Annotated in this window: 55 protein-coding genes and 1 tRNA gene (2 of these 56 only partly in view); 28 read left to right on the top strand and 28 right to left on the bottom strand. The window is 66.8% G+C overall.

The annotated features are described in order from the left end of the window. The 3 genes from U1703_RS05575 to U1703_RS05565 form a co-directional block, all read right to left on the bottom strand. Nucleotides 1-831: the 5' portion of a 4-(cytidine 5'-diphospho)-2-C-methyl-D-erythritol kinase gene (locus U1703_RS05575; RefSeq protein WP_332784911.1), read on the bottom strand. 6 nt of this gene lie to the left of the window's left edge; the window shows 831 of its 837 coding nt (coding positions 1-831); it begins with the start codon at nt 829-831; its stop codon lies off the left edge, out of view. Between the two features lie 41 nt (nt 832-872). Continuing rightward, a complete protein-coding gene (locus tag U1703_RS05570; protein WP_332784910.1) occupies nt 873-2,360 on the bottom strand; it encodes a hypothetical protein in 1,488 nt (495 codons plus the stop codon). 94 nt (nt 2,361-2,454) lie between these two features. After that, on the bottom strand, nt 2,455-4,110 hold the full coding sequence (locus U1703_RS05565) for an electron transfer flavoprotein-ubiquinone oxidoreductase (RefSeq protein WP_332784909.1): 1,656 nt from the start codon (nt 4,108-4,110) through the stop codon (nt 2,455-2,457). Between the two features lie 128 nt (nt 4,111-4,238). Between U1703_RS05565 and U1703_RS05560 the strand changes: the two genes are divergently transcribed. From U1703_RS05560 to moaB, 3 genes are all read left to right on the top strand, one after another. Further along, complete coding sequence (locus tag U1703_RS05560) at nt 4,239-5,036, top strand: uracil-DNA glycosylase (RefSeq protein ID WP_332784908.1); 798 nt, start codon at nt 4,239-4,241, stop codon at nt 5,034-5,036. After that, nucleotides 5,033-6,892, top strand: a complete 1,860-nt coding sequence (locus U1703_RS05555; RefSeq protein WP_332784907.1) for a lytic transglycosylase domain-containing protein — start codon at nt 5,033-5,035, stop codon at nt 6,890-6,892. The genes U1703_RS05560 and U1703_RS05555 overlap by 4 nt, the downstream gene beginning before the upstream one ends. Before the next feature lie 181 nt (nt 6,893-7,073). Next, nucleotides 7,074-7,601, top strand: coding sequence for a molybdenum cofactor biosynthesis protein B (gene moaB / locus U1703_RS05550; protein WP_332784906.1), 528 nt, complete (start codon nt 7,074-7,076; stop codon nt 7,599-7,601). Here moaB and U1703_RS05545 read toward each other — a convergent pair whose 3' ends face one another. Further along, nucleotides 7,602-7,934: a VOC family protein gene (locus tag U1703_RS05545; RefSeq protein ID WP_332784905.1), complete on the bottom strand. Its 333-nt coding sequence runs from the start codon at nt 7,932-7,934 to the stop codon at nt 7,602-7,604. Between the two features lie 202 nt (nt 7,935-8,136). On the opposite strand from U1703_RS05545, the gene U1703_RS05540 reads away from it, so the two are divergent. After that, nucleotides 8,137-9,204 carry a PA0069 family radical SAM protein gene (locus tag U1703_RS05540; protein ID WP_332784904.1) on the top strand — a complete coding sequence of 356 codons (1,068 nt, stop codon included), beginning with the start codon at nt 8,137-8,139 and terminating at the stop codon, nt 9,202-9,204. Between the two features lie 49 nt (nt 9,205-9,253). Continuing rightward, nucleotides 9,254-9,376: a hypothetical protein gene (locus U1703_RS05535; RefSeq protein ID WP_332784903.1), complete on the top strand. Its 123-nt coding sequence runs from the start codon at nt 9,254-9,256 to the stop codon at nt 9,374-9,376. Between the two features lie 72 nt (nt 9,377-9,448). Here U1703_RS05535 and dnaE read toward each other — a convergent pair whose 3' ends face one another. Further along, entirely contained in the window at nt 9,449-12,937 is a 3,489-nt protein-coding gene (dnaE, locus tag U1703_RS05530) for a DNA polymerase III subunit alpha (protein ID WP_332784902.1), read from the bottom strand. Nucleotides 12,938-13,074: 137 nt separating this feature from the next. Here dnaE and U1703_RS05525 point away from each other — a divergent pair, with 137 nt between their 5' ends. Further along, entirely contained in the window at nt 13,075-13,641 is a 567-nt protein-coding gene (locus U1703_RS05525; RefSeq protein ID WP_320452323.1) for an HdeD family acid-resistance protein, read from the top strand. A gap of 48 nt (nt 13,642-13,689) precedes the next feature. Here the strand turns inward: U1703_RS05525 and U1703_RS05520 are convergent, their stop codons facing one another. From U1703_RS05520 to U1703_RS05500, 5 genes are all read right to left on the bottom strand, one after another. Continuing rightward, a complete protein-coding gene (locus tag U1703_RS05520; RefSeq protein WP_332784901.1) occupies nt 13,690-14,169 on the bottom strand; it encodes a glutathione peroxidase in 480 nt (159 codons plus the stop codon). Beyond that, nucleotides 14,166-14,759, bottom strand: a complete 594-nt coding sequence (locus U1703_RS05515; RefSeq protein ID WP_332784900.1) for a GNAT family N-acetyltransferase — start codon at nt 14,757-14,759, stop codon at nt 14,166-14,168. The genes U1703_RS05520 and U1703_RS05515 overlap by 4 nt, the downstream gene beginning before the upstream one ends. Beyond that, entirely contained in the window at nt 14,756-15,454 is a 699-nt protein-coding gene (locus U1703_RS05510; protein ID WP_320452378.1) for an ABC transporter ATP-binding protein, read from the bottom strand. Before U1703_RS05510 ends, U1703_RS05515 begins: the two co-directional genes overlap by 4 nt. Before the next feature lie 13 nt (nt 15,455-15,467). Then, nucleotides 15,468-16,718: a lipoprotein-releasing ABC transporter permease subunit gene (locus U1703_RS05505; RefSeq protein WP_332784899.1), complete on the bottom strand. Its 1,251-nt coding sequence runs from the start codon at nt 16,716-16,718 to the stop codon at nt 15,468-15,470. Between the two features lie 674 nt (nt 16,719-17,392). Further along, complete coding sequence (locus U1703_RS05500; RefSeq protein ID WP_332784898.1) at nt 17,393-19,837, bottom strand: TonB-dependent receptor; 2,445 nt, start codon at nt 19,835-19,837, stop codon at nt 17,393-17,395. Nucleotides 19,838-20,081: 244 nt separating this feature from the next. Between U1703_RS05500 and U1703_RS05495 the strand changes: the two genes are divergently transcribed. Continuing rightward, the gene (locus U1703_RS05495) at nt 20,082-20,558 is read left to right on the top strand and encodes an Hsp20 family protein (RefSeq protein WP_332784897.1); all 477 of its coding nucleotides are present in this window, start codon (nt 20,082-20,084) and stop codon (nt 20,556-20,558) included. Nucleotides 20,559-20,926: 368 nt separating this feature from the next. Here the strand turns inward: U1703_RS05495 and pyrG are convergent, their stop codons facing one another. Next, a complete protein-coding gene (pyrG, locus tag U1703_RS05490) occupies nt 20,927-22,576 on the bottom strand; it encodes a CTP synthase (RefSeq protein ID WP_320452317.1) in 1,650 nt (549 codons plus the stop codon). Nucleotides 22,577-22,682: 106 nt separating this feature from the next. After that, complete coding sequence (gene secG / locus U1703_RS05485) at nt 22,683-23,048, bottom strand: preprotein translocase subunit SecG (protein WP_320452316.1); 366 nt, start codon at nt 23,046-23,048, stop codon at nt 22,683-22,685. Between the two features lie 276 nt (nt 23,049-23,324). On the opposite strand from secG, the gene U1703_RS05480 reads away from it, so the two are divergent. The 8 genes from U1703_RS05480 to eda all read left to right on the top strand — a co-directional run bounded on the left by U1703_RS05480 (nt 23,325) and on the right by eda (nt 30,572). Beyond that, nucleotides 23,325-23,645, top strand: a complete 321-nt coding sequence (locus U1703_RS05480; RefSeq protein ID WP_175311482.1) for a MarR family transcriptional regulator — start codon at nt 23,325-23,327, stop codon at nt 23,643-23,645. A gap of 142 nt (nt 23,646-23,787) precedes the next feature. Further along, a complete protein-coding gene (locus U1703_RS05475; RefSeq protein ID WP_332784896.1) occupies nt 23,788-23,955 on the top strand; it encodes a hypothetical protein in 168 nt (55 codons plus the stop codon). Continuing rightward, nucleotides 23,952-24,878: an N-acetyl-gamma-glutamyl-phosphate reductase gene (gene argC, locus U1703_RS05470; protein ID WP_332784895.1), complete on the top strand. Its 927-nt coding sequence runs from the start codon at nt 23,952-23,954 to the stop codon at nt 24,876-24,878. The genes U1703_RS05475 and argC overlap by 4 nt, the downstream gene beginning before the upstream one ends. Nucleotides 24,879-24,887: 9 nt before the next feature. After that, nucleotides 24,888-26,351 (top strand): glucose-6-phosphate dehydrogenase, encoded by a 1,464-nt coding sequence (zwf, locus tag U1703_RS05465; protein WP_332784894.1) that lies wholly within the window; start codon nt 24,888-24,890, stop codon nt 26,349-26,351. Nucleotides 26,352-26,458: 107 nt separating this feature from the next. Next, nucleotides 26,459-27,169 (top strand): 6-phosphogluconolactonase, encoded by a 711-nt coding sequence (gene pgl, locus U1703_RS05460; RefSeq protein WP_320452311.1) that lies wholly within the window; start codon nt 26,459-26,461, stop codon nt 27,167-27,169. Beyond that, nucleotides 27,166-28,983, top strand: a complete 1,818-nt coding sequence (edd, locus tag U1703_RS05455) for a phosphogluconate dehydratase (RefSeq protein WP_332784893.1) — start codon at nt 27,166-27,168, stop codon at nt 28,981-28,983. Before pgl ends, edd begins: the two co-directional genes overlap by 4 nt. A 21-nt stretch (nt 28,984-29,004) precedes the next feature. Beyond that, nucleotides 29,005-29,970, top strand: coding sequence for a glucokinase (glk, locus tag U1703_RS05450; protein WP_332784892.1), 966 nt, complete (start codon nt 29,005-29,007; stop codon nt 29,968-29,970). After that, nucleotides 29,967-30,572 (top strand): bifunctional 4-hydroxy-2-oxoglutarate aldolase/2-dehydro-3-deoxy-phosphogluconate aldolase, encoded by a 606-nt coding sequence (eda, locus tag U1703_RS05445; protein ID WP_332784891.1) that lies wholly within the window; start codon nt 29,967-29,969, stop codon nt 30,570-30,572. Before glk ends, eda begins: the two co-directional genes overlap by 4 nt. A gap of 108 nt (nt 30,573-30,680) precedes the next feature. Here the strand turns inward: eda and U1703_RS05440 are convergent, their stop codons facing one another. Next, nucleotides 30,681-31,595: a LysR family transcriptional regulator gene (locus U1703_RS05440; protein ID WP_332784890.1), complete on the bottom strand. Its 915-nt coding sequence runs from the start codon at nt 31,593-31,595 to the stop codon at nt 30,681-30,683. Nucleotides 31,596-31,690: 95 nt separating this feature from the next. On the opposite strand from U1703_RS05440, the gene bla reads away from it, so the two are divergent. Further along, the gene (gene bla / locus U1703_RS05435) at nt 31,691-32,554 is read left to right on the top strand and encodes a subclass B3 metallo-beta-lactamase (protein ID WP_332784889.1); all 864 of its coding nucleotides are present in this window, start codon (nt 31,691-31,693) and stop codon (nt 32,552-32,554) included. 3 nt (nt 32,555-32,557) lie between these two features. Here bla and mltG read toward each other — a convergent pair whose 3' ends face one another. From mltG to fabD, 6 genes are all read right to left on the bottom strand, one after another. After that, on the bottom strand, nt 32,558-33,526 hold the full coding sequence (gene mltG, locus U1703_RS05430) for an endolytic transglycosylase MltG (protein WP_332784888.1): 969 nt from the start codon (nt 33,524-33,526) through the stop codon (nt 32,558-32,560). Between the two features lie 249 nt (nt 33,527-33,775). Continuing rightward, the gene (fabF, locus tag U1703_RS05425) at nt 33,776-35,032 is read right to left on the bottom strand and encodes a beta-ketoacyl-ACP synthase II (protein ID WP_320452305.1); all 1,257 of its coding nucleotides are present in this window, start codon (nt 35,030-35,032) and stop codon (nt 33,776-33,778) included. A 122-nt stretch (nt 35,033-35,154) separates the two neighbouring features. Beyond that, on the bottom strand, nt 35,155-35,391 hold the full coding sequence (locus U1703_RS05420) for an acyl carrier protein (RefSeq protein WP_007403554.1): 237 nt from the start codon (nt 35,389-35,391) through the stop codon (nt 35,155-35,157). A 131-nt stretch (nt 35,392-35,522) separates the two neighbouring features. After that, nucleotides 35,523-36,263: a 3-oxoacyl-[acyl-carrier-protein] reductase gene (gene fabG / locus U1703_RS05415; protein WP_332784887.1), complete on the bottom strand. Its 741-nt coding sequence runs from the start codon at nt 36,261-36,263 to the stop codon at nt 35,523-35,525. 2 nt (nt 36,264-36,265) lie between these two features. Next, nucleotides 36,266-36,694 (bottom strand): GxxExxY protein, encoded by a 429-nt coding sequence (locus U1703_RS05410; RefSeq protein ID WP_332784886.1) that lies wholly within the window; start codon nt 36,692-36,694, stop codon nt 36,266-36,268. 28 nt (nt 36,695-36,722) lie between these two features. Continuing rightward, a complete protein-coding gene (fabD, locus tag U1703_RS05405) occupies nt 36,723-37,682 on the bottom strand; it encodes an ACP S-malonyltransferase (RefSeq protein WP_332784885.1) in 960 nt (319 codons plus the stop codon). Nucleotides 37,683-37,936: 254 nt separating this feature from the next. On the opposite strand from fabD, the gene rpsF reads away from it, so the two are divergent. From rpsF to rplI, 3 genes are read left to right on the top strand one after another with little or no spacing between them, the layout of a single operon-like run. Then, nucleotides 37,937-38,347, top strand: coding sequence for a 30S ribosomal protein S6 (rpsF, locus tag U1703_RS05400; protein ID WP_037567458.1), 411 nt, complete (start codon nt 37,937-37,939; stop codon nt 38,345-38,347). Continuing rightward, complete coding sequence (gene rpsR, locus U1703_RS05395; protein WP_007403456.1) at nt 38,347-38,571, top strand: 30S ribosomal protein S18; 225 nt, start codon at nt 38,347-38,349, stop codon at nt 38,569-38,571. Before rpsF ends, rpsR begins: the two co-directional genes overlap by 1 nt. Nucleotides 38,572-38,583: 12 nt before the next feature. Continuing rightward, on the top strand, nt 38,584-39,177 hold the full coding sequence (rplI, locus tag U1703_RS05390) for a 50S ribosomal protein L9 (protein WP_320452301.1): 594 nt from the start codon (nt 38,584-38,586) through the stop codon (nt 39,175-39,177). Between the two features lie 382 nt (nt 39,178-39,559). On the opposite strand, the gene U1703_RS05385 is transcribed toward rplI, so the two are convergent. Beyond that, a complete protein-coding gene (locus U1703_RS05385) occupies nt 39,560-39,901 on the bottom strand; it encodes a hypothetical protein (protein ID WP_332784884.1) in 342 nt (113 codons plus the stop codon). 164 nt (nt 39,902-40,065) lie between these two features. Further along, entirely contained in the window at nt 40,066-41,853 is a 1,788-nt protein-coding gene (gene mutL / locus U1703_RS05380; RefSeq protein WP_332784883.1) for a DNA mismatch repair endonuclease MutL, read from the bottom strand. Nucleotides 41,854-41,987: 134 nt separating this feature from the next. Between mutL and U1703_RS05375 the strand changes: the two genes are divergently transcribed. The 8 genes from U1703_RS05375 to U1703_RS05340 all read left to right on the top strand — a co-directional run bounded on the left by U1703_RS05375 (nt 41,988) and on the right by U1703_RS05340 (nt 48,932). After that, entirely contained in the window at nt 41,988-43,028 is a 1,041-nt protein-coding gene (locus U1703_RS05375) for a rod shape-determining protein (protein ID WP_306999903.1), read from the top strand. Between the two features lie 93 nt (nt 43,029-43,121). Then, nucleotides 43,122-43,922, top strand: a complete 801-nt coding sequence (locus U1703_RS05370; RefSeq protein ID WP_332784931.1) for a rod shape-determining protein MreC — start codon at nt 43,122-43,124, stop codon at nt 43,920-43,922. After that, nucleotides 43,919-44,443, top strand: a complete 525-nt coding sequence (gene mreD, locus U1703_RS05365) for a rod shape-determining protein MreD (protein ID WP_320452296.1) — start codon at nt 43,919-43,921, stop codon at nt 44,441-44,443. Before U1703_RS05370 ends, mreD begins: the two co-directional genes overlap by 4 nt. Before the next feature lie 2 nt (nt 44,444-44,445). After that, nucleotides 44,446-46,524: a penicillin-binding protein 2 gene (mrdA, locus tag U1703_RS05360; RefSeq protein WP_320452295.1), complete on the top strand. Its 2,079-nt coding sequence runs from the start codon at nt 44,446-44,448 to the stop codon at nt 46,522-46,524. Continuing rightward, nucleotides 46,521-47,633, top strand: coding sequence for a rod shape-determining protein RodA (rodA, locus tag U1703_RS05355; RefSeq protein ID WP_320452294.1), 1,113 nt, complete (start codon nt 46,521-46,523; stop codon nt 47,631-47,633). Before mrdA ends, rodA begins: the two co-directional genes overlap by 4 nt. Nucleotides 47,634-47,748: 115 nt before the next feature. After that, a tRNA-Lys gene (locus U1703_RS05350) sits at nt 47,749-47,824 on the top strand. Nucleotides 47,825-47,901: 77 nt separating this feature from the next. Then, nucleotides 47,902-48,264 (top strand): DUF6481 family protein, encoded by a 363-nt coding sequence (locus U1703_RS05345; protein WP_332784882.1) that lies wholly within the window; start codon nt 47,902-47,904, stop codon nt 48,262-48,264. Next, nucleotides 48,261-48,932 carry a spermidine synthase gene (locus tag U1703_RS05340; RefSeq protein ID WP_332784881.1) on the top strand — a complete coding sequence of 224 codons (672 nt, stop codon included), beginning with the start codon at nt 48,261-48,263 and terminating at the stop codon, nt 48,930-48,932. Before U1703_RS05345 ends, U1703_RS05340 begins: the two co-directional genes overlap by 4 nt. A gap of 16 nt (nt 48,933-48,948) precedes the next feature. On the opposite strand, the gene U1703_RS05335 is transcribed toward U1703_RS05340, so the two are convergent. The 6 genes from U1703_RS05335 to U1703_RS05310 form a co-directional block, all read right to left on the bottom strand. Beyond that, a complete protein-coding gene (locus U1703_RS05335) occupies nt 48,949-49,137 on the bottom strand; it encodes a DUF4169 family protein (RefSeq protein ID WP_332784880.1) in 189 nt (62 codons plus the stop codon). After that, on the bottom strand, nt 49,137-50,564 hold the full coding sequence (locus tag U1703_RS05330; RefSeq protein WP_332784879.1) for a phospholipase D-like domain-containing protein: 1,428 nt from the start codon (nt 50,562-50,564) through the stop codon (nt 49,137-49,139). The genes U1703_RS05335 and U1703_RS05330 overlap by 1 nt, the downstream gene beginning before the upstream one ends. Before the next feature lie 104 nt (nt 50,565-50,668). Beyond that, nucleotides 50,669-51,703, bottom strand: a complete 1,035-nt coding sequence (locus U1703_RS05325; RefSeq protein WP_332784878.1) for a sulfate/molybdate ABC transporter ATP-binding protein — start codon at nt 51,701-51,703, stop codon at nt 50,669-50,671. Beyond that, nucleotides 51,700-52,545, bottom strand: coding sequence for a sulfate ABC transporter permease subunit CysW (cysW, locus tag U1703_RS05320; RefSeq protein ID WP_332784877.1), 846 nt, complete (start codon nt 52,543-52,545; stop codon nt 51,700-51,702). Before cysW ends, U1703_RS05325 begins: the two co-directional genes overlap by 4 nt. Next, entirely contained in the window at nt 52,542-53,372 is an 831-nt protein-coding gene (gene cysT, locus U1703_RS05315; protein ID WP_332784876.1) for a sulfate ABC transporter permease subunit CysT, read from the bottom strand. The genes cysW and cysT overlap by 4 nt, the downstream gene beginning before the upstream one ends. A gap of 4 nt (nt 53,373-53,376) precedes the next feature. Then, nucleotides 53,377-54,411 carry a sulfate ABC transporter substrate-binding protein gene (locus U1703_RS05310; protein ID WP_332784875.1) on the bottom strand — a complete coding sequence of 345 codons (1,035 nt, stop codon included), beginning with the start codon at nt 54,409-54,411 and terminating at the stop codon, nt 53,377-53,379. Nucleotides 54,412-54,618: 207 nt separating this feature from the next. Here U1703_RS05310 and U1703_RS05305 point away from each other — a divergent pair, with 207 nt between their 5' ends. Beyond that, the gene (locus tag U1703_RS05305; RefSeq protein WP_332784874.1) at nt 54,619-56,058 is read left to right on the top strand and encodes an NAD-dependent succinate-semialdehyde dehydrogenase; all 1,440 of its coding nucleotides are present in this window, start codon (nt 54,619-54,621) and stop codon (nt 56,056-56,058) included. Here U1703_RS05305 and U1703_RS05300 read toward each other — a convergent pair. After that, nucleotides 56,046-56,363, bottom strand: partial view of a winged helix-turn-helix transcriptional regulator gene (locus tag U1703_RS05300; protein ID WP_332784873.1) — the 3' portion only. 102 nt of this gene lie beyond the right edge of the window; 318 of the gene's 420 nt are visible here — the last part of the coding sequence; the start codon falls outside the window, past its right edge — the gene reads right to left on this strand; its stop codon occupies nt 56,046-56,048. The two genes, U1703_RS05305 and U1703_RS05300, sit on opposite strands and share 13 nt — an antisense overlap.

The raw sequence follows: 56,363 nt of genomic DNA, 5'->3' as shown, positions 1-56,363 counted from the left end.
CAAAAAAGTCGGCAGCGTCCACCAGCCCTGGCTGCGCGCCGAGGCGGCCGCCGCGTCGCGCGTGGCGATATCGCCGAAAATCGCAAAACAGGTGGCACCCGATCCCGACATGCGGCTGATGACGACACCGGGTGCCGCCTCCAGCTGGGCCAACACCGCGTCGATCGCCGGGGCGATGGCACGCGCGGGCGGCTCCAGATCGTTGCGCCCGGTCGTGGCGACCGCGAGGATATCGCCCTGCCCCAGCGCGCCGCGATCAACCCCGTCCCAGCGGGCGAACACCGCTGCGGTGGATACGCCGACGCCCGGATTGACCAGCAATACGGGCCGATCGCCCAAAGGCGCCAGACGCTGCAGCGCATCGCCCTTGCCCTCGCCACGCGACGTCTCGCCCAACAGGCAGGCGGGCACGTCCGCGCCCAGTTCCCCAGCGATCGCAAAGAGATCCGGATGGTCGACCGCAATGCCCCGAAGCCGTGCCACCGCGCGCAAGGTCGCCGCCGCATCGGCCGAGCCGCCGCCGATGCCCGACGCCACCGGCAGATGCTTGTCGAGCGTGATCGCATAGTGCTCGCGCACCCCGAAGCGCGCCTGGAACGCGCGCACGGCGCGGACGACCAGATTGTCCTCGCGCGATTCACCCGCCAGCACGGCCGCGAAAGGGCCGGTCAGGGCCAGCGTCGTCGCGGGTGCTCGCTCCACGGTCACCACATCGCCGTCGCGGCAAAAGGCGAACAGCGTCTCAAGCTCGTGATAACCATCGTCGCGGCGACGGCGCACATGCAGCGCGAGGTTGATCTTGGCCGGGGCGGTTTCGACGATAACGCTCATGCTCGACCCATGCGGTGCATGCGCCGACGCGGCAAGCCCGATCAAAGCGTCAGCTTGCGCGCGACACGACCGGCCAGCGGCGCTTCCGCCGTCAGCGCCGCCGCGCGCCACGAATAGCGCGCCTCGTAGAAACGCCCCAGCGCCCAGTAGATATCGCCCAGATGATCGGCGATCTCGGCATTGGCGGGCTCCGCCATGGCCGCGCGCTCGACCAGCGGGAGCGCACGCCCCGCCTGTCCGGCACGAAAATAACCCCAGCCCAGCGAGTCGGTGATCGAAGCGTCGTCAGGCGCCAGCTTGCTGGCCTTTTCCAGCAAGGCGAGCGAGGGCGCGCCGGTCTCGCCGCGCTCGATCCGCGCATAGCCCAGATAGTTGAGCGCCAGCGGTTCGTCGGGCCCCAGCTCGACCGCTTTGGCGAGCGCCGCATCGGCCGGTTCCGCCTGGCCCGCCTGATCCAGCGCCCCGCCATATTGCAGCCACGCCGCCCAGGGCACGGGCGCATCGGCGCGCGTCACCCGCTCATACCAGATGGCGGCATCGCCAGGACGCTTGGCGGCGATCAGCTGATCGCCATAGATCTGCCAGTCGTCGACCGTCGCATTCTTCGCTGTCGCCAGCCCCCTGGCCAGCATCAGCGCCTCCCCGGCGCGATCCGCCGATGCCAGCAGGCCGACGCGGACCACGGCGGCACGATGGGCGAAAGCGCCGCGCGGCGCCACGCCCTCGACCGCGGCGATGGCGGCGTCCCAGGCTTCGTCGCGGGAGAGCGCCTCGGCCATCAACAATCGGGCACGGTCATTGTCGGGATCCGCGATCAGCGCGGTGCGGGTCAGCGCGATGACCAGCGGACGCGGCCCCTCGCCCACCAGTTCCGCCGCCACCCGCGCCAGCAGGCGCGACACACCGAAACCGAGATCGAGCTTGGCGCCCAGCGCTCGCCGATCCGATGCCACCAGAGGATCGCTGAGCAACGCCCTGGCCTGGGCTTCATCACCACGCCCCGCCATGATCTGCGCCGCCGCGATCCGCGTGTCGGCGGGGGCCGACATAGCCTGGAGCAGCACCAGCGCGCTTTGGCTGTCCATGCGCTTGGCGGCAAGCGCCAGCAGGATGCGATGCTCGTCGGCCAGTCGCCGCGCGACCGGCTCCTTGCCCGCGCTGTCGAGCGCCGCCTCGACCGGCTGTTTGCGGTCCCACGCCGCCCAGGCGCGCAGCACGGGTGCGACGATTCGCAGCGCCCCCGCGTCGATCCGGACCAGCGCCGCGTCATAGGCGGCACGGTCGCGCTTGCGTGCCGCGATAGCCAGGTCGAGCAGCGCGACGTCGATGGGCGCGACCTGTTCCGCCTCCATCACCCGCGCCGCGCGGAGCGCCAACGCCTCGTCCCCGCTGATCATCGCTTCGCGATACGCGCGGACCGCGACGGCGGGATCGTCGGGCCAGCCGGTCAGCGCGCTCGCATAATCCCCGCTCGCCGCCGCCGATCGCCCTTCCGCCGCCGCGACCCGCGCGGCGAGGTAGGACGACAAAGGCGACCGGCCCGGCGCGACCGCCGCCCCGGACGGCGTGGACCAGCAGCCCGCGACCAGCAGGGTGCCGGTCAGCAGACGAAACGAAACACGCTTACATGTTGGGATAATTGGGTCCTCCGCCGCCTTCCGGCACGACCCAGTTGATATTCTGGGTCGGGTCCTTGATGTCGCACGTCTTGCAGTGGACGCAGTTCTGGGCGTTGATCACGAATTTCGGATCGCCCTCGTCCACGTCCACCACCTCGTAAACACCGGCGGGACAGTAGCGTTGCGCGGGCTCGTCGAACAAGGGCAGGTTGTGCGCGATCGGCACCGACGCATCCTTCAGCGTCAGGTGGACCGGCTGGTCCTCCTCGTGATTGGTGTTCGACAGGAACACCGAGGACAGCCGGTCGAAGGTCAGCACGCCGTCGGGCTTGGGATAGTCCGGCTTCTTCACCTGATCCTTGCGCCACAGCGTCTCGTGATCGGGCTTGTGCTTCATCGTGAAGGGCATCTTGATGCCCCAATGCTCAGCCCACATGGTGACGCCCGCCAGGCCGGAACCCAGCGTGTCGCCATATTTCTTGACCAGCGGCACGACGTTGCGGACGCCCGACAGCTCCTTGTAGAGCCACGATGCACGGAACGCCTCGGGATAGTCGGTCAGCTCGTCGCCCTCGCGCCCGGCCTGGACGGCGGCGAACGCCGCCTCGGCCGCCAGCATCGCCGACTTCATCGCGCCGTGCGTGCCCTTGATGCGCGGCACGTTCAGGAAGCCCGCAGAACAGCCGACCAGCACGCCGCCCGGGAAGGTCAGCTTCGGGATCGCCTGGAGCCCGCCGTCATTGATCGCACGCGCGCCGTAGGAGACACGCTTGCCCCCCTTCAACAGCTCGGCGATCTCGGGGTGGGTCTTCCACTTCTGCATCTCCTGGAAGGGGGAGATATAGGGGTTGGTATAGTTCAGCCACGTCACGAAGCCGAGCGCGACCTGCCCGCCCGCCTGATGATAGATGAAGCCGCCGCCATTGGCGTCATGGCCCAGCGGCCACCCCTGGGTGTGGATCACGCGGCCCGGCACATGCTTGGCGGGGTCGATATCCCACAGCTCCTTGATGCCCAGGCCATAGATTTGCGGATCGCTGTCGCGCGCCAGGTCGAACTGGCGGATGATCTCCTTCGACAGATGGCCGCGCACGCCCTCTGCGAAGAAGGTGTATTTCGCGTGCAGTTCCAGTCCCGGCTGATAGTCGGGCTTGTGCGTGCCGTCGCGCGCGACGCCCATGTCGCCCGTCGCCACGCCCTTCACCCGACCATCCTCGTGGAACAGGATCTCGGCGGCGGCGAAGCCGGGGAAGATTTCGACACCCAGTTCCTCGGCCTTGCCCGCCAGCCAGCGGCACAGATTGCCCAGGCTGCCGGTATAGGTGCCCTTGTTGTGCATGAACGGCGGGGTCAGCGCGTGCGGCACGTTGCGGTGCTTGTTCGAGGTCAGAATCCAGTGATGGTTCTCAGTCACCGGCACCTCGGCCAGCGGACAGCCATCGTCGCGCCAGTCGGGCAGCAACTCGTCGAGCGCGATCGGGTCGATCACCGCGCCCGACAGGATATGCGCGCCGACTTCCGAGCCCTTTTCGAGCACGCAGACCGAAAGCTCGCCGCCGGTTTCGGCCGCCAGCTGCTTCAGGCGGATCGCCGCCGACAGGCCCGCCGGACCTGCGCCGACGATCACCACGTCATAGGGCATCGATTCGCGTGTCGTCATGGCATCCTCGCTTTGTGACCACGCCGCTGCCGTAGCGTCCCGTTCGACGGGCTCGTCCGGGCGCGGACGGTAAACATCTTGTCCTGACAGCCGATCCGACAGATTGACGCGCACGTCAACCATGCAGCATGGACGGATCCCATATGGGGGCTATTCCGACGTTCGACACCACATCATTGGACCGTGCGCCTCTTGAGGGTGCGCTGGTCGCCAGCGCGCTCGACTGGTGGCACGATGCGGGCGTCGACCTGCTGGTCGAGGACGAGCCCCGCGACTGGATGGCGCCCGAACCGTCGCGCCCCGCCGTCTTCGCCCCCACCGCCATCAGCCCCAAACCAGGCGCAGGCATCGTCGCCCCCGCGCCCGCCACGCAACTGCCCGACACGCTGGAGGCCTTCCTGGCCTGGCGATTGTCCGACGCCGCGCCCGAAGCGGGCTGGGACGGAGTATCGCTGACCGCCGTCGGACCGGCCGATGCCCGCCTGATGGTTCTGGTCGACTGCCCCGACCGCGACGATGCCGAGGCCGGGCAGATCCTGTCCGGCGCGCCGGGGCGGTTGTTCGACCGGATGCTGGCCGCGATCGGGCTGTCGCGCGACGCGGTGCACATCGCCTCGGTCTGCACCCGCCGCCCGCTGGCCGGGCGTGCGCCCGCCGATCTGGACACCCGGCTGGGCGAAATCGCGCTGCACCATGTCGGGCTGGTCGCGCCCCGCAGCCTGCTATTGCTTGGCAATGCGGCGAGCCGTGCCGTCCTCGGGACCGAACTCATGACCGCACGCGGACATTCACACCCTGTTGACCATAAAAGCGGCAAAACCAACGCTGTCGCCAGCTTTCATCCGCGCTTCCTCATCGAAAAGCCGATGGCCAAGGCGGAAAGCTGGAAGGATTTGCAAAGGGTCATGGGGGATTTGAACGCATGAAGCTGAGCCGGGCGATCGCACGAGGCGCGACCATCGGGGCTTTGCTGGCGGGCGCAAGTGCCGCCGTCGCCGCCGAACCGACCGCCATCCCCGACGCCCGCTCGACCGCGCTTCGGGCGCCGCCGAGCATCCCGGCTCTTCTCGATGCCGACCAGAAGGCGGGGTACGCCCGCGTGTTCTCGGCGATCCGGGAAAGCCGCTGGACCGACGCGCAGCTGGAGCTCGACGCGCTGAAGCCCGGCCCGCTCCATGCCATCGCCCGCGCCGAACTCTATACCGCCAAGGGGTCGCCCAAGGTCGAGGTCGAACGGCTCGTCGCGCTGCTCAACGAAGCCCCCGAGCTGCCCCAGGCCGAACAGCTCGCCCGACTGGCCCGGTCGCGCGGCGCACGTGACCTGCCGCCCCTGCCCGAGGCGCACAATCTGATCTGGCAGGATGGCGCCCCCCGCCGCGTCCGCGCCAAGAGCATCAAGAGCGACCAGATCGCCGCCGACCTCGCCGCGCGGATGCAGCCGCTGGTCAAGGCCGATGACGGCCCCAACGCACAGGCGCTGCTCGAATCGACGCAAGGCCTGTCGCCCGAGGCGCTGACCGAGTGGCAGCAAAAGGTCGCCTGGATCTATTTCCTGATGGGCGATGATGCGAACGCCCGCGCGATGGCCACCAAGGCCGCCGATGGTTACGGCGACTGGGCGGTGCAGGGCAGCTGGACCGTCGCGCTCAGCGCCTGGCGTCAGAATGACTGCCAGGCCGCCGCCACCGCGTTCGAGGGTACGGCCGCGCGCGCGACGGATGTCGACCTGCGCGCCGCCGCCCTCTACTGGGCCGCGCGTGCCGACATGGTCTGCGGCCGCCCCGACAAGATCGAGGGGCGTCTTCGTTCCGCCTCGCAGTTCCGCGAAAGCTTCTACGGCCAGCTCGCCCGCCAGGCGCTGGGGATGCGCGGCGACCGCGAACCGCGCGGGCAACTGGTCGCGACCGACTGGGCCGCGCTCGATCGCCGCCCGAACATCCTGGTCGCCGCCGCGCTTGTCGAGATCGGCGAAACCGACCTTGCCGATCAGGTGATCCGCCAGCAGGCACGGATCGGCCAGCCGACCGAGTTCCGCAATCTCGTCCGCCTGGCCGAGTCGCTCGACCTGCCCGCCACCACCGTCTGGCTGGCGCATAATTGCCCGGCGGGCGTCACCGCGACGGCCGAGGCACGCTATCCGACGCCGAACTGGGCACCCGACAGCGGCTGGCGCGTCGAGAAGGCGCTGGTCTATGCCCACACGCTTCAGGAAAGCGGGTTCCGCAACAAGGTGGTCAGCCCGGCGGGTGCCTATGGCCTCATGCAGATCATGCCCGCCGCCGCGACCGATTTCGCACGTGAGCGCGGCGTGTCGATCGACCGGTCGGCACTGACGAAGCCGTCGACCAACATGGATATCGGCCAGCGCCATCTGGAGCGGCTGCGCGACATGACCGGGATCACCGGCGGCCTGCTGCCGAAGGTGATCGCGGCCTATAACGCAGGTCCGAAGCCGGTCGGCGAGTGGAACAGCCTGGTCCGCGACGGGGGCGATCCGCTGCTCTATATCGAGAGTATTCCCTATTGGGAGACGCGTGGCTACGTCACCATGGTTCTGCGCAACTACTGGATGTATGAAAGCCAGGTCGGCAAGGCCAAGTCGCCCAGCCGTGCCGCTTTGGCCCAGGGGCTGTGGCCACGCTTCCCCGGCCTGCCCGGTGCCACCGCCGTCCGCCTGCAACGCCCGAATGTCGCGCAGGCGCATGTCGCGCCCCGGACGACGATCGCGCTGAACGCGACGGTCAACCCGCAGTCCAGCACGGCGATGCCACAGGCGAATTGATCGGGGTTGGGGGGCCTTGGCCTTCGACTTCGCTCAGGCTGAACGGCGTTGGTGGTTGCTTGTCGGGTCAAGGTGATCAGGCAAAACTGCCGAACTTTCGTTCAGCCTGAGCGAAGTCGAAGGCCACGCACCACCGCTCCCAAGCTGCCCCCGAAACCCGCAACCGAACGTTGACCCCGCCATGCCCATCGACACCACCCGCAATTTCACCCCGATCCGCATCGCGGTCCTCACCGTCTCCGACACCCGCTCGCTCGCCGAGGATCGCTCGGGCGACACGCTTGTCGGGCTGTTGACCGATGCAGGACATGAACTGGCCGAGCGCACCATCCTGCGCGACGATGCCGATATGATCGTCGCACAGCTCGACCGTTGGATCGAGGATGCCAGCATCGACTGCATCCTGACCACCGGCGGCACCGGCGTGACGGGGCGCGACGTGACCCCCGAGGCGGTCGAGCGGGTTGCCACGAAGATGATCCCCGGCTTTGGCGAGCTGTTCCGCTGGTTGAGCTTCCAGACGATCGGCACCTCGACCATCCAGTCGCGTGCCTGCGCCTGCGTCGCGCGCGGCACCTATATCTTCGCCCTGCCCGGCTCGACAGGCGCGGTAAAGGATGCCTGGAACGGTATCCTGCGTGATCAGCTCGACAGCCGCCACCGGCCATGCAACTTCGTCGAGCTGATGCCGCGCCTGCTCGAGCGATAATCAGCCGGGCTGCATCGCCGCGAGTTCATGGCCATCAACGTCGCGGAAGTGAAAACGCCGCCCGCCGGGAAAGGCGAAGATCGGCACAACGATCGTCCCGCCCGCCGCCTCGACAGCTGCCAGTGTCGCCTCGATATCCTCGACCCGGATCACCGGCAGCGGCGCCCGCACCTTGTCGGGCGCGGCGTCCAGGCCGATGTCGGTATCCCCGCTCATCGTCGCGGCATAGTCCGCGCCAAAATCGGTAAAGCCCCACCCGAACGCCTCAGCATAGAAGCGTTTCGCCTCGGCACGGTCGCCGACCGGCAGTTCGAGATACTCCAGACGCGCCATCATCCGACCCCTTTGTTCTTGCTACGTTCCACTTCATTCCATAGCATTTGCGGATGGACAAGCAGATTCGCTTTCTGAGCCAGCCTCGGCCTGCATCGGTTGCCAGGCCTTTGGACACGGGTCGGCGCCTCCCCTACCCGCATGCCGTCACCCGCATAGCGTTATCCGTACGGGGCAGCGCCGCCATCGCAATCGCATCGCCATGGTGAAAGCCGCCAGCCGCGGGGCCACGCACAACGCGACCAGCCAGCGCTTCTCCCTCCCCGAACGTGAGGCGGACGGTGACTGGCTGGACGTACAGTCGCTGGTCGACGGCGCGCCGCCGCCGCTGCGGACGAGCGTGACCGTCCTGACGCCGCGAACCATCCTGACCCGCAACACCTCGCCCGACGTGCCGTTCAGCCAGTCGATCAACGCCTATGCGGGGTGTGAGCATGGCTGCATCTATTGCTTCGCGCGCCCGACCCATGCGTATCACGACCTGTCGCCGGGCCTCGACTTCGAAAGCCGCCTGTTCGCCAAGCCGAACGCGGCCGAACTGCTCCGCGTCGAGCTGGCCAAGCCCGGATATCGCGTCGCGCCGATCGCGCTGGGGACGAACACCGATCCCTATCAGCCGATCGAGGGGGAATGGCGGATTACCCGCGCCATCCTGGAGGTGCTGGCCGAAACCGACCATCCCGTGGCGATCACCACCAAATCGGACCGCGTGGTGCGCGATATCGATATTCTGGCGCCGATGGCGGCCAAGGGGCTGGCGACGGTCTGCATGTCGGTGACGTCGCTCGATCCCGGTGTCGCGCGGACGATCGAACCGCGCGCGCCGACGCCCGCGCGGCGGCTGGCGGCGGTGACCAGGCTGGCCGAGGCGGGCATCCCGACCTATGTCTCGATCGCGCCGGTCATCCCGGCCATCACCGACCATGAGATCGAGCATCTGATCGAACGTGCGGCCCGGGCGGGCGCACGCCACGCCTTCTTCATTCCGGTCCGCCTGCCGCACGAAGTTGCGCCGCTGTTCCGCGCCTGGCTGGCGGAGCATTTCCCAGACCGGGCGGGCAAGGTCATGGCGATCATCCAGTCGCTGCGCGGGGGCCGAGACAATGATCCCGGTTTCTTCACCCGGATGAAGGGCCAGGGACCATGGGCGGACCTGTTGCGGGTCCGCTTTCACCGTGCCTGCCGCCTGCATGGCCTGAACCAGGACAGGCCCATGCTCGACACCAGCCGCTTCCGCCCGCCCAGAGGCCCGCAGGGTGAGCTGTTCTGAGGATCGTCCCGCTTCATCCATGCGTTACGGACGGACAAGGAGAGATGCGATGATCCAAGACCCCGAACAGACGTCCCCCGATCCCGTGCCGAACGAAGACGATACCGACAGTTCGGGCGCGGGCTATGGCAATCACGGAGAGGCGGGGGACGAGGAAACGCCGTCGCACTGACCGGGTAACCGACCGCCGGACCCCATGCCCTTCATCCCCACAACAGCGGGATGAAGGGCTGAGGGGACTGCCTTAACTTACCAGTGCCAGACGCGCCTCGGACGACTTCATCTCCACCGCCTTCACCCCCGGCAGATCTTCGATATGGCTCGCCAATTCGGCGTCCAGCAGGAAATTCCGTCCCAGCGTCAACAGCGTATCGCCCTCGGCACCCTTGATCCGCGCCCTCACCTCGCCGCGTCCGTTGCGCAACGGGTCGAGCATGGCATGGAGCGCCTTGAACGCGACCTTGTCGGTCACCGTCACCTCGACCACGAATTTGGCGGTACTGGCCAGCCCGTCGAACAGCTGCACACGCTTGACGCTGACCCGCGGCGCCTCCTCACCGGGGCGCCGGTCGAGTTCGACGGTGATCAGCGCGCAGTGGCCTTCCTTGGCCGCCTTTTCCAGATCGCCCGCGACCGAGTCGTCGAAACAGGTCGCCAGGAACTGGCCCGTGGCGTCCGAGAGCTGCGCCATCATGTAACGCTTGCCCCGCGCCGAGGTCCGCCAGCGCGCATCTTCGACCAGAGCCGCCATCGTCGCGCCGATCCGCGCGCCGTCATCGGGGATGATCAGCTCGGTCAGCGAGGTATAGGTGCGGGCGCCGTGCATCTTGGCGATATGCGCGTGCCGGTCGACCGGATGCGCGGAGAAATAGAAGCCGAACGCCTCCTTCTCCTGCTCCATGCGCTGCGACAGGGTCCAGCGGGCCCCGGTCGGCAGCTTGATCGCGTCGCCCGCCACCTCGGTTTCGCCGAACAGTCCGCCCTGCCCGCTCGTCCGTCCCTCATGGGTGCGCGCGGCGATGGCCAGGATGGTTTCGGCAACCGCATGGACGCCCGCGCGATTGGCCTCGACCCCGTCGAACGCCCCCGCCGAGGCCAGCGTTTCCAGCTGGCGCTTGTTCATCAGGCGCGGATCGACCCGCTTGGCAAGCGCGTCGAGCGAAGCGAAGGCTCCGCCTGCACCCCGCTCGACGACCAGCTTCTCCATCGCGCCTTCGCCCACCGACTTCAGCGCGCCCAGCGCATAGCGGACACCCAGGCCATCCTCATGCGCCTCGACATCGAATTCGGCCTGGCTGGCGTTGATGCACGGCGGCAGCATCGTCACGCCCATGCGGCGCGCGTCATCGACGAAGATCGCCAGCTTGTCGGTCAGCGCCATGTCGTAGCACATCGACGCGGCATAGAATTCATGCGGGTGATGCGCCTTCAACCACGCGGTCTGATAGGCGAGCAGAGCGTAAGCGGCGGCGTGGCTCTTGTTGAAGCCGTATCCGGCGAACTTGTCGATCAAGTCGAACAGTTCGTTGGCCTTTTGCGCCGGGATGCCGTTCACCTCTTGGCAGCCCTTCACGAAGATGGCGCGCTGTGCGTCCATCTCCGCCTTCACCTTCTTGCCCATCGCGCGACGGAGAAGATCCGCGCCGCCCAGCGAATAGCCCGCCAGGATCTGGGCGGCCTGCATCACCTGTTCCTGATAGACGAAGATGCCGTAGGTTTCGGACAATATCTGTTCGAGCAGGGCGTGCGGGTAGACGATCTCCTCGGTGCCCTGCTTACGGCGGCCGAAGCTGGGGATATTGTCCATCGGGCCCGGCCGGTACAGCGACACGAGCGCGATGATGTCGCCGAAATTGGATGGCCGCACCGCCGACAGCGTGCGCCGCATACCTTCGGATTCCAGCTGGAACACGCCGACCGTGTCGCCCTTTTGGAGCAGCGCATAGGTCGCCTCGTCGTCCCAGGCGAGCGCGCCGAGATCGACCTCGACCCCGCGCTTGGCCAGCAGCTGTACCGCCTTTTGCAGGACAGACAGGGTCTTCAGGCCCAGGAAGTCGAACTTCACAAGGCCCGCCCCTTCGACATATTTCATGTCGAACTGCGTCACCGGCATGTCCGAGCGCGGATCGCGGTAGAGCGGCACCAGCTGCGCCAGCGGCCGATCGCCGATCACCACGCCCGCGGCGTGCGTCGACGAGTGACGCGGCAATCCCTCCAGCTTGGTCGCCAGGTCGAGCAGCCGGCGGACCTGGTTGTCGTTGGCGTACTCCTTCGCCAGTTCGGGCACACCGTTCAACGCCCGCTTCAGGTCCCAGGGGTCGGTCGGGTGGTTGGGCACCAGCTTGGCGAGCCGGTCGACTTGGCCATAGCTCATCTGCAGCACACGGCCGGTGTCCTTGAGCACCGCGCGTGCCTTCAGCTTACCGAAGGTGATGATCTGCGCCACCTGATCGCGGCCATATTTCTCCTGCACGTAGCGGATGACCTCGCCACGCCGGGTTTCGCAAAAGTCGATGTCGAAGTCGGGCATCGACACGCGTTCCGGGTTCAGGAAGCGTTCGAACAGCAGGCCGAGCTTCAGCGGATCGAGGTCGGTGATGGTCAGCGCCCAGGCGACGACCGAGCCCGCGCCCGAACCACGGCCCGGCCCCACGGGAATATCGTGGTCCTTGGCCCATTTGATGAAGTCGGCGACGATCAGGAAGTAGCCGGGGAAACCCATCTGGATGATGATGTCGACCTCGAACGTCAGCCGTTCGTGATAGGCCTCGCGCCAGCCGGGTTCGCCCTCGCCCTCCAGCTCGGCGATACGGTTCAGTCGCGCCTCCAGACCGGCGGTCGCGTCGCGGCGAAGCATCGCCGCCTCACCCTCGCGGTCGCCCGCCAGGCTGGGCAGGATGGGCTTGCGCCACGGCGCCATCACGGCGCAGCGCCGCGCCACCACCAGCGTGTTCTCGATCGCCTCGGGCAGGTCGGCGAACAGCTGCTTCATCATCTCGGCGGGCTTGAGCCAGGCCTCGGGGCAGCTCTTGGGGCGGTCGTCCATTTCGACATAGGTCGAATTGGCGATGCACAGCATCGCGTCATGCGCGTCGCCGAAACCGCTATCGGTGAAACAGCAGGGGTTCGTCGCGACCAAAGGCAGGTCGCGGTCATAGGCCAGGTCGATCAGGTCCTGCTCGGCCGCCATCTCGATCGCGTCGTCACGGCGCGCCAGTTCGACATAGAGCCGGTCGCCGAAAATCGCCTGGAGCCGATCGGCATAGGCCTTCGCCCGGTCGGGCTGTCCTTCGGCGAACAGACGCGCGATGCCGCCCTCGCCGCCCGCGGTCAGCGCGATCAGGCCCTGGCTAAACCTCTGGAGCGTGTCGAAACCGACATGCGCCGCCAGCTCGATCGGACGGTCGAGATGCGCCGCCGACACCAGCGCGCACAGATTGTCGTAGCCGGTCATGTCCTGCGCATAGAGCGCGATCCAGTCGACCACCGCCCCGACATTGTCGGGCATGTCCGGCCGCGCGATGCCCAGCATCGTGCCGATGATCGGCTGCACGCCCGCCTTCTTCGCGGCGTCGGAAAAGGCCATCGCGGCATAGAGGCCGTTGCGGTCGGTCAGGCCCGCGGCGGGGAAGGCGTTGGCCTTGGCCTGCGCCGCAATCGCCTTGGGGTCGATCGCGCCGTCGAGCATCGTGAAGGAGGAAAAGATGCGGAGCGGCACATATCCGGAATGCATCCCCCTCCCTACGCCACCGCGTGTGATTCGACCAGCACCGAACCCCGCCTGGCGGCATGTCGAGGCACGCGGGCTCGGAACCGGCCACGCGAAAGTCCGTTACGCCAGCATAAGGACTTGAGCGAAAGCGGATGACCATGACCGATACCGACCGCAGCTTTGCCACCGCCCTGCGCCCCGGCGCGGGATGGGGCTGGATCCTGGCTTATGGCGTGCTGTCCGCGCTGCTCGGGCTTGCCGCCTTCGTGTTTCCGGTGCCCGCCACGCTTGCGGCGACACTGGTCATCGGCGCCTTCTTCATCGCCGCCGGGCTGGTATCGGTCGCGGCAGGCATCTTCGGCAAGGGGCATGAGGGTCGTGGCTATGCGATCGGGTTCGGCCTGCTGTCGCTGGTCATCGGCCTGATCATGGCGTTCGAGCCTGCGACGGGGGCGATCTCGCTGACCATCCTGGTCGCGGTGTGGCTGGGCCTGCGCGGCGGGCTGGAGATCGGCCTGGGCGCGCGGATGCGGCGGCGGCGCGGGTGGATGATCGGGCTGGGCGTGCTCAACATCCTGCTCGCGCTGTTCGTGCTGGCCACGCTGCCGTGGAGTGCGATGACGCTGCCGGGTTATGTGCTGGGCCTGAGCTTCCTGTTCGGCGGGATCACCGCCATCGCGTCTGCTCTGGATCACAAGAAAGGCGCGAGCGCGTTTGCGCTTTAAGGGCCGGGGCGTGGCCTTCGGCTATGCTCGGCCTTAACCGCCGCCTGGTTACAGCAGCGCCTCGATGTCCTTCGCCAGATCTTCCGGCTTGGTCGTCGGGGCGTAACGCTCGATCACCTTCCCCGCACGATCGACCAGAAATTTGGTGAAGTTCCACTTGATCGCCTTGGTCCTCAGCACGCCCGGCGCCTGCGCCTTCAGCCACTGGAACAGCGGGTCCGCGCCGTCGCCATTGACCTCGACCTTCGCCATCACGGGGAAGCTCACGTCATAGGTCAGCGAGCAGAAACTGGCGATCTCGGCCGCGTCACCCGGTTCCTGCGCGCCGAACTGGTTGCAGGGGAAAGCCAGCACCGTCAGGCCCCGCTCCTCGTAGCGACGGTGCAGTGCCTCCAGCCCCTCATATTGTGGCGTGAAACCACACTTCGACGCGGTATTGACGATCAGGAGCGCCCGCCCGGCATAGCGCGACAGTTCGACCGGTTGGCCATCCGCCGCCCGGACGGTGAAATCCGTGATAGCGCTCATCGGTGCTTCCCCAGCAGATAGTCGAGATTGGCGCGCACGCCCGGCCATTCGCGGTCGATGATCGAATAGACGACAGTGTCGCGGATACGACCGTCCGCCATGACCTGATGCCCGCGCAGCACCCCGTCCTTCTTCGCGCCCAGCCGCTCGATCGCGGCCTGGCTGCGCTTGTTGAGCGCATCGGTACGGATCTGGACGGCCTGCGCCTGCATCACCTCGAAGGCGTGGGCGAGCAGCATCCGCTTCGCCTCGGTATTGACCCCCGTGCGCTGGACGCGAGTGGCGTAGAAGGTGCCGCCGATCTCCAGTCGCCTATGCTGGGCTGCGATCCGCATATAGCGGGTGGTGCCGACGATATCGCCGTCCGGCGTCTCGACCGTGAAGATCAGCGCACGGCCGACGTCACGCTCCTTCAGCGCCGCCGCCAGCCAGCGTTCGGGCACCTTCATCATCGACACATTGGCGTAGAAGATGTTCCACAGGTCGCCCTCTCGCGCGGCCTCGACCAGCGCGGGAAGGTCCGCCTCGACGAACGGGCGAAGCGTGACGTGGCGACCGGTCAGCGTGGGCGTCTCGGTCCAGACGCTCATTGCAGGCGGCCTTCGTGCAGGCGAACCACCCGGTCCATCTTCGCCGCCAGCCGCTCGTTATGCGTCGCGACCAGCGCCGCCGAGCCCTCGCCGCGAACCAGGCGCAGGAACTCGTCCAGCACGACCTGCGACGTGTGTTCGTCCAGATTGCCGGTCGGCTCGTCGGCCAGCACCAGCGGCGGCTGGTTGGCCAGCGCGCGGGCGACCGCCACGCGCTGCTGCTCACCGCCGGACAACTGGCTGGGGCGGTGGGTCAGTCGGTGGCCGAGCCCGAGCGCGGTCAGCAAGGCCCGGGCGCGCGCATCGGCCTCGGCCGGCATCTTGCCCTTCACCAACTGCGGCAGGACGACATTCTCGATCGCGTTGAAGTCGGGCAGCAGATGGTGAAACTGATAGACGAAGCCCAGATAGTCGCGCCGCGCGACCGTGCGGCCGTGCGCGTCGAGCTTCGACACCTCCTCGCCCGCGATGCGGATCGAGCCCGAGAATCCGCCCTCCAGCAGGCCGACCGCCTGGAGCAGCGTCGACTTGCCCGAACCGGAGGGGCCGAGCAGCGCGACGATCTCGCCCGGCGCGATCGCCAGGTCGACGCCGCGCAGCACCTCGATCGTCTGGTCGCCTTGCGTGAAGCTGCGCGACAGTTCGCGCGTCTCCAGCACCGGTTCGGCGGCGCGCGGCGGCAGCGTCGTGCCCATGCGGATGATCGGATCATTCATAGCGCAGCACCTGAACCGGGTCCGTGCTCGCCGCCTTCCAGGCGGGGTAGAGCGTGGCAAGGAAGGAAAAGACCAGCGCCATCGACGCGATCACGACGATCTCGACGGGGTCGGGCTTCGACGGCAACTCGGTCAGATAACGGATCGAGGGATCCCAGAGATTCTGCCCCGTCACGAACTGGACGAAGTTCACCACCGCCTGGCGATAGAACAGGAACACCGCGCCCAGCCCCAACCCCGCGACCGTGCCCAGTGCGCCGATGATCGTGCCGACCGTCATGAAGATGCGCATCAGCCCGCCGCGCGTCGCGCCCATCGTGCGCAGGATCGCGATGTCGCGTGTCTTGGCGCGGACCAGCATGATCAGCGAGGACAGGATGTTGAACACCGCGACCAGGATGATGATCGACAGCACGGTGAACATCGCCACCCGCTCGACCGCCAGCGCCTCGAACAGCTGCGCATTCATCGTCCGCCAGTCGGCGATGACCGCCCGCCCGCCCAGCTTGTCGGCGAGCGGCGCCAGGATCTGGCCCACCCGGTCGGCATCGACCGTCTGGATTTCGACCATGCCGACCGTATCGCCCATCAGGAGCAGCGTCTGCGCATCCTCGATCGGCATGATGACGTATGCCTTGTCGTAATCATACACCCCGATCTCGAAGATCGCGCCGACCGTATAGCTGACGATGCGGGGCACGGTGCCGAACGGAGTCGTCTGCCCCTGCGGGCTGATCAGCGAGATTTCCGAACCGACGGTCGCGCCCAGTGCCTCGGCCAGACGGCTGCCGATCGCGATCCGGCCGCTGCCGGGGGTCACGCTGTTCAGGCTGCCCATCACGATCTTGGAGCGGATCGCCGAATTGCCACGCATGTCGGCCATGCGCATGCCGCGCACCAGCACCGCCTCGACCCGGCCGTTATAGCTGGACATCAGCGGCTGTTCGATCATCGGCACGGCACTGGTCACGCCGGGGGTCGCCCGCGCCTCGCGCACGATATCGCGCCAGTCGGGCAGACGTCCGCCGACGCCCTGCACCACCGCATGACCGTTCAGCCCGACGATCTTGTCGAACAGTTCGGCACGAAAGCCGTTCATCACGCTCATGACGATGACGAGCGCGGCGACGCCCAGCATGACCGCGACCAGGCTGATCGAGGCGACAAGAAAGATGAACGCCTCGCCCTTGCCGGGCAGCAGATAGCGCCGGGCGATCATCCGTTCATAGCGAGACAGGATCATGCAGGTCCGATCGATCCGTGGAGAAACACTGTTGAGCCACGCGGCTGTACGGGCGGCACCCGGCGGTGGCAATGCCGTGCGCCGCGCGGGCGCAGAAACCGTCCAGACCGGCAATTGTTGCCCGCGCGCCACACAAGTCAGCCAATCGTAGCATCGATACCGCAAGAGGGATGACAAGCGCCCCCGCCGTACCGTAACACAATCTTACTGAGACACAGGCAGCAACGGCCGTGGTTCGGGGATTGCTCCAACGCTCACCCAAAGAGGTTGATGCGGGAGCGGGAAAAGGGGGCTGACGAGCGATCGTCACGCAGGCGCCCGGATCGGAAACGGTCCGGGCGTTTGGCATTGGGCTCTCGTCGCGCATCGGTCCTTCGAAAAGCCGCCGGAACCGGCTGGGACACGGGGAGCTTCCAGACTCCGTCCCCAGATGCCGGCCCGGCGCCCGTTTACGGGACTGTCGCTATAACAAATCAAGATGAACCGAAAATGGACGAATCCTGAGATTTGTGCAGTCGGCTATCAATCCTCTCCCAGCTCCGATTGGGAGGGGATCCATTCGTGCCGACGAGTGATAGAGGGGTGGGCAACACCTGTGAAAGGCCCCTGCCCCTCCACCACCGGGCTGACGCCCGGCGGTCCCCCTCCCCAAGCATAGCTTGGGGAGGACCAGCTCAGAACGACTTGGAAATGGTCAGGCCGTAGGTCCGTGGATCGCCGGGCTGGCCCACGATCAGGCCGGTCGACCCCGACTGGGTCGCCAGCAGCTCATAGTAATTGTGATCGAACAGGTTGCGGACCCAGACAAAGGCGTTCCAGCTCCCCGGTGCCTTGAACCCGGCGCGGACGTTCGACAGGCTATAGCCGTTGATGTCGGTATAGGCCGAGCGTGACGGGTTGGACGAGAATTTCGACCGATAGCTGCCGTCATAGCCCAGATAGAATTGCCCCTCGGTCCCCGCCACAGTCGCGGGCAGGTCATATTCCGCACCATAGGAAAAGGCCCACCGCGACACGCCTGGCAGCCACTGGCCTGAGATATCGCAATAGGGCAACGAATTGCCCGGCGTCCCCGCCGCTGCGGGCGTACCGACGATCTGGCCGTTGACCACCGGCAACGCGGTACCCCCCGACAGCTCCGGCGGGCAAGGCGCGTTGGTGAAGCGGGTATAGCGCGCATCGGTAAAGGCGGCATTGGCATAGACGTTGAACCGGCTGGTGGGGCGGAAGGCCGAGTCGATCTCCACACCCCGCGTCCGCACCCGGCCCGCATTGGCGAGATAGCCGCGCAGGACGTTGACCTGAAGATTGTTCACCGTCGCCTGATAATCACCGATCTCGGTCCAGAAGCCCGCGATGTTCACCGTCGCGCGGCGATCGGCGAACTGGGTCTTCAGCCCCAACTCGAAGTGATTGACCTTTTCGGGCCGCACCGTCTGCGTCGCCAGGATCGGGTTGTTCTGCGCATCGAGCGGCAGGCCGGACAGGTTGATGCCGCCCGACTTATAGCTGCGCGCATAGGTCGCATAATAATGGACGTTGGGATTGAACTCGTAGGCGACGGTCAGGTCGCCCGACACGTTCCAGTTGGTGAAGGACGGCGTATAATTCTGCGGCGCCAGCACGCTGCGCTGGTCGCTGGTCAGGCTGGTCGAGCCCGCACCGTTGGTCACGACCGAGACATAGGAGCCGTCCTTGCGGTCATAGTTCAACCGCAGCCCCGGCGATACCGACAGGCGGTCGTCGACATGCCAGGTCAGTTTGCCGAACAGCGCCGCCGACGTGTTGGTAAAGCCGATCGTGTTGCGCGAGGTCAGCCCGTTCAACGTCGCCGGATTACGCCCGCCCGTGCTGGTCGGGTTGAGCAGGAAGGCGCTGGCCGCCGGGCCCTGCACCTGGAGCCCTTGCGTGTCGATGGTCTGCCAGAAATAGAAGGCACCCAGCACATAATCGAGCGTCCGCTTGCCGTTCGAGGCGATGCGCAGTTCCTGCGTCACCTGGCTCTGCTGCGACGGATTGGCCGAGACGGTGGTGATCGGCAGGCCGACGAAGTCCCGGTCGTTCGACGGGTCCCAATGCCAGAAGCGCCACGCGGACACGCTGGTCAACGTCGCCTCCCCCACATCCCAGTTGGCGACCAGCGACAGCCCGCCCAGCTCCTGCTTGGCGCGCAGATCGGTATCGACATCGGTCACCCGGTCGAAGGCATTGGTCGAGGGCACGCTATAGCCCTGCGCCGCGGCCAGCGCGGGGTACTGGCGGTTCGCCGGTCGCTGCGTCGCACCCACGCGCGCATAATATTGGACGCAGCAATTGGGGTTCTGTCGCGCATAATCCCCCGACAGGGTCAGGTCGAGCGTGGGGGTGGCGTGCCACAGGAACTGGCTGCGCAGCGACAGATTGTCCTGGGCATTCTGCCATTCCTGCTGCCGGGTATTCCAGATGGTGCCGCGCCGCGTGGTGATCGAGGTCGACAGGCGCACCGCGACCTTGTCGTCGACCAGCGGGCCGGACACCGACGCCTTGCCCTGGAAGAAGTCGTAATTGCCCGCGCTCAGCTCGACCCGCGCTTCGGGGGTGAAGCTGGGCGCACGGGTTATGATGTTGATCGCCCCCGCCGTGGTATTCTTGCCATAGAGCGTACCCTGCGGTCCGCGCAGCACCTCGATCCGTTCGGTATCGGTGAAGTCGAACGTCGCCGAGGCGATGCGGCTGTAATAGACCTGGTCGACATAGATACCGACACCCTGCTCGATCCCGTCATTGGTGAGCCCGAACGGCGCGCCCAGCCCACGGATGTTGGCGGCCGAGTTGCGCGGGTTGGTCGAATAGAATTGCAGCGTCGGCTGGATCTGGGTCAGCCGGTTGACATTGTACGTCCCCGTCTCGGCCAGCGCGGTGCCGCCGATCACCGACATGGCGATGGGGACCGACTGGATCGTCTCGGCGCGACGGCGGGCGGTGACCACCACGTCACCCCCGCCCTGCTGCGCGGTCCCCAACCGACCCGCGTCACGGCGGGCCTCGGGGGTGGGAGCGGTCACGACCGACGTGTTTTGCGGATCGGCGGACGGCGATGCGGTCTGGGCGGCCAGGATCAAGGCCAGGGTCAAGGACATGGAAGCTCCCCTTTGATTTCATCTTCCATTCACACATCGTTTTAGTAGGCATTCAATCCGGCAAGCACTTGGGGTCAGCGAAGATTTGCTTTTCGATCCTAAAAGGCCCTTGAAGGCCAGTACAAATGAACCATATCGGTTCGCGTGCGGTGCCGAAACCGGACCGCACGGATGGGTCGAACCACCCCGCGCCGGGGTGGACCGGCTGATCCCGTTTCAATTCGCTTCTGATGGAGGTTTTGACATGCGTATCGATCTGACCCCGTACCGCCGCTCGACCATCGGCTTCGACCGACTGTTCGATCTGCTCGAGGCCAATTCCCGCGCCGCCTCGGCGGAAAATTATCCCCCCTTCAACCTCGAGCGTCTGGCGGACGACCGTTACCGCATCACCCTGGCGGTGGCCGGTTTCGCCCGCGACGAGATCGAGATCACCGCGCAGCAGAACATGCTGCTCGTCACCGGCAAGAAGGATGACAAGGCGAGCGCGCCCAACTTCCTGCATGTCGGCATCGCCAATCGCTCGTTTGAGCGGCGCTTCGAACTGGCGGACTTCGTGTTCGTCGAGGATGCGCGCCTGAACGACGGCCTGCTCGTCATCGACCTCGTCCGCGAGGTGCCCGAGGCGATGAAGCCCAAGACGATCGCGATCAAGACGGGCCAGCCGCTGGCCGCGGTGGAGCACAATGCCGGCGAGGCCGACGAGGCCAAGGCCGCGTAACCCGCTCGACGTCTTTCGCTCCCTGAAGACGTCGCGAGGCGTCCGGACCGACGGGTCCGGGCGCCTTTTGGTTTGTGTAACGTGCCCTGCTTCCGTTCAGGCTGAGCATAGTCGAAGTTCAAGAGATGAGGTGGGCCTAGCGGGGAGGTTTCCCATGGCCTTCGACTTCGCTCAGGCGGAACGGCGGTGGGGAATCGGGGTGAGTAAACCGGCCTGTTGCTTCGCCGACCAAATCCCCAACCCCCGTTCGGGCTGAGCATAGTCGAAGCCTACGCCCCGTCATCCACAAAGGAGACAAGCCCTCCCCAAACCGCACGAAGAACCAGAAAAGAAAAACCCCGCCTCCTTTTGAAGGCGGGGTCTCAAAATCAGACCAACCGGCTCTGCTTCACCGCCGCTTCGACGAAGCTGGCGAAGAGCGGGTGCGGGTCGAAGGGCTTGGACTTCAGCTCGGGGTGGAACTGCACGCCGACGAACCAGGGATGGTCCGGCCGCTCGACGATTTCGGGCAGGGTGCCGTCGGGCGACATGCCGCTGAACACCAGGCCGCCCTTTTCCAGCGCTTCCTTATAGGTGGTGTTCACCTCGTAGCGGTGGCGGTGGCGCTCGGAAATGTCCTCGCTGCCATAGATGGAGGCGACGACGCTGTTGCCCGCCAGCTTGGCCTGATAGGCGCCCAGCCGCATCGTGCCGCCCATGTCGCCACTGGCCTCGCGCTTTTCCAGCCCGTCGCGGCCCATCCACTCGGTGATCAGGCCGACGATTGGTTCGGAGGTCGGGCCGAATTCGGTCGAGGATGCCTCGGCGATCCCCGCCAGGTTCCGCGCGCCTTCGACGCAGGCCATCTGCATGCCGAAGCAGATGCCGAAATAGGGCACGCGGCGTTCACGCGCGAAGCGAACCGCCTCGATCTTGCCCTGCGCGCCGCGCTCGCCGAACGCGCCGGGGACGAGGATGGCGTGGCAGGGTTCCAGCTGCTGCGCGATCTCGCTCTCGTCGCCCTCGAACAGTTCGGCGTCGATCCAGCGGATATGGACCTTCACCTTGTTGGCGATGCCGCCATGCACCAGCGCTTCGTTGAGCGACTTGTACGCGTCCTGCAGGCCGACATATTTGCCGACGACACCGATCGTGACCTCGCCCTCGGGGTTGAAGAGGCGATCGACGATCTCGGTCCAGCGCGACAGGTTGGGCGCGCCTTCCGGTTCGATCCCGAACGCGCGCAATACTTCCGAATCGAGACCCTCGGCATGATATTGCAGCGGCACCGCATAGATGCTCTTGGCATCCAGCGCCGGAATGACGGCCGAGGGCGGCACGTTGCAGAACAGGCCGATCTTCGAACGGTCCGAGGCGGGCAGCGGATGCTCGCAACGGCAGACCAGCACGTCGGGCGCAACGCCCAGCGCCGCGATCTCGCGCACCGAATGCTGGGTCGGCTTGGTCTTCAGCTCGCCCGCCGCCGCGATATACGGCACCAGCGTGACGTGGATGCTGATCGACTTGCCGCGGCCGAGCTCGTTCTTCAGCTGGCGGATCGCCTCGATGAAGGGCAGCGATTCGATGTCGCCGACCGTGCCGCCGATCTCGCAGAGGATGAAGTCGATCTCCTCGCCATTCTCGTCGATCGTGTCGGCCCGCGCGAACGCCTTGATCGCGTCGGTGACGTGCGGGATCACCTGGACGGTCGCGCCCAGATAGTCGCCGCGCCGCTCGCGCTCGATGATCGTCTTGTAGATGCGGCCGGAGGTCACGTTGTCGGACTGGCGCGAGGACACGCCGGTGAAACGTTCATAATGGCCCAGGTCGAGGTCGGTTTCGGCCCCGTCGTCGGTCACATAGACCTCGCCATGCTGATATGGGCTCATCGTGCCCGGATCGACGTTCAGATAGGGGTCGAACTTGCGGATGCGCACGCTGTACCCGCGCGCCTGCAAGAGAGCCGCAAGAGAGGCCGCCATGAGGCCTTTGCCGAGCGACGAAACCACGCCGCCGGTGATGAAGATATACCGCGCCATGGGAAGAATCGCCTAGCTTGGATGGGGTGGATACGACAACAGCAAAGATGCGCGCCGCCGGAAAATATCGGCGGCGCGTTGGCCCGTGCTGCGATGGAAACGAAGATTAGCGGGCGAGCGGAACCGCCGAATTGTCCGCAGGTGCCTGCGCCGGAGCAGCGCCGGTCGGGACCGGAGCGGGCGCGGGCTGGGTGATCGGCGCCTGAGTCGCGGGCGTCCGGGCCAGCGAGGTATCGATGGCGGGCGCACCGCGCGTCGCCGCGATCACCGCCAGCAGGATCGAGAAGCCGACGAACAGCGTCGCCAGCACCGCCGTCGCACGGCTGAGGAAATCGGCCGCGCCGCGCGCCGACATGAGGCCCGCCGGGCTGCCGCCCATGCCCAGACCGCCGCCTTCCGACCGCTGCATGAGGATCACCGTGACGAGAACCGCGGCGATGATGGCGTGGATGACGAGCAGGAATGCGAACATGAGGCGCGTGTGATCCCGATGGAGGGTGTGCGAAAGCGCGCACATAGGCGAGCCGGGGGGCGGGATCAACCTCGGCGGCGGGTCACCCCCCGCCCCGCCCCCCTGGAATACCGCCCGCGCCCCTCGAAAAGATGTGCACCAAAGCGGAACATGAGTGGAAACCACCATGGATAAAGGGCGTTATGACTTCGAAACAACGCCCGGTTAAAGCCCGGCACAGCCATTGGAATCGCCATCGTGTCCCACCCGCACGACCCACAGTCGCTGTTCGCCTGGATGAGCGCCCTGGTCGATTATGTCCGCTCGGGCGAACCCGATCTGACCAATCGCCAGATGGCATTGCTGCTCGTCGTCTATCTACGTCCCGGCCCTCATACGGTGCGCGGTTTGGCGCGCGCCTTGAACGTCTCGAAACCTGTCGTCACCCGCGCCTTGAATAGACTGGGAACGCTGGGCTATCTGCGCCGCCAACGCGATGATAGCGACAAGCGGAACATCTTTGTCGCCAGGACACCTGAAGGGGCGGACTTTCTTGAAGAATTCGGACATTTCATCGGCGCCGGCGACGCCCCCGGCCTCCAACGGGCCAGCGCGTAAGAGCTTCGCGCTCCAGGGGCGGACCGTCAGTCTCGACCCCCGCACGAACGCGGTCCGGCCCGATCTGGCGGACGTTCGACTGGCGGAATACGTATTCGCACCGCATTACGCCGCTCCCCTGCCCTATAGGACCCATGCGCCGGTGACCTTGCGTGAGGGCCGTCCGTCGGGCAGCACGGTCCTGGCCGAGCTGGCGGCTGGCGAGACGTTCGAGGTGCTGGAGCTGGCCGGTGGCCATGCCTGGGGCATCGCGCCGCATCTCGGGCTGGTCGGCTATTGCGATGCGGGGCTGTTGGAGCGGGTGCAGTGACGAAGACGGTATTCATCGATGGCGGTGCAGGCACCACCGGCCTGGAGATCGCGGACCGGTTGGGCGGACGCCCCGACCTGGCGATCCTGACCCTGCCCGATGACCGTCGCAAGGATGCCGAGGCGAGGCGCGAGGCGATCAACGATGCCGATTTCGTCATCCTCTGCCTGCCTGACGATGCCGCGCGCGAAGCCGTCTCCCTGATCGCCAACGACCGGACGCGGGTGGTTGACGCCTCGACCGCGCACCGTACCGCCGATGGCTGGGTCTATGGCTTTGCCGAGCTGGACCCCGACCAGCAGGATCGTATCGCGGCAGCCCGCTTCGTCTCCAATCCCGGCTGCTACCCCACCGGCTTTCTGGCGCTCGTCCGCCCGCTTGTGCGGGCCGGGATCATTCCGGCCGGCTTTCCGCTGACCGTCAATGCCGCCTCGGGCTATTCGGGCGGCGGCAAGGCGATGATCGCCGACTATGAAACGGCGACCGAACGCGCCTTTCGACCCTATGGCCTCGGCCTGGCGCACAAGCATGCGCCGGAGATGCGGCGCCACTCCGGCCTGGACCACGCCCCCATCTTCGCGCCGTCCGTGGTCGACACCTATCGCGGCATGGTCGTCGAGGTGCCGCTGCCCCTCTATGCGCTGCCCGGCGCGCCATCGCTGGATCGCGTCGCAGATACGCTGGCGCAGGCCTATGCCGACAGCCGCATCGTACGCTTTTCGCCCGATACCGTCGCGGCGGTGAATATCGAGGAAAATGCCGGAACCGACCGGATGACCTTGCGCGTCTGCGGCAATGCGGCCACGGGACAGGCGCGACTGATCGCCACGCTCGACAATCTGGGCAAGGGTGCCGGGGGTGCGGCGGTCCAGAACCTGAATATCATGGCCGGGCTCGATCCGACCGCTGGCCTCGTGCTCTAAGGAGACGTCATGACGCGCAATCCCGTTGGCAAGCTGCTGCTGTTCGGTGCGACCGGCGACCTGTCGCAGCGGATGCTGCTACCCTCGCTGTTCAACCTCCATTCGGACGGGCTGCTGCCCGAGGGGCTGACGATCACCGGCACCGCGCGGTCCGATTATGACGATGCCAGCTTCCGGGATTTCGCGGCGAAGGCGCTCGACACCTTCCTGCCCGATGACCGCAAGGAAGCCGACAAGATCGCCGGCTTCTTAAATCGATTGCAGTATCAGTCGCTCGACGCCTCCTCGACGGACGGTTTCCCGGCGCTGGCCGAGAAGGTCGGCGACGTGTCGAACGGCCTGGCCATCTATCTCTCCACCGCGCCCAGCCTGTTCGAGTCCACCATCAAGGGCCTCGAATCAGTCGGCCTAGCCGGTGAGACGGTGCGGATCGGCCTGGAAAAGCCGCTCGGCTACGACCTGGCCTCGTCGAAGGAGATCAACGACGCGGTCGCCTTCGGCTTCCCCGAGGAGCGGACCTTCCGCATCGACCATTATCTGGGCAAGGAAACGGTCCAGAACATCTTGGCGCTGCGCTTCGGCAATTTCTTCTTCGAGCCGATCTGGAACGCGCACGGCATCGACAATGTGCAGATCACCATTGCCGAGACGGTCGGGCTGGAGGATCGCGCAGGCTATTACGAAGGCGCGGGGGCGCTGCGCGACATGGTGCAGAACCATATCCTCCAGCTGCTCGCGCTGATCGCGATGGAGCCGCCCGCGCGTTATGACGGCAATTCGATCCGCGACGAAAAGGCCAAGGTCTTCCGTTCGCTGCGCCTGATGACGCCCGAGGAAGTGCCCAACAACACCGTCACCGGCCAATATGCCGACGGTGCGGTCGGCGGCAAGATCGTCGGCTCCTATGCCGATGAACTGGGCAAGCCGTCCAAGACCGAGACCTTCGTCGCGATCAAGGCGCATGTCGACAATTGGCGTTGGCAGGGCGTGCCCTTCTACCTGCGCACCGGCAAGCGCATGGCCGCGCGCCGTTCGGAAATCGCCATCCAGTTCAAGCCGGTGCCGCATTCCATGTTCGCCGGGCGCGGCGGGCTGCTTCAGCCCAACACCCTGGTCATCCGCCTTCAGCCCGAGGAGTATATCCAGCTGCTCGTGATGGCCAAGGAGCCGGGGCTCGACCGCGACGGCATCCGCCTGCGCGAAGTGCCGTTGAACCTGTCGCTCGACGCCGAGTTTGCGGGCACCCGCCGCCGCATCGCCTATGAGCGGCTGCTGCTCGACCTGATCGAGGGTGACCAGACGCTGTTCGTTCGCCGCGACGAGGTGGAGGCCCAGTGGGCCTGGATCGATTCGATCCGCGCCGGTTGGGACGCCAACGACGTCAAGCCGAAGACCTATCCGAGCGGGAGCTGGGGCCCCTCCTCCGCCATTGCGCTGACCGAGCGCGACGGGGTTCACTGGCAGGACGACTGACACCCGGCGCACGGCCGATCGCCGTGTGACATCATCGGCAGGGCGTGGGTCCGCTAGCCGCGAGGTGGCGGACCGGCCTTGCCCGGATCATCTAGGACGTGAGTGACATGACCGACGAAATCGAATGGTGGGATTACGAAGACACCACCGAAATGGCGAACGCGCTGGCGGGCGACATCCAGTTCATCATCGAAAGCGCGATCGAAGCGCGCGGCGCGGCGGTGATCGCGCTGTCGGGCGGCAAGACGCCGGTCCCGGTCTATGAAAAGCTGGCCCAGGCCAAGCTCGACTGGAAGCGCGTGACCATCGTCCCCGCCGACGAGCGCATCGTGCCGCTGGGCGATCCGCTGTCCAACGTCACCATGATCGGCAAGATCTTCCTGCCCAAGGGCGCGCGGGTGATGCCGATCGTGCCGCAGGCGACGTCGGACTATAAGGCCGCCGGTCGCTCGGCCGATGCCCTGATGCAGGAGCTTCACTGGCCGCTGGACCTGGTGCTGCTGGGCATGGGCGCCGACGGGCACACCGCGTCGATCTTCCCCGGCCCCGATTATGACGAAGCCCTCAACGGCCCGAAGGAGCGCCGCGCATTGGGCCTGATGCCCGATCCCCTGCCTCCCGAGGCACCGGTCGCCCGCGTGACGCTCAGCCGTGCGGGCATCGTCTCGGCCCGGTCGATCATGTTCGCCATTTCGGGTCCGGCCAAGAAGAAGGTGCTGGAAGACGCGATCAAGGAAGGCGCATCCTCGCCCTATCCGGTCGGCCGCGTCCTGGCCGAGATCGAATTGCCGATCGACATCCACTGGAGCGAGCAATGAGCCTCAACGCCGTCGTCTCGGCCGTCACCGACCGGGTCATTGAACGATCCCGGCCGGGCCGTCAGGCCTATCTCGACCTGATCGCGCACGAGGCAGAGACGGCGGTGCGCCGCCCCAATCTGGGCTGCGCCAACCTCGCCCATGCTTATGCCGGGACGGAGGAAGACCGCGACGCCATGAAGGCGGATCGCGGCATGAATATCGGCATCGTGTCGGCCTATAACGACATGCTGTCGGCCCACGCCGTCTATTATCGCTACCCCGAACTGATGAAGGTCTGGGCGCGTGAAGTGGGCGCCACCGCGCAGGTCGCGGGCGGCGTCCCCGCCATGTGCGACGGCGTGACGCAAGGCTATGCGGGCATGGAGCTGTCGCTGTTCAGCCGCGACACCATCGCGCTGTCGACGGCGGTCGCCCTGTCCCACGGCACCTTCGAGGGGGCCGCGCTGCTCGGCATCTGCGACAAGATCGTGCCGGGCCTGCTGATGGGCGCACTGCGCTTCGGCCATCTGCCGATGATCCTGGTCCCCGGCGGCCCGATGCCCACCGGCCTGCCCAACAAGCAGAAGGCCGCCGTCCGCGAAGCCTTTGCCGAGGGCAAGGCGGGGCGCGACGAACTGCTGGATGCCGAGATCGCGGCCTATCATTCCAAGGGCACCTGCACCTTCTACGGCACCGCCAACACCAACCAGATGATGATGGAGGTGATGGGCCTGCACATGCCGGGCGCCGCCTTCGTCAATCCGGGCACCAAGCTGCGCCAGGAGCTCAGCCGCGCCGCCGTCCACCGCCTTGCCGCGATCGGCCAGCGCGGCGAGGATTACCGGCCGCTGGGGCGCTGCGTCGATGAAAAGGCGATCGTCAACGCGGCGGTCGGCCTGCTGGCCACCGGCGGCTCCACCAACCACCTGATCCACCTGCCCGCCATCGCGCGGGCGGCGGGGATCATCATCGACTGGGAGGATATGGACCGCCTATCGGCCGCGGTGCCGCTGATCGCGCGGGTCTATCCGAACGGCTCGGCCGATGTGAACGGGTTCGAGGCGGCGGGCGGTATGCCCTATGTCATCCGCGAACTGTTGTCGGAAGGGCTGCTTCACCGCGACATCCTGACCGTCGCGGGCAAGGACCTGTCCGATTACGGCCAGACGGCGGTGATCGAGGGCGACAAGCTGGCCTGGACCCCGGTCGGCGACAGCGGCGACGAGACGATCCTGCGCCCCGCCGCCGCGCCCTTTTCGGCCGATGGCGGGATGCGCATCCTGTCGGGCAATCTGGGCCGCGCCTGCATCAAGGTATCGGCGGTCGAGCGCGAGCGCTGGATCGTCGAGGCCCCGGCGCGTGTCTTTTCCGACCAGTCGGAAGTGCAGGCCGCGTTCAAGGCGGGCGAGCTGGAGCGCGACGTCATCGTCGTGGTTCGCTTCCAGGGGCCCAAGGCGAACGGCATGCCCGAGTTGCACAAGCTGACCCCGCCGCTGGGCGTGCTCCAGAACCGGGGCTTCAAGGTGGCCCTGGTTACCGACGGCCGCATGTCGGGCGCCAGTGGCAAGGTGCCCTGCGCCATCCATCTCAGCCCTGAGGCGATCGGCGGCGGGGCGATTGGCCTGATCCGCGACGGCGACATCGTCCGGCTCGATGCGGTCGAGGGTACGCTGAACGCGCTGGTCGATCCGGCCGAATGGGCTTCGCGCCAGCTGGTGGCGACGCCCGCCCCGGCGCAGGGCATGGGCCGTGAACTGTTCGCGCTTTTCCGCCAGGCCGCCGACGAGGCCGAGAAGGGCGCCTCGCCCATTCTCGCCGCCGCCGGCCTGTAAAATAATAAGGGGGAGGACATCATGGAAATCGTAGCCGTCGATATCGGGGGCACGCATGCGCGCTTCGCCATTGCCGAGGTCGAGAATGGGCGCGTCGTCAAACTGGGTGAGCCGTGCACGCAAAAGACCGCCGAGCACGCCTCGCTCCAGACCGCCTGGCAGGCGTTCGGCGCGCATCTGGGTCGTCCGCTGCCCAAGGCGGCGTCGCTCGCCATCGCCTCGCCGATCACCGGCGACGTGATCCGCATGACCAACAACCCCTGGGTCATCCGCCCCTCGCTGATCCCAGAGCGGCTGGGCGCGGACGTCTACACCGTCATCAACGACTTCGGCGCGGTCGGCCATGCCGTCGCGCAGGTGCCGCCGGAGGACTTCCTCCACATTTGCGGCCCCGAAGAACCGATGCCAGAACAGGGCGTCGTGACCGTCTGCGGCCCCGGCACCGGCCTGGGCGTGGCGCAGGTCCTGCTGACCCCGGAACGCTATCACGTCATCGAGACCGAGGGCGGGCATATGGACTATGCCCCGCTGGACGGGATCGAGGACGCGATCCTGAAGCGGCTGCGTCGCACCTATACCCGCGTATCGTGCGAGCGGATTTGTTCGGGGCCGGGTATCGTCGCCATTTACGAGACGCTTGCCTCGATGGAGGGCCGTGCGGTGCCCAGCCGCGACGACCGCGAAATCTGGACCGAGGCGCTGGACGGCACCGACTCGATCGCGCTGGCCGCGCTCGACCGCTTCTGCCTGGCGCTGGGTGCGGTCGCGGGCGACTTCGCGCTGGCGCAGGGGGCCAAGACCGTCGTCATCGCGGGCGGCCTGGGCTTCCGGATCAAGGACAAGCTATTGCGCTCGGGCTTCGATCAGCGCTTCGTCGCCAAGGGCCGGTTCCAGTCGCTGATGGCGCGTATCCCCGTCAAGCTCATCACCCACCCCCAGCCCGGCCTGTTCGGCGCGGCTGCCGCTTTCGCTCAGGAGCATTCATGACCGACATCGCCACCATCATGCGCACCAGCGCGGTCATCCCCGTGCTGGTCATCGACGACGCCGCCACCGCCCGCCCGCTGGCCGAAGCGCTGGTCGCAGGCGGCCTGAAGGTGCTGGAGGTGACGCTGCGCACCCCCGCCGCGCTGGAGGCGATGGCCGAGATGAAGAAGGTCCCCGGCGCGATCGTCGGCGCGGGCACCGTTGTCAACGAGCAGCAGCTGCGCGACGTGGCCGATGCGGGTGCCGAGTTCATCGTCTCACCGGGCCTGACCGACCGTCTGGGCGCGGCGGTGATCGACAGCGGCATCCCCTATCTGCCCGGTATCGCCAATGCGGGCGACATCATGCGCGGGCTGGACCTGGGCCTGACCCATTTCAAGTTCTTCCCGGCCGAAACGAGCGGCGGGCTGAAGGCGCTGAAGGCGCTGGCCGCGCCCTTCTACCAGGCCCGCTTCTGCCCGACCGGCGGCATCACCGAGGCAAGCGCGCCCGACTGGCTGGCGTTCGACCGCGTGCTGTGCGTCGGCGGCAGCTGGGTGACCGGCGGGTCGATGGCGGATGTCGAGGCCAAGGCCCGCGCGGCGACGGCCTTGCGGGGCTGATCCCTATCCATCCTTGCTGATGGTGAGGGCCATGCCCCTCCACCGTCGCTCTTACACCCCCTCCCCATCGATGATGGGGAGGATTTGGGACGCGCATTCCTCCCCAGCCTATGCTTGGGGAGGGGGACCGCCGTGAAGCGGTGGTGGAGGGGCAGTATCGCTCGCCGCCCCTGCCAACCACTGTCGAAACGCCTTCATCGCCAGCCCCTCCTTGCGCGACATCAAGCGCGTCAGCCAGTATCGGCCCGCATCGACCTCGATGGCAAAGGGCTGGACCAGTCGCTCGGTCGTCAGTTCGTGCTCGAACATCACTTTCGGAGCGAGCGCCACCCCAAGCCCCGTCATCGCCACGCCGACCATCAGCGCCGAGCTGTCGAACATCGGCCCTCGCAGCGGCGGCGGCTGGGTGCCGGTAGCGGCGAACCAGCTTTCCCATTCGCTGACCCGGTAAGACCGCAACAGCCGTTCGCGCAGCAGATCGCCCGGTGCACACAACCGCGCCGCGACCAGAGGCGCACAAAGCGGCGTCAGCGGTGCCGCCATCAACGGCTCGGCATGGGTGCCGTGCCATGCCCCGTCGCCAAAGCGGATCGCGCCGTCCAGTCCCTCCCCTGCCAGATCGACGCGGTTGTTGTTGATCGACACGCGCAGGTCGATGTGCGGATGGGTCGCGGCGAAATCGTCCAGCCGCGCCAGCAGCCAGCCGGTGGCGAACGTGCCCACCACGCCGATATTGACCACATGCTGGAAACGCCCATCGGCAAAGCGGTCGAGCGTCGCCCCGATCCGGTCGAACGTCTCGGCCAGCACCGGCACCAGCGCCTGCCCGTCATCGGTCAGCGCCAGCCCGCGCGGCAGCCGATGGAACAGCCGCGCGCCCAGCCGCTGTTCCAGCCCCGCGACCTGATGGCTGACCGCCCCTTGGCTGACGCACAGCTCGATCGCCGCGCGCGTGAAGTTCAGATGCCGCGCGGCGGCTTCGAACGCGCGCAGGGCGTTGAGGGGCAGTTGGGCTCGGTCCATGGCTTATCATGAATTCCGCTCATGCCTGTGTCGAGGGAAGATGCTTTGCCCCCGATCCCGTTTCTCCGCATCCTGGGTGCAAGGAGATCGAAACCATGCATCGCCATCTGGCCACGCTTACCGCCTGTGCGCTCGCCCTTACCGCCGCCGCCCCGCAGCGGGACGATCCGCTGACCCGCCCGATCGTGACCGATCACGCGAGCGAATGGCTCGCCCCACGCCCGCCCGTGCGGGTGTTCGGCGACAGCTATCTGGTCGGCTTCGGCGGCCTGAACGTCGCGCTGATCGACACCGGGGCAGGCCTGATCCTGATCGATGGTGCCCTTCCGCAGGGCGCACACGCGATCCTCGCCAATGTCGCTAAGCTCGGCTTTCGTCCGACCGACATCAAATATATTCTGAGCACCGAGCCGCACTTCGACCATGCGGGCGGGATTGCCGCGCTGGCCCGCGATACCGGCGCAACGGTCCTCGCCAGTCCGCGCGGGGCCGAAGGGCTTCGCACCGGGCGGCTGGCGGCGGACGATCCGCAACGTGGCTATGACAGCCGGTTCCCGCCGGTCCACTCAGTCCGCGTCATCCGCGACGGCGAGCGGCTGACGCTGGGGCATAGCGTCGTCATGGCGCGCGCCACACCCGGTCACACGATAGGCAGCATGAGCTGGAGTTGGCGCGCCTGCGAGGGCAAGCGCTGCAAGTCGATCGTCTTCGCATCCAGCCTGAACCCGGTATCGACCGACGACTATCGTTTCTCCGCCCCAGAGCATAAGGCGGTGGTTGCGGCCTTCGCACGTGGGCAGGCGGCGATGCGCGCCCTGCCGTGCGACATCCTCATAACCGCCCATGCCGATCAGGACGGCGCGACCAGCCGGTTCCTGACGACACCGGGCGCCTGCCGCGCCTATGCCGCGTCGTCACGACGCAAATTGGCCGAGCGGCTCGGGACCGAGGCCCGCTGAGGCTTACATCTCGCCACGCTGGCGGCGGATCGCGTACCATTTCTGCACATTGGCATTATGCTCAGGCAAGGTGTCGGCAAATACATGACCGCCCGATCCGTCCGCGACGAAGTACAGCGCCTTGCTGTCCGCCGGGTTCAGCACCGCATCGATCGACGCGCGGCCGGGGTTGGCGATCGGCCCGACCGGCAGGCCGGGGCTGGCATAGGTGTTGTAGCCGTTCTTGGCATGAAGCTCGGAACGCAGGATTCGGCGGCCGAGCGGACGCCCCTTGGTGATCGGATAGATCACGGTCGGATCCGCCTGAAGCGGCATGCCAATACGCAGCCGGTTGCCATAGACCGCCGCGACCGTCCGGCGTTCGGAGGGCTTGCTGGTTTCCTTCTCGACGATCGAGGCCAGGATGATGGCTTCCCGCGGGGTCTTCACCGCGATGCCCGGCTTCCGGTCGGCCCAGGCCTGGGCGAGATAGTCCTTCATCGCCTTCTGCATCCGCGCGACGACGGCGGCACGGGTGTCGCCCTTTTGATAGGCATAGCTGTCTGGCAGCACCGAACCCTCGGCGGGGACGGCCACGTCACCGGTCAGCCCGTCTGCACGCATCAGCGCGTCATGGACCAGCACCGAGGGATAGCCTTCGGGCACCGGCACCAGACGCTGGCGGACCTTGCCCTCCTGGAGCAGGGTCAGGACGTCGGAGGCGCTGGCCTGTTCGGGAATGGCATATTCGCCAGCCTTGATCGCGCCCCCGTCGCCGAAGATCCGGGCATAAAGGCGGAAACGGCTGGCCGAGCGGATCACGCCGGCCTTTTCCAGTGCGTTGGCGGCGCGCGCCAGGCTCGCCCCCTCGGGCACCACCACCGCGAGCGGCTTGTCCGCCGGGCCGCTGCCAGCCCAGTCATGCGCGACCCAGGCGAAGACGGCGATGCCGATCAGCCCCAGCAGCAACCCGATACAGCCGACCTTGCGCATATCTCACCCGGATTTGATAGGGCACAGGCCCGGACATGAAACGACCCCGGCACCGATCCGGGTCCGCTTGCGTGCCAGCCCGATGGCGCGGGCTTGAGCATATTGCAAGCGGACCCGGTGGTGTCCGAGGTCGGAATTTGCGCACTACACTCCCTTCGCACCGGGCGAAGTCGAAGTGCGCGCCCTGAACTCACACCGCGTCCCGTGGCCTTCGACTTCGCTCAGACCGAACGGGAATTGGCGTGTCGGTCAGATCGCCTTCATCACCAGCGAGGCATTGGTGCCGCCGAAGCCGAACGAATTGTTCAGCACCGCCTTCACCTCACGCTTCTTCGCCGTGTGCGGGACCAGGTCGACGCCCTCGGTGCCCTCGTCCGGATTGTCGAGGTTCAGCGTCGGCGGCACGATCTGGTCGCGCAGCGCCAGGATGCAGAAGATGCTCTCCACCGCACCGGCGCCGCCCAGCAGATGGCCGATCGCCGACTTGGTGCTCGACATGGACGCACCCGACAGGTCGTCGCCGAACACGCGCTTGGCCGCGGCCAGCTCGATCGTATCCGCCATGGTCGATGTGCCATGCGCGTTGATATAGTCGATGTCCGACGGCTCCATGCCCGCCTTGCGCAGCGCCATGCGCATCGCATTCTCGGCACCCTTGCCCTCGGGATGCGGCGCGGTGACGTGATAGGCATCGCCCGACAGGCCATAGCCGACGACTTCCGCATAGATCTTCGCGCCGCGCGCCTTGGCGTGCTCATATTCCTCGAGCACGACGACGCCCGCGCCCTCGCCCATCACGAACCCGTCGCGACCCTTGTCATAGGGTCGGCTCGCCTCGGTCGGGCGGTCGTTCATGCTCATGTTGAGCGCGCGCGCCTGGGCAAAGCCCGCGACGCCCAGCGGGTTGATCGTGCTTTCCGCACCGCCCGCCAGCATGATGTCGGCATCGTCGTCGCGGATCATCCGCGCGGCATCGCCGATCGAATGCGCACCGGTGGAGCAGGCGGTGACGACCGAATGGTTCGGTCCCATCAGGCCGTACTTGATGCTGACCTGGCCCGAGATCAGGTTGATCAGGCGGCCATGGACGAAGTGCGGGCTGACCCGGCCGGGGCCACGCTCATGCAGGTTGACCGATTCGAGTTCGATGCCCGGCAGGCCGCCGATGCCCGAGCCGATCGACACGCCCGCACGCAGCTTCGTCGCTTCGTCGAGCTCGGTCAGGCCGGCATCTTCCAGCGCCTGTCCGGCGGCGTCGATGCCATAGACGATGAACGGATCGACCTGGCGCTGGACCTTGTGGTCGACGCGCTTGTCGGGGTCGAAGCCATATTCATGGTCCTTGGGCTTCACCTCGCACGCGATGGTGCATTTCTGCCCCGTGGTATCGAACCGCGTGATCGGACCGGCGCCGGACTTGCCAGCGATCAGATTGGCCCAGGCGGTTTCCACGTCCGCGCCCAGAGGCGTGACAAGACCCAGTCCGGTGACGACGACGCGCCGCATATTCCACTCCATTCCACAACGAAAACGGCTCCCCGCCCGCTATGTCGGGGTCGGGGAGCCGCTTGAAACCTGGCCTTGGCGGCCCGTTCGGCCCGCATCACCTGCGGGCCGAGGCCCCGGTATTAGGCCTTGTTCTCGTCGATGTACGTGATCGCGTCCTTGACGGTCGTGATCTTCTCGGCGGCATCGTCCGGGATTTCGACACCGAACTCTTCCTCGAACGCCATGACGAGCTCGACGATGTCGAGGCTGTCGGCACCGAGATCGTCGATGAAGCTCGCGTCCTCGGTCACCTTGTCGGCTTCGACGCCGAGATGCTCGACGACGATCTTCTTCACGCGGTCGGCGGTCTCGCTCATGGTAATCCCTTCTCGTAATTCATCGGGGGTTGGTAATTCCTGAACGCACGTAGAACGCGCATCCATGTCTTGCAAGCCCGTCCAGCGACGGACTTGGTCTGCCATCGGATCATTCGTGCCCTTTTCGGGCCTCAGAGCATCGCCATGCCGCCATTGACGTGCAGCGTCTGGCCGGTGACGTAACCGGCTTCCTTCGACGCCAGATAGACGACGGCGGCGCCGATATCCTCGCCCTTGCCCAGGTCGCCCGCCGGGATCTTGCCCAGCAGCGCGGCCTTCTGCGCCTCGGGCAGGACGTCGGTCATCGCCGAGCGCATGAAGCCGGGCGCGACGCAGTTGACCGTGACGTTGCGGCTGGCCAGTTCCTGCGCGACCGCCTTCGACATGCCGACGATGCCCGCCTTGGACGCGGCATAGTTGGCCTGGCCCGGATTGCCCGTCGTGCCGACGATCGAGGTGATCGAGATGATGCGGCCGAAACGCGCCTTCATCATCGGCTTGGCGGCGGCGCGGATCAGGCGGAAGGTCGCCTCCAGGTTGATGCTGATGACCTGGTCCCACTCCTCGTCCTTCATCCGCATGGTCAGGTTGTCGCGGGTGACGCCCGCATTGTTGACCAGGATGTCGAGCTTGCCGCCCAGCGCCTGAACGGCCTGGGGGATCAGCGCATCGACCGCAGCGGCGTCGGACAGGTTGCACGGCACCGAGACGTGGTCGCCGCCCAGCTCGGCGCGAAACGCCTCGAGCTTGTCGATATTGGAGCCGGACAGCGCCAACTTGGCGCCCTGCGCCGCCAGCGCCTTCGCCACCGCCGAGCCGAGGCCACCCGATGCGCCGGTCACGAGGGCGGTCATTCCTGTCAGGTCGAACATGCTTATTCTCCGATTTTTTGGTTCACGCGGAGACGCGGAGACGCGGAGGGAGTGTGGGAATTGACGATCCGTCTAACCCCCTCTCTCAGCGTTGCGCCGCCAAAGTTAATCAGCAGGCCAACTGGTTGGCCGGTCAGCCTCAAATAGGTCAGCAACTGCTTGGCGTGAGCGGCGCTTAGCCGCTCGACCGATTTGATTTCCACGAGCAGTCGCTCGTCCACCAGAAGATCAATACGGAACGCGGCGTCGAACGTCATGCCGTCAAAATGAATATCGACGGGACGCTGACGCGCCACGGTAAATCCCATCTGAATGAGCTTTCCCGCCAGCACGGTTTCATAGACGCTTTCCAACAGGCCTGGCCCTAGGTCGCGATGCATCCGCAACGCAACGTCGAGAACGGCCCCGCTGATCTCGTCTATGTCCAGCATCTCCGCGCCTCCGCGTCTCCGCGCGAAATCAAATCTTCGCCAGCAGCCCCTCGATATCATCCATCGTCACGACGCTCACCACCTCGCAATCGGGCGCGATGCGCTTGACCATTGGGCCGAGCACCTTGCCGCCAAACTCGACGAAGTTCGACACGCCCGCGTCCTGCATCGCCAGCACCGATTCGCGCCAGCGGACCATGCCGGTGACCTGCGCCACCAGCAGCGCGCGGATGGCGTCGGGATCGGCGACGGGCGCCGCCTCGACATTGGCGTAGACCGGCACCAGCGGGGCGCGGATCGTCGCGTCGGCCAGCGCGGTCTCCATCGCGTCGGCGGCCGGCTGCATCAGCGGGCAGTGGAAGGGCGCCGACACCGGCAACAGGACCGCGCGCTTGGCGCCCAGGTCCTTGGCCAGCGCCACCGCCTTCTCGATCGCCGCACGGTGGCCCGAGATCACGACCTGCGACGGGTCGTTGTCGTTGGCGACCGTGCAGACCAATGCCTCGCCGCTCTCGGCCCGGATCGCATCGACCGCCGCGCTTGCGATGGCCTTGGCCTTTTCGAGGTCCGCACCGAGCAGCGCGGCCATCGCGCCCTGCCCCACCGGCACCGCCGCCTGCATCGCCCGGCCGCGCAGCTTCAACAGGCGCGCCGTCGTCGGCAGGTCGATCGCGTCGGCCGCACAGAGCGCCGTATATTCGCCCAGCGAGTGGCCCGCGACGAAGTCTGCCTTCTCCGACAGGCGCACGCCGCCTTCCTTCTCCAGCACCCGCAGGGTCGCGATGGCGTTCGCCATGATCGCGGGCTGCGCGTTTTCGGTCAGCGTCAGTTCGTCGGCGGGACCCTCCACCATCAGGCGATAGAGGTGCTGGCCCAGCGCCTCGTCGACCTCCTGGAACACCTCGCGGGCGACGGGGCTCGCCTCGGCCAGCGCCTTGCCCATGCCGACGGCCTGGCTGCCCTGGCCCGGAAAGATGAATGCACGCATGTCGGTTCTGCCATCAAACAGTAATTGGATGGCCTGCGCGGTAGAAAGGTCGCCCGCCGCTGGCAAGGGGAGCACCTTCCTCGCTTGCCTTTTGACGGCAATCCGCTATGAGCCGGCGCACCATTGGGCGGGAAGCACCTGCTTCACCCGCCCTCATGCCATTTTGGCGTGACGGTATTGAAGTATGGAAGACAGCCGGAGGGGCGCACCACATGGGGTGGGCGTCAGCGATCGGCCAACATAAGGTAAGCTGCATGGCTCTTTACGAGCACGTGTTCCTTGCGCGCCAGGATCTGGCACAGGCGCAGGTGGACGCGCTGGCGGAAGCCGCCACGAAGATCGTCGAGGACAATCAGGGCAAGGTCGTGAAGACCGAGACCTGGGGCCTGCGTTCGCTGGCGTACAAGATCGCCAAGAACCGCAAGGCGCATTACGTCATGCTCGAAATCGACGCCCCCGCCGGTGTCGTCGCCGAGCTGGAGCGCCAGACCCAGATCAACGAAGACGTGATCCGCTACATGACCGTCAAGGTTGACGGCCATGAAGAAGGTCCCTCGGTGATGATGCGCAAGCAGGAGCGCGACCGCGAGCGTCGTGCCGATCGTGGCGAACGCCCCGACCGCGCTGACCGCCCCCGTCGTGATCGTGAAGAGGAAGCCGCATAATGGCCCGCCCGTTTTTCCGTCGCCGCAAGAGCTGCCCCTTCTCCGCGAAGGACGCACCCCGGATCGACTATAAGGACGTCCGTCTGCTTCAGGGCTTCGTGTCCGAGCGCGGCAAGATCGTGCCTTCGCGCATCACCAGCGTGTCGGCCAAGAAGCAGCGCGAACTCGCCCAGGCGATCAAGCGCGCGCGTCATCTGGGCCTCCTGCCCTACGTCGTGAAGTAAGGGGTCTTACAGATGAACGTTATTCTGCTTGAGCGCGTCGAGAAGCTCGGTGCCATCGGCGACGTGGTTTCCGTGAAGGACGGCTATGCCCGTAACTTCCTGCTGCCGCGCAAGAAGGCGCTGCGCGCCAACGAAGCCAACAAGAAGGTGTTCGAGGCCAACCGCGCCCGCATCGAAGCCGAGAACGCGAACCGTCGCGCCGAGGCCGAGGTCGAATCGAAGACTTTCGAGAACGCCACCGTCACCCTGATCCGTCAGGCGTCGAACGTCGGCCAGCTGTACGGCTCGGTCGCGGTTCGCGATCTGGTCGATGCGCTGGTCGCCGATGGCCACAAGGTCAACAAGAGCCAGATCGTGCTCGACCGTCCGATCAAGGCGATCGGCCTGTACGACGTGCGCGTCGCGCTTCACCCGGAAGTGGCCGTGACCGTCAAGGTCAACGTCGCCCGCTCGCCGGAAGAAGCCGAAATGCAGGCGAAGGGCGTCGACGTCATGGCCTCGATGTTCGAGCGTGACGAAGCCGGCTTCACCGAAGACTATGATCCCAACGCAGAGCCCGGCGCCACCGCCGAAGCTCAGCCGGAGCAGGAAGAAGCGCAGGGCTAATCCCCAGCGCTTCGGCCTACTGCCGAAACAGAAAGGGCCGTCCGGCATGTCCGGGCGGCCCTTTTTTGCGCCTTGGGAGACGGCAACCGAAAGCACCCGTGGCGGGTGCGCTTAGCTCACGGACAGGCGACGCAGGCGCTGACGACGGCCGCCAGCGGGATCAACGCGAAAATCAGCGGCATGATGTGTTTCATGGTCGAACTGCCCCAGCCTATCCAATGACCGTTAAATACACTGCCGAGTGCAAAAGTTTCGTTACGATGAACGCGGCGACGCAATGTTTTTCAGTTCATCGCTCTATGGGCTCGGTTCACCGTCGCTACAAGGGGTGGCTTATCTTGAATCAGGTCGATTCCGCCGCGGAACAGCAAACCGGAAATGCTCAGGACACCACCTCGCAGGCGACTGCATCGAAGATAAAGCCCGCCCGCCTGCGCATCATATGGGGTGCATGTGTCCGCCACCACCGCGCCGCATCTGGGTTGTAATGCTCCAGCCGCTCGATGGCGTCTGGCGCCCGAACGACGAACCCTTCCACCCGAAGGCTGTTGCCCGTGATCACCGCCCATAGCTTCGGCAGGTAGCGCGCAGGCCCCGACAGAACGCCGATGCCTCGCCATTTGCGACGCTTTTGCACGAGTAGAGGCAGTGTCATCCCGATCCAGGCATCGCGGACCCATTCAGGTGCTTCGCCGCTTGGCCGTCGAACGATGATGATGTGCATGGAATGATCGTGCCAGCGTGCTCAACCAATGCCAAGTGGCACGACAGCCGCTCCGCGCACGATATCGAGCGTGGCAGAAAACCGCTCGTCTCGTCGCTTGTGGTCCCCCATGAGAATATGCACAAAATTGGGTAGCGAAGGACATAGACAGTCCGCCACCATGGTCACTTCCGCCCGAACAGTTTCTCAATATCGCCATGCTGCAACTTCACCCAGGTCGGGCGGCCATGGTTGCACTGGCCCGAGTGAGGCGTAACCTCCATTTCGCGGAGCAGCGCGTTCATCTCGGCGACCGACAGGATACGGCCTGCGCGGACCGAGCCGTGACACGCCATCGTCGCCGCCACATGATCCAGCCGTTCGCGCAGGGACAGCGCCTGGTCGAACGCCGCCAGTTCGTCGGCCAGGTCGGCGACCAGCCCCTTCGGATCGCTCTGCCCCAACAAAGCGGGGGTGGAGCGGACCAGCATGGCGGTCGGACCGAAACGCTCGAGGTCGAGCCCGAACTCGGCCAATTCCTCCGCCCGCGCCTCCAGACGATCGCAGGCGGGTTCGTCCAGTTCGACGACCTCGGGGATCAGCATCGCCTGTGACGCGATCCGCCCGCCGGTCAGCGCGGCGCGCATCCGCTCCAGAACCAGCCGCTCATGCGCGGCATGTTGGTCGACCAGGACTAGGCCGTCCTCGGCCTCGGCGACGATATAGGTCTTGGCGACCTGACCGCGCGCGACCCCCATCGGATATTGCCGGACCTCGGGCGGGGGCGCGAAGGCGGTTTCTGCGCGGGCGAGCGGCGGCGGGGCGGCAAAGCCGGGACGCGGCGCGAACAGCGACTGGCGCTCCATCACCCGCGCCTCGGGTGCGACATGGCTCCAGTCATCGACAGGGAACACCCCCGCCAGCGGTGCCGCGACGGGCTCCGCCTGCCACATGGCCAGCGCGGCATCGGGCGGGCGCTGTACGCTGCGATGGCCCGCCTCGTCGAGCGCGCGGCGCAGGCCGGAGACGATCATGCCGCGGATCAGCGCGGGGTCGCGGAAGCGCACCTCGGTCTTGGCCGGGTGGACGTTCACATCGACTTCCGATGGCGGCATGTCGAGGAACAGCGCCACGACCGCATGACGATCACGCGGCAGCATCTCGGCATAAGCGCCGCGGATCGCCCCCATCAACAGGCGGTCGCGCACCGGCCGCCCGTTGACGAACAGATATTGATGGTCGGCAATGCCCCGGTTGAAGGTGGGCAGCCCCGCCACCCCGCCCAGCGACACCGTGTCGCGCACCCAGTCGATCGCCACCGAATTGTCCGCCAGCGCCCGATCGGTCAGCCCCGCGACTCGGCCCGGTCGCTCCTCGCCGCCCGGCACGGTCAGCACCCGACGTCCGTCATGCTCCAGGGTGAAAGCGATGTCGGGCCGCGCCATGGCCAGGCGGCGCACCATGTCCAGACAGGCCGCATATTCCGACCGGGGCGAGCGCAGGAATTTCCGCCGCGCGGGCACCCGCGCGAACAGGTCCTCGACCATGATCCGGGTGCCCGGCGGCACGGCGGCGGGACCGTCGCGCAGCACCTCGCCATTGTCGACCACCCGGCTCCAGCCGTCGCGTCCCGCCGGGCGGCTTTCGATCGTGACCCGCGCGACGCTGGCGATCGAGGGGAGAGCTTCGCCGCGAAAACCGAGGGTTACGACCGATTCGATCGCCTCGTCCGGCAGTTTGGAGGTGCAGTGCCGCTCCAGCGCGAGCGCCATGTCGTCGGCCGTCATGCCGCAGCCGTCATCGGCCACCTCGATCCGGCCGATGCCGCCCTGCCCGATCGCCACCGCGATCCGGGTGGCCCCGGCGTCGATCGAATTCTCGACCAGTTCCTTCAACGCACTGGCGGGCCTTTCCACCACTTCACCGGCCGCGATACGATTGACGAGATGGGGAGGCAGACGCCGTATTGACATGCGGCAAACCCTAGCCCAAGCGACGGCATCCCGCGACCCCGCAAATGACGGTGCAGGTGCCTGTGACGGCTCTTGGCGGCGGTTCGGGATATGAGTCCACGCCCACCCGGTCCATAGACGGAACGAAAGCTTCGATGCCCCTCCCTCGCTTCTTGAAATTCATGTCGCAAGACATGGCGATCGACCTCGGCACCGCGAACACCGTGGTCTATGTCCGCGGACGCGGCATCGTGCTGAACGAACCGTCCGTCGTCGCGGTCGAGACGATCAACGGCATCAAGCGGGTGAAGGCGGTCGGTGACGACGCCAAGCTGATGATGGGCAAGACCCCCGGCAATATCGAGGCGATCCGCCCGCTTCGCGACGGCGTGATCGCGGACATCGACGTGGCCGAGCAGATGATCAAGCACTTCATCCTGAAGGTGCACGGCCCCCGCAAGTTCGCACGCTGGCCCGAGATCGTGATCTGCGTGCCGTCGGGTTCGACCAAGGTCGAGCGCCGCGCTATCCGCGACGCCGCCTCGAACGCGGGCGCGAGCCAGGTTTTCCTGATCGAGGAGCCGATGGCCGCCGCGATCGGCGCCGACATGCCCGTGACCGAGCCGATCGGCTCGATGGTCGTTGACATCGGCGGCGGCACGACCGAAGTCGCGGTGCTGAGCTTGCGTGGCCTGGCCTACACCACCTCGGTGCGTGTCGGCGGCGACAAGATGGACGAGTCGATCGTCTCCTATGTTCGCCGCAACCATAACCTGCTGATCGGCGAAGCCACCGCCGAGCGGATCAAGCAGGAAGTCGGCATTGCGCGTCCCCCCGCGGACGGCATCGGCGTGACCATCCAGATCAAGGGCCGCGACCTCGTCAACGGGGTGCCCAAGGAAATCTCGATCAACCAGGGCCAGATCGCCGAGGCGCTGTCGGAGCCGGTGGCGACCATCGTCGAGGGCGTTCGTGTCGCCCTGGAGAACACCGCGCCCGAACTGGCCGCCGACATCGTCGACCAGGGCATCGTCCTGACCGGCGGCGGCGCGCTGCTCGAAGGGCTCGACGAGGTGCTGCGCGACGAAACCGGCCTGCCGGTGACGGTCGCGGAGGACCCGCTGACCTGCGTCGCCCTGGGCACCGGCCGCGCGCTGGAAGACCCGATGTATCGCGGCGTCCTGCTGAACGGCTAACCTCCAGCATAAGGGGACCGGCGCATGGCGCCCGCCCGCGACCGTCGCACCGGTTTTTCGCGACGGCGGCAATATGGAGCTTTCTTGACCTATGTGCTCGCGGTGGCGGGTGCGGTGGTGGGTGCGGTGCTGCTCGTGGCATCGACCTTCAACCCGCCCGCCTTCGGCACATTGCGCATGACGCTGGGCAGCGTGACCGCCCCGGTCTCCGGCGCCCTGGTGGCGATCGGCGATGCGGTCAGCGGCGTGCCCGATACGATCGGCCATTATTTCTTCGTCCATTCCGAGAATGAACGGCTGCGCGCCGAACTGGCCCAGTCACGCAAGGTCCTGCTGACCGCGCGGACCATCGCCTATGACAATCGGCGCCTGCGCCGTCTGCTGGCGGTGCGCGATCGTACGCCGGATACGGTGACGACGGCCCGGCTGGTCAGTTCGACCGGATCGAGCGGGCGTCGCTTCGCGCTGCTGAACGCGGGCCGCTGGCAGGACGTGACCCCCGGCATGGCGGTGCGCGGGCCCGAGGGGCTGATCGGCCGCGTGACCGAGGCGGGCCCTGCGGCGGCGCGCGTCCTGCTGCTGACCGATCCCGAGAGCATCGTGCCCGTCCGCCGCACCCGCGACGGCCTGCCCGCAATCGTCGTCGGGCGCGGCGACGGGACCCTCGACGTCCGGTCGGTCACCACCAATGTCCGACTGGCCAAGGGCGACCTGTTCGTCACCTCGGGCACCGGCGGGCTTTATGCGCCCAACATCCCCGTCGCGCGTATCAAGAGCGACGGCGGCGACGTGGCGATCGCCCTGCCCTTCGTTCACCCCGACACGCTGGATTTCGCCATCGTTCAGCGGGCCTTCATGCCGATGCCGCCATCTGCGCCGGCACCCCGGCCGTGACCCTCGATACCATCAACCCCTTCGACCCCGGACTGCCTCCCGCACGCGCCCGCGCGCTGCCATGGCTGACCGTGATGGCCGGATCGCTCTGCGCCATCGTGCCGGTCGTGGCGATCGTGCCGTTGCAGCCGCCCATGGGTCTGTTGATGCTGCTCGCCTGGCGACTGGTCGCGCGCTTCGCGCTTCGGCTATGGGCCGCCGCGCCACTGGGGTTGTTCGACGATCTGGTGTCGGGACAGCCGCTCGGCTCTGCGGTGCTGCTCTGGTCGGTCACCTCGCTCGCCATCGACCTGTTCGAGCATCGGCTGGTCTTTCGCGATTTCTGGCAGGACTGGCTGATCGCCAGCGGCTCCATCGCCTTCTGCCTGATCGCGGGGCGGTTCCTGGCGGTGCCCGTCGGTGCGCAGGTCGACGTGCCCTTGGTGATCCAGATCGGGATCACCATCCTGCTGTTTCCGGTCGCCACCCGACTGGTGGCCTGGATCGATCGCAAACGCGGCCGGAATGAGGTAGGGGCCTGAGCATGGAACGCCAGGGGCGGATCATGACCGAGGCCGCACAGGCCTATAGCTTTTCCCGGCGTGCCTTCGTGCTGGGCACCGCGCAGGCGGGCGTCGGCCTGTTGCTGGCGGGGCGGATGGCGTGGCTGTCGATCGCGCAGAACGAGAAGTATAATCTTCTCTCCGAGAGCAATCGCGTCAACACGACGATGATCCCGCCGCGTCGCGGCTGGCTGATCGACCGGCACGGTATCCCGATCGCCAACAATCGCACCGACTTCCGCGTCGACATCATCCCCGACCGGCTGGACGAGAATGACCGCGACCGCGTCCTGGCCCTGCTGCGCCAGATCCTGAAGCTGGATGACGAGGCGATGGAGCGGATCCGCCTCGACCTCGACCGTGCCGCCGGGTTCCAGCCGGTGCAGGTGGCCGAGCGGCTGGACTGGGAACGCTTCGCGGCGGTCAGCGTCCGCCTGCCCGAGCTGCCCGGCGTTCAGCCGACGCGCGGCTTTGCCCGTTTCTACCCCGCCGGGCCCGCGGTCGCGCACCTGACCGGCTATGTCGGCACGCCGACCGCCGAACAGTTCAAGGCGACGCACGACCAGTTGCTCGTCACCCCGGGCTTCAAGCTGGGCAAGGACGGGCTGGAAAAGATGCTCGAGCCGTACTTGCGCGGCAAACCCGGCGCGAAGCGGGTCGAGGTGACGGCGCGTGGCAAGGTGGTGGCCGAACTCGCCACCCGCCCCGACGTGCCCGGCAGGAATATCCGCCTGACCATCGATGCCGGGCTTCAGGAATATGCCGCGCGGCGGCTGGGCACCAATTCGGGCTCGGCGGTCGTGCTCGACTGTCGTACCGGCGAGACGCTGGCGATGGTGTCGATGCCCGCTTACGATCCGAACAGCTTTTCGGACGGGATCAGCCATCTGGAATGGGCGATGCTGTCGGACAACGACCATGTGCCCTTGATGAACAAGGTGACGCAGGGGCTGTATCCGCCGGGCTCGACGGTCAAGCCGATGAACGGCCTGGCGCTGCTGGAGGCCGGGGTCGGCGCGAACGACCGCGTGGTCTGCACCGGGGCGATGCGGGTCGGCACCGGCGTCTTCCACTGCCACAAGCGCGGCGGCCACGGCGCGCTGAACCTGAAGGGCGCGATCGAGCAGAGCTGCGATATCTATTTCTACGAGATGATCCGTCGCATGGGCTATGACCGGATCGCGCCGATCGCGCGGATGGTCGGGCTGGGCCAGAAATTCGACCTGCCGCTCAGCACGCAGCGTTACGGCACCGTGCCCGATGCGGCGTGGAAGCTGAAGAAATACAAGACGAAATGGACCGTGGCGGACGGACTGAACGCCTCGATCGGACAGGGTTACGTGCTGGCCAATCCGCTTCAGCTGGCGGTGATGGCGGCGCGACTGGCCTCGGGGCGGCATCTCCAACCAAGCCTGCTGGCGCATCAGGTTCATCTCGACGCCCCCGCCCTGCCTGTCGCCTCCGAGCATCTGGCGGTGGTGCGCGACGCGATGTTCGGCGTGGTCAACCAGGGGGGCACCGGCGGCGCGGCGCGAATGCTCGTCCCCGGCGTCAGCCTGGCGGCCAAGACCGGCACCGCACAGGTTCGCCGCATCACCATGGCCGAGCGGCGCAGCACCGGCGTGCTCAAGAACGGACAGTTGCCCTTCAAGCTGCGCGACCACGCGCTGTTCGTGGGCTTCGCGCCCGCCGACAATCCGCGTTACGCCATCTCCGTCGTCCTCGAACATAACGGCCATACCGTGCGCAATCTCGACGCGCCGCTGATCGGGCGCGACATCATGACCTATCTGTTCGACCGCGACCGCGCGCTGGCGTCGCTGGCGGAAGGGGAACCGACCTGGGGCGGCGACATCGCCACCCGGATGCGCGCCGACGAGGCCGCCTACCGCGCCGCCCATTCGCCCAAGCCCGCCTCCGCCGCGACGAAGACCGATGCCGGCGAGGTGACGGACTCGCCCGCCGTATCGGCCGCGACCAACATGTCCGACGCCCAGGCCGAGGCCATGGCCACCCGCGAAACCGATCCGGGCGAAGACACGAGCGACCCCAATCCATGAGCGGCCCCCGCATCATTCCCGAACCCATCGCCCAGCTTCCCTGGCGTGTGATCCTGCTGGTCACCGCGATCGGTTGCTTCGGGCTGGTCGTCCTCTATTCCGCCGCCGGTGGCTCGCTGACCCCCTGGGCCAAACCGCAGGGGGTTCGTTTCTTCGTCCTGCTGGCGGGCTCGCTGGTGCTGTCGCGCCTGCCGCTCGACATGTGGCGACGGATCGCCATGCCGGGCTATCTGATCCTCGTCGTCCTGCTGGTGCTGGTCGAGCTGCTTGGTGCCGTGCGCGGGGGCAGCCAGCGATGGCTGGATGTCGGCTTCATTCGGCTCCAGCCGTCCGAGCTGATGAAGCTGTTCATCGTGCTGGGCGCCGCCCGCTTCTACGAGTTGATGCCGCCGGGCGAGACGCGGCGCTTCTCGGGGATATGGCCGGTCGCCGCAATGATCGCGGTGCCCGCCGCGCTTGTCATGAAGCAGCCCGATCTCGGCACTGCGCTGATGATCTGCGCGGGCGGCGCAACCGTCATGTTCCTCGCCGGAGTGCCACTGCGGCTGTTCATCGGCGGTGCGATGGCGATGGCAGTCGCGGCCCCGTTGGCGGTGAACTTCCTGCTGCACGACTATCAGCGGAATCGCGTCCTGATCTTCATGGACCCGGAAAGCGATCCGCTGGGCACCGGCTATCATATCAGCCAGTCCAAGATCGCGATCGGATCTGGCGGCATATTCGGCAAGGGTTTCCTGAACGGCACCCAGAGCCATCTCGACTATCTGCCAGAGGGTCATACCGACTTCGTCTTCGCCACCATGGCCGAGGAATGGGGACTGGTCGGCGGATGCCTGTTGATCCTGGCCTTCCTGCTGGTCATCCGCTGGGGGCTGAACGTCGCGCAGGCCGCGCCGACGCGCTTTGCCCGGCTGACGGCGGCCGGGCTGTCGACCACCATCTTCATCTATGTCATGGTCAACCTGATGATGGTCATGGGCCTGGCGCCCGTCGTCGGCATCCCCCTGCCGCTGGTCAGCTATGGCGGGTCGTCGCAAATGACGGTGCTGTTGTGCCTTGGCATCTTGATGGCGATCGACCGGGAAAATCGCCGCTCGACCCGCTGGTGAGACCAAAAATCGCGGGAAAACGCCAAAAAGCATTTGCAAAGTGCGACAGCGGTGCTAAAGGCGCGCCTCCCGATCACGAGGCGGGCCGCCGGACGGCCTGACGAGCGTGACGAACGGACGCATAGCTCAGTTGGTAGAGCAGCTGACTCTTAATCAGCGGGTCCTTGGTTCGAGCCCAAGTGCGTCCACCAGTTTCTCCAACGGCCCTGCAGCGATGCGGGGCCGTTGTGCATTGGGCCTGTCTGGCCCTCCAGCGGGATGAAGATTGATGGCAGGATATAAGGTTCCCGGTTTCGCAGATCGTGCGGCAGCGTCGCGTGATGCCAAGGCGGCGGCGCTCGAGAAGCTGCGTAACAAGGCAGCCCCCGACCCCGAGGTCGTGGCCGCGCGCATCGCCGCGCGCGAAGCCAAGGAGGCCGCAGAGGCCGAGCGCCGCGCTGCGCACAAGGCCGCGATCGAGCAGGAAAAGGCCGCCCGCGAGGAAGCCCGCGCCGCAGCCCAGGCCGAGGCGGACGCCGCGGCCGAGGCCGCTGCCGTCGCTGCGCGCCCGCCGGTGGTGCCGACCGCCGCCGAGCTGAAGGCCGCCCGCGACGCCCGCTACGCCGCTCGCAAGGCGCGCCAGGGCAAATGACCCCGCGCGAGCTGCTGGGCGTTGCCGACGTGCCCGGTGGCGAGCCCCTGCGGCTGTTCCGCCGGGGCCGGGACTTCATGATCGTGCTCGACCGCAACGAGCTGATGAGCACGCGGATGAGCGGCTCGGAAGTGGCGCTCGGCACGATGACCTGCGACCGGCTGGGGGGGCGATCCGCTCCCCATCTGCTGATCGGCGGCTATGGCATGGGCTTCACGCTGCGTGCGGTGCTCGCGCGTCTGGGCCGAGAGGCGCGGGTGACGGTGGCCGAGCTGGTTCCCGGCATCATCGAATGGGCGCGCGGGCCCATGGCCGAGCTGACCGCCGGGTGTCTCGACGACCCCCGTGTGACCCTGGCCATGGGCGATGTCGGCAATGCGATCTATGCGGGACGCGGGCAATATGACGCGATCCTGCTCGATGTCGACAACGGCCCCGACGGGCTGACCCGCCCGGCCAATAACGGGCTGTATTCGAACCGTGGCCTGGACGAGGCGCGCGTCGCGCTGCGCGCCGGCGGTGTACTGGCCATCTGGTCGGCCGCGCCCGATCCCGTCTTTACCCGGCGGCTGTCGCGGGCGGGCTTCCTGGTCGACGAAGTGAAGGTCCGCGCGCGTGAAAACGGCAAGGGCGCGACGCACACCATCTGGTTCGCGACGCCGCGCTGAAAAACCATTCCTCCCCTTACTGGGGAGGAATTTCATCCCGCTTCGCGCCGTCCAATTCCCTCCGAACCCTCGCCTGCTCGGCCGCATCCCGCAGCTTCTCGCCCTTCGTCCGGCCGAAACGCGCGCGGTTTTCCGTCGCCTGTTGCTCGGCGGCCTTGCGGGCGAGACCCTTACGCGCCTGACGGAAGTTGACGACGTCGCCCATCAGTGCCGCCGTAACCGCCGGAACAGCCCCTTGCGCAGGCTCAGCGCCTCGAACATCTCGTCCGGGCCTTCCGGGTCGAGCACTTCATTGTCGGCCAGCCATTCCTCGACGCTCGACAGGTCCGGCGTCTCGTAAGGGCGCAGGCTTCGCCCCTTGCCGCCACGCAGCGTCTCGACGGCCGCGATCAGCGAGCCGGTCCGGGCCACCGTCTCGGTCACGGTGGTCGGCGGCACGCCCAGATGCTCGGCAAGCAGGTCGTCGCGGATCGCCGCGATTCGCTGTCCCGCCGGGCTCTCCGCCTCGACCTCGATCGCCAGGTCGCACTCGGTGTCCAGCCGCATCGAACGATTGTTCAGGTTGGACGAGCCCAGACGAAACACCTGATCGTCGGAGATCAGGATCTTGGCATGGCAGTAGATCGCCTCGCCCCCGGCGGTGAATGGGTGATAGAGCCTCAGCCGCCCACGGACGTCGCGCCGCCGCAGCGCCTCGACCAGCCGCGCACGGGCCGTGTCCATCGCGATCGGCTCCAGCCAGCCCTGCGCGGTCAGCGGATTGACGATGACGAACTCGGGCCCGTTCTCTTCGCCCAGTCGCTTGGCGATCGCCTCTGCGACCCGGCGCGAGGCGAAATACTGGCTCTCGATGTAGACGTACCGTTCGGCACGCGCGATCTGGGCGAGGAACAGCGCCTCGTTTTCGTGCACCGGGGCCTGGTCGACCATCTCGGGCATGGTCCGGGCGATGGCCACCGGCTGGTTGGTGAAATCGGGCTCCAGCCCCTCGGGCCAGCAACTGGGGCCCGGCACGGCCGGACCCATGGGCTTGCCCCCGGCGGCGTGCCAGCGTTCACGGAACAGCTCGCCCAGGGCATGGGTCACCGGCCCCTCGACGGCGCTGATCGCGTCGTGCCAGGGTTTGTAGGGCTGGCCGCCGGGACGCTTGCGGCCGGGATCATTGTCGCGATGCTCGCGCGTGTCCCAGCGGTCGCTGGTCATGTCGATGCCGCCGCAAAAGGCCAGCTGGTCGTCGATGATGACGATCTTCTGATGGTGCGAGGCGGCGATCGGGTGATGACCGTCCAGCTTGGTATGGATACGCTTGTGCGCCATCCATTTCATGACGGTGAAGAAGGTCTTGCCCCGGAACAGCGACTTGATCGCTCCCGTATCCCAGCGCAGCAGGAAAATCTCGAGGTCCGGCTGCCGCTGAACGAGCGAATAGATGAAGTCGCCCAGCGATTCGCCCGGCGCTTCATCATGGTCCAGCTCGATCCGGGCATCGAAATCCCAGCCGATCATCAGTATCTGGCGGCGCGCATTCAGCATCGCCCGCCGAGCCAGGCGGAAATAGGTATCCGCATCGACGATGACCGACATCCGATCGGCCTGCTCGATCCGCCAGCATTCCTGTCCGACCTTCACCATGATCTCCCCGTTAGCGGGCGCGTCATGCCCCGCCGATTTCGCGCTGGCAAATGGCGAAACATTGCCGTGCGCAAATCGTCAGGAGATCAGAACACAAAGACGGGTCAGAAGATGCGATAGGAAACGGGGCGGATCGACAAAGCCTGGCCGGGTGCAGCCTCGATCGCGACGGGCAGGTCGAAGGTCAGCGGCTCGGCTACGCCCGCCACCTGGGCGGTAATCCGGCGCGAGCGTCCGATCGGACGGCTGGCCAGCACGGTGATCGCCAGCGCATCGGCGTTGCCCGGTTCGGCCAGCTCGACATCGTGCGGGCGGATATGGATTTCCCCTGTCCCCTGCCCCCGTTGCGCGTCCGCCACCGTGGCCAGCCCTGCACCGATCACCGCCGCTCCGTCACGCCGGGTGACGGGCAGGCGGTTGGTCTCGCCGATGAAGGACGAGACGAAAGCGGTGGCGGGGGCACCCTGCACTTCGGCGGGAGTGCCGATCTGCTCGATCACGCCGCCGCGCATCACCACGATGCGGTCGGCGATCTCCAGCGCCTCTTCCTGATCGTGGGTCACGAAGATCGAGGTCAAACCGGTTTCGTCATGGATCCGCCGCAACCAGCCGCGCAGGTCCTTGCGCACCTGCGCGTCGAGCGCGCCGAACGGCTCGTCGAGCAGCAGCAGGCGCGGTTCGATGGCGAGGGCACGGGCGAGCGCGACCCGCTGGCGCTGACCACCCGACAGTTGCGCCGGATAACGATCTCCCAGTTGCGGCAGCTGGATCAGCTCCAGCAACTCGGCGACCTTCGCAGCGATCGCCGCCTTGCCCGGCCGGTCGCGCCGTTTGCGCACCGTCAGGCCGAAGGCGATATTGTCGGCGACCGTCATGTGGCGGAACAGCGCGTAGTTCTGAAACACGAAGCCGATCCGCCGCTCGGCGGCGGGCGTACCGGTCATGTCCTGTCCGTCGAACAGCACATGCCCCTCGTCCGCGAAATCGAGCCCGGCGATGGTCCGCAGCAGCGTCGTCTTGCCCGAGCCCGACGGGCCCAGCAGCGCCAGGAACTCGCCGGGCTGGGTTTCGAGCGTTACTCGGTCCAGCGCGGTGAAGCCCCCGAACCGGCGGGAGATGTTTTCGACAACGATGCTCAATGCGCGGCTCCCGCCCGGTGGATGCCGAAACGCCATTCCAGCACGGTCTTCACTCCCAAAGTCACCAGCGCGAGCGAGGCGAGCAGGGACGCCACCGCGAACGCGCCGACAAAGTCATATTCATTGTACAGGATCTCAACATGGAGCGGCATGGTGTTGGTGAGCCCGCGGATATGCCCCGATACGACCGACACCGCGCCGAACTCGCCCATCGCACGGGCATTGCACAGCAATACGCCGTAGAGCAGACCCCAGCGGATATTGGGCAACGTCACATGCCAGAAGGTCTGCCAACCGCTCGCCCCCAGCGAACGCGCCGCCTCCTCGTCATCGCGGCCCTGTTCGGCCATCAGCGGGATCAGCTCGCGCGCGACGAAGGGGAAGGTGACGAAGACGGTCGCCAGCACGATACCCGGCACTGCAAAGATGATCCGCACGCCATGCGCGGTCAGCCACGGGCCCAGCCACCCTTGCGCCCCGAACAGCAGCACGAAGATCAGCCCCGACACCACCGGCGACACCGAAAAAGGCAGGTCGATCAGTGAGATGAGAAAACTTTTTCCGCGAAAGTCGAACTTGGCGATCGCCCAGGACGCGGCGACCCCGAACACCGCGTTGACCGGCACCGCGATCGCCGCGACCAGCAGGGTCAGGCGGATGGCGGCCAGCACGTCCGGGTCGACCAGCGCGTCTACAAACACTTGCCATCCCTTCGCAAGACCACCTGCGAACACCATGACGAGCGGCAGGAACAGGAACAGCGCCAGAAACAGGAAGCCGACGCCGATCAACGCACGCCGTGCCCAGGGACTTTCCTGGGTCGTGGGGTTGGAGCCGCTCATCGCGTACCCCGCTTGGCGCGCCACGCCTGGAGCAGATTGACGAACAGCAGCATGGCGAAGGACAGCACCAGCATCACGCAGGCAATGGCGGTCGCCCCGTCATAGTCGAACTGTTCGAGCTGGGTGATAATCAGCAGCGGCGCGATCTCCGACTTGAACGGCATGTTGCCCGCGATGAAGATGATCGAGCCATACTCCCCCACCCCGCGCGCAAAGGCCAGCGCGAAGCCAGTCAGCAGCGCAGGCGCAATGGCGGGCAGGATGACCCGGCGAAAGGTCTGCGCACGGGTCGCCCCCAGCGTCGCGGCGGCTTCCTCCACGTCGCGGCCGAGATCAGCGAGAACCGGCTGCACCGAGCGAACAATGAACGGCAACCCGATGAAAATCAGGGCAATCGTAACGCCCAGCGGCGTATAGGCAACCTTGATCCCCAGCGGCGCGAGCAGCGATCCGACCCAGCCATTGTCCGAATACAGCGCCACCAGCGCGATGCCCGCCACCGCCGTCGGCAGCGCGAAGGGCAGGTCGACCGCCGCGTCGATCAACTTCTTGCCCGGAAACTCATAGCGGACCAGAATCCAGGCGATCAGCAGCCCGAACACCGCATTGACCGCCGCCGCCGCCAGCGCCGCACCGAAGCTGAGCCGATAGGCTGCCAGCGCGCGCGGCGACAGCCCGACCTCGGCAAAGCCCTCCCAGCCCATACCCGCCGCCCGGATGACGAGCGCGGACAGCGGGACCAGAACCACCAGCCCCAGCCAGAACAGGGTCATGCCCATGGTCAGGCCGAAGCCCGGCAGCGCCGAGCGGCGCTTTCCCACCCTCATGCCGTCAACGCCGCGCGGCCTTGCCGGCATAGATGGCATCGAACACGCCGCCATCGGCGAAATAGCGCTTCTGCGCCGCGCCCCAGCCGCCAAAATCCTGGATCGTCACCATGTCCAGCTTGGGGAAGGTCGCGGCATGCTTGGCCAGCACCGCCTGGTCGCGCGGGCGGTAGAAGTTGCGCGCGGCGATCTCCTGCCCCTCGGCCGTATAGAGGAACTTGAGATATTCGGTCGCCACCTGCTCGGTGCCATGCGCCTTGGCGTTGGCGTCGACCACCGCGACCGGCGGCTCGGCGAGGATCGAGATCGACGGCACGACGATGTCGAACTTGCCCGCGCCCAATTCCTTCTCGGACAGCAGCGCCTCATTCTCCCAGGCGATCAGGACATCGCCCAGCCCGCGCTCGACGAATGTCGTGGTCGCGCCGCGCGCGCCGGAGTCGAGCACCGGTACGTGAGCGTAGAGATCGGCGACGTATTTCTGCGCCGCCGCGTCCGAGCCCCCTGCCTTCTTGCCATAGGCCCAGGCCGCCAGAAAATTCCACCGCGCGCCGCCGCTGGTCTTGGGGCTGGGCGTGATGACCTGCACGCCCGGCTTCACCAGATCGGCCCAGTCGCGAATGCCCTTCGGATTGCCCTTGCGGACTAGGAACACGATGGTCGAGGTATAGGGCGCGCTGTTGTCGGGCAGGCGGCTCTGCCAGTTGGCGGGGAGCAGCTTGGCCCGCTCGGCCAGCGCGTCGATGTCATAGGCGAGCGCCAGCGTCACCACATCGGCCGACAATCCATCGATCACCGACCGCGACTGTTTGCCCGACCCGCCATGGCTCATGCGGAACGACACGGTCTGGCCGGTCTTGGCCTTATAGGCCTTCGCAAAGGCGGCGTTGACGTCCTTGTACAACTCGCGCGTCGGATCATAGCTGACGTTCAGCAGCTCGACCGAGCCCTTGCCGCCGCCATTGCCACCCGAACAGCCAGCCAGGCCGACCGTCCCGATCATCAACGCGGCCATCATGGCCGGAAATGGTGCTCGCATCTGGACCCGTCCCTTTCGTTTCGGTGCCTAACCTATCTCGATCCCCCCGATAGGAAATGCCGGAATGCTTGGGACGCGCAAAGCCCCGCTTTTGCTCCATCAATCCCGACAGAAGCCGGATTTGGCACCCGCCGGCCTTGTATCGACGGCGCGCAAGGCCGATCTCCCGCTCGCATTACACCCCCTTCCCATTTCGAAAGGACGCGCATGACCGCCTCGCAACTGGATGTAAAAAATGGCCTTTATATCGGCGGCGAGTGGCTGGGCCCCGAGGGGCGCGACACCCAGGCGGTGCTGAACCCAGCGACCGGCCAATCGCTGGGCGACCTGCCTCTGGCGACCGCCGCCGATATGGACCGTGCGCTGGAAGCCGCCGCACGTGGGTTCGAACAGTGGCGCAAGACCGCGCCGCAGGAACGCGCCGCCGTCCTGCACCGCACCGCCGCACTCGTCCGCGAGCGCGCGGAGGACCTCGCCCGCCTCGCCACGCTGGAGGAAGGCAAGCCGATCGTCGAGGCACGTGGCGAGGTCGCCGCGACCGCCGCGCTGCTCGATTTCCATGCGGGCGAGGCGGTCCGCATCTATGGCCGCGTGCTGCCCCGCCCCACCGGCACCCGCTCGCTGGTGCTGCAACAGCCGGTCGGGCCGGTCGCGGCGTTCTGCGCCTGGAACTTCCCGGTGATGAACCCGGTGCGCAAGATTTCGCCCGCCATCGCCGCCGGATGCTCGGTCATCCTGAAGCCCAGCGAGGAAACCCCCGCCAGCGCGATCGCGATCATGCGCTGTTTCCAGGATGCGGGTCTGCCGGGTGACGTCGCGCAGCTCGTCTTCGGCGTGCCCGACGCGGTGTCGCGTCACCTGCTCGCCTCGCCCATCACCCGCAAGCTCAGCTTCACCGGGTCGGTGCCGGTCGGCAAGCATCTGCTCAAGCTTGCCGCCGACACGGTGATGAAGTCGACCATGGAGCTGGGCGGTCATGGCCCGGTCCTGGTGTTCGACGACTGCGACCTCGACAAGACGCTGGACCTGCTGGTCACCCACAAATTCCGCAATGCGGGCCAGGTCTGCGTCGCCCCCACCCGCTTCCATGTGCAGGAGGGGATTTACGAGCGTTTCGCCAAGGGCTTTGCCGAGCGGGCCGCCGCACTGAAGATCGGCGATGGCCTGTCGTCGGACACGCAGATGGGCCCTATGGCCAATCCGCGTCGCCCCGAAGCGATCGGCGCGATGATCGAGGATGCGGTGCGCAACGGCGCGCGCAAGCTGACCGGCGGCGAGGCGCGGAACGGTGATGGCTTCTTCTTCGCCCCCACCGTACTGGCCGACGTGTCGCTCGACGCGCAGGCGATGAACGAAGAGCCGTTCGGCCCGATCGCGCTGATCCGCCCCTTCGCCACCACCGAAGATGCGATCGCGGAAGCCAATCGCCTGCCCTTCGGCCTGGGCGCCTATTGCTTCACCGAAAACGGCCGCCGCCAGAACCAGCTTGCCGATGAGATCGAGGCAGGCATGGTCGCGATCAACACCGTGCGGCTCAGCTGGGGCGATGCGCCCTTCGGCGGGGTCAAGGAAAGCGGCTACGGCTCGGAGGACGGGCCCGAGGGCATCGCCAACCACATGATCACCAAGTCCGTTCACATCGCCTGACGCGATGACGTCGCCCCAGGCCCGGCTTGGGGCGGATGGGGCCAGGCCCGCGCGCGATACGCCGCGCGGGCCGCCTCCACGGCGGGCTGATGCATGTCCGCCCAGTGGATCAACCCGCGCATGGGTTCCAGAAACGATCTCCCCAGATCGGTGAGGCGATATTCCACCTTGGGCGGCACCTCCGCATAGACGGTCCGCTCGACAAAGCCGTCCTCCTCCAGCCGCCGCAGCGTGCGCGACAGCATCTGTTTCGACACGTCGCCGATCCGCCGCAGCAGGACGTTGAACCGCAACGTCTCCGGCTC

Source organism: Sphingomonas flavida (assembly GCF_036663655.1).
Lineage (GTDB): Bacteria > Pseudomonadota > Alphaproteobacteria > Sphingomonadales > Sphingomonadaceae > Sphingomonas.
Note: the sequence above shows the minus strand (reverse complement) of the source record. Positions and strands in the feature narration are given on the sequence as shown.

Excerpts from the sequence above, each read along its gene's own strand:
- U1703_RS05565 (WP_332784909.1), bottom strand. The coding sequence starts at position 4,110 with ATGACGACACGCGAATCGATGCCCTATGACGTGGTGATCGTCGGCGCA.
- U1703_RS05560 (WP_332784908.1), top strand. The coding sequence starts at position 4,239 with ATGGACGGATCCCATATGGGGGCTATTCCGACGTTCGACACCACATCA.
- U1703_RS05555 (WP_332784907.1), top strand. The coding sequence starts at position 5,033 with ATGAAGCTGAGCCGGGCGATCGCACGAGGCGCGACCATCGGGGCTTTG.
- moaB (WP_332784906.1), top strand. The coding sequence starts at position 7,074 with ATGCCCATCGACACCACCCGCAATTTCACCCCGATCCGCATCGCGGTC.
- U1703_RS05545 (WP_332784905.1), bottom strand. The coding sequence starts at position 7,934 with ATGGCGCGTCTGGAGTATCTCGAACTGCCGGTCGGCGACCGTGCCGAG.
- U1703_RS05540 (WP_332784904.1), top strand. The coding sequence starts at position 8,137 with ATGGTGAAAGCCGCCAGCCGCGGGGCCACGCACAACGCGACCAGCCAG.
- U1703_RS05535 (WP_332784903.1), top strand. The coding sequence starts at position 9,254 with ATGATCCAAGACCCCGAACAGACGTCCCCCGATCCCGTGCCGAACGAA.
- dnaE (WP_332784902.1), bottom strand. The coding sequence starts at position 12,937 with ATGCATTCCGGATATGTGCCGCTCCGCATCTTTTCCTCCTTCACGATG.
- U1703_RS05525 (WP_320452323.1), top strand. The coding sequence starts at position 13,075 with ATGACCGATACCGACCGCAGCTTTGCCACCGCCCTGCGCCCCGGCGCG.
- U1703_RS05520 (WP_332784901.1), bottom strand. The coding sequence starts at position 14,169 with ATGAGCGCTATCACGGATTTCACCGTCCGGGCGGCGGATGGCCAACCG.
- U1703_RS05515 (WP_332784900.1), bottom strand. The coding sequence starts at position 14,759 with ATGAGCGTCTGGACCGAGACGCCCACGCTGACCGGTCGCCACGTCACG.
- U1703_RS05510 (WP_320452378.1), bottom strand. The coding sequence starts at position 15,454 with ATGGGCACGACGCTGCCGCCGCGCGCCGCCGAACCGGTGCTGGAGACG.
- U1703_RS05505 (WP_332784899.1), bottom strand. The coding sequence starts at position 16,718 with ATGATCCTGTCTCGCTATGAACGGATGATCGCCCGGCGCTATCTGCTG.
- U1703_RS05500 (WP_332784898.1), bottom strand. The coding sequence starts at position 19,837 with ATGTCCTTGACCCTGGCCTTGATCCTGGCCGCCCAGACCGCATCGCCG.
- U1703_RS05495 (WP_332784897.1), top strand. The coding sequence starts at position 20,082 with ATGCGTATCGATCTGACCCCGTACCGCCGCTCGACCATCGGCTTCGAC.
- pyrG (WP_320452317.1), bottom strand. The coding sequence starts at position 22,576 with ATGGCGCGGTATATCTTCATCACCGGCGGCGTGGTTTCGTCGCTCGGC.
- secG (WP_320452316.1), bottom strand. The coding sequence starts at position 23,048 with ATGTTCGCATTCCTGCTCGTCATCCACGCCATCATCGCCGCGGTTCTC.
- U1703_RS05480 (WP_175311482.1), top strand. The coding sequence starts at position 23,325 with ATGAGCGCCCTGGTCGATTATGTCCGCTCGGGCGAACCCGATCTGACC.
- zwf (WP_332784894.1), top strand. The coding sequence starts at position 24,888 with ATGACGCGCAATCCCGTTGGCAAGCTGCTGCTGTTCGGTGCGACCGGC.
- pgl (WP_320452311.1), top strand. The coding sequence starts at position 26,459 with ATGACCGACGAAATCGAATGGTGGGATTACGAAGACACCACCGAAATG.
- edd (WP_332784893.1), top strand. The coding sequence starts at position 27,166 with ATGAGCCTCAACGCCGTCGTCTCGGCCGTCACCGACCGGGTCATTGAA.
- glk (WP_332784892.1), top strand. The coding sequence starts at position 29,005 with ATGGAAATCGTAGCCGTCGATATCGGGGGCACGCATGCGCGCTTCGCC.
- eda (WP_332784891.1), top strand. The coding sequence starts at position 29,967 with ATGACCGACATCGCCACCATCATGCGCACCAGCGCGGTCATCCCCGTG.
- U1703_RS05440 (WP_332784890.1), bottom strand. The coding sequence starts at position 31,595 with ATGGACCGAGCCCAACTGCCCCTCAACGCCCTGCGCGCGTTCGAAGCC.
- bla (WP_332784889.1), top strand. The coding sequence starts at position 31,691 with ATGCATCGCCATCTGGCCACGCTTACCGCCTGTGCGCTCGCCCTTACC.
- mltG (WP_332784888.1), bottom strand. The coding sequence starts at position 33,526 with ATGCGCAAGGTCGGCTGTATCGGGTTGCTGCTGGGGCTGATCGGCATC.
- fabF (WP_320452305.1), bottom strand. The coding sequence starts at position 35,032 with ATGCGGCGCGTCGTCGTCACCGGACTGGGTCTTGTCACGCCTCTGGGC.
- U1703_RS05420 (WP_007403554.1), bottom strand. The coding sequence starts at position 35,391 with ATGAGCGAGACCGCCGACCGCGTGAAGAAGATCGTCGTCGAGCATCTC.
- fabG (WP_332784887.1), bottom strand. The coding sequence starts at position 36,263 with ATGTTCGACCTGACAGGAATGACCGCCCTCGTGACCGGCGCATCGGGT.
- U1703_RS05410 (WP_332784886.1), bottom strand. The coding sequence starts at position 36,694 with ATGCTGGACATAGACGAGATCAGCGGGGCCGTTCTCGACGTTGCGTTG.
- fabD (WP_332784885.1), bottom strand. The coding sequence starts at position 37,682 with ATGCGTGCATTCATCTTTCCGGGCCAGGGCAGCCAGGCCGTCGGCATG.
- rpsF (WP_037567458.1), top strand. The coding sequence starts at position 37,937 with ATGGCTCTTTACGAGCACGTGTTCCTTGCGCGCCAGGATCTGGCACAG.
- rpsR (WP_007403456.1), top strand. The coding sequence starts at position 38,347 with ATGGCCCGCCCGTTTTTCCGTCGCCGCAAGAGCTGCCCCTTCTCCGCG.
- rplI (WP_320452301.1), top strand. The coding sequence starts at position 38,584 with ATGAACGTTATTCTGCTTGAGCGCGTCGAGAAGCTCGGTGCCATCGGC.
- U1703_RS05385 (WP_332784884.1), bottom strand. The coding sequence starts at position 39,901 with ATGCACATCATCATCGTTCGACGGCCAAGCGGCGAAGCACCTGAATGG.
- mutL (WP_332784883.1), bottom strand. The coding sequence starts at position 41,853 with ATGTCAATACGGCGTCTGCCTCCCCATCTCGTCAATCGTATCGCGGCC.
- U1703_RS05375 (WP_306999903.1), top strand. The coding sequence starts at position 41,988 with ATGCCCCTCCCTCGCTTCTTGAAATTCATGTCGCAAGACATGGCGATC.
- mrdA (WP_320452295.1), top strand. The coding sequence starts at position 44,446 with ATGGAACGCCAGGGGCGGATCATGACCGAGGCCGCACAGGCCTATAGC.
- rodA (WP_320452294.1), top strand. The coding sequence starts at position 46,521 with ATGAGCGGCCCCCGCATCATTCCCGAACCCATCGCCCAGCTTCCCTGG.
- U1703_RS05345 (WP_332784882.1), top strand. The coding sequence starts at position 47,902 with ATGGCAGGATATAAGGTTCCCGGTTTCGCAGATCGTGCGGCAGCGTCG.
- U1703_RS05340 (WP_332784881.1), top strand. The coding sequence starts at position 48,261 with ATGACCCCGCGCGAGCTGCTGGGCGTTGCCGACGTGCCCGGTGGCGAG.
- U1703_RS05335 (WP_332784880.1), bottom strand. The coding sequence starts at position 49,137 with ATGGGCGACGTCGTCAACTTCCGTCAGGCGCGTAAGGGTCTCGCCCGC.
- U1703_RS05330 (WP_332784879.1), bottom strand. The coding sequence starts at position 50,564 with ATGGTGAAGGTCGGACAGGAATGCTGGCGGATCGAGCAGGCCGATCGG.
- cysW (WP_332784877.1), bottom strand. The coding sequence starts at position 52,545 with ATGAGCGGCTCCAACCCCACGACCCAGGAAAGTCCCTGGGCACGGCGT.
- cysT (WP_332784876.1), bottom strand. The coding sequence starts at position 53,372 with ATGAGGGTGGGAAAGCGCCGCTCGGCGCTGCCGGGCTTCGGCCTGACC.
- U1703_RS05310 (WP_332784875.1), bottom strand. The coding sequence starts at position 54,411 with ATGCGAGCACCATTTCCGGCCATGATGGCCGCGTTGATGATCGGGACG.
- U1703_RS05305 (WP_332784874.1), top strand. The coding sequence starts at position 54,619 with ATGACCGCCTCGCAACTGGATGTAAAAAATGGCCTTTATATCGGCGGC.